This window comes from Marinobacter sp. 1-3A, from assembly GCF_016597775.1.
Classification (GTDB): domain Bacteria; phylum Pseudomonadota; class Gammaproteobacteria; order Pseudomonadales; family Oleiphilaceae; genus Marinobacter; species Marinobacter xiaoshiensis.
In genome coordinates this window covers 1-41769 of the sequence record NZ_VCGZ01000016.1, presented here as the reverse complement: position 1 = coordinate 41769, position 41769 = coordinate 1, and the positions used below count along the sequence as shown (strand labels likewise).

Annotated in this window: 39 protein-coding genes; 12 read left to right on the top strand and 27 right to left on the bottom strand. The window is 52.4% G+C overall.

From position 1 onward, the window contains the following. The 8 genes from FE848_RS17835 to FE848_RS17800 form a co-directional block, all read right to left on the bottom strand. Positions 1-377, bottom strand: a 377-nt coding sequence (locus tag FE848_RS17835; RefSeq protein ID WP_200205209.1) for a transposase, incomplete at its 3' end; no start/stop codon positions are given. Between the two features lie 78 nt (positions 378-455). Beyond that, positions 456-737, bottom strand: a complete 282-nt coding sequence (catC, locus tag FE848_RS17830; RefSeq protein ID WP_200205208.1) for a muconolactone Delta-isomerase — start codon at positions 735-737, stop codon at positions 456-458. A 47-nt stretch (positions 738-784) separates the two neighbouring features. Continuing rightward, complete coding sequence (locus FE848_RS17825; RefSeq protein WP_227715443.1) at positions 785-1108, bottom strand: 4-methylmuconolactone methylisomerase; 324 nt, start codon at positions 1106-1108, stop codon at positions 785-787. A gap of 10 nt (positions 1109-1118) precedes the next feature. Next, positions 1119-1784: a CoA-transferase gene (locus FE848_RS17820; protein ID WP_200205206.1), complete on the bottom strand. Its 666-nt coding sequence runs from the start codon at positions 1782-1784 to the stop codon at positions 1119-1121. A 35-nt stretch (positions 1785-1819) separates the two neighbouring features. Then, positions 1820-2482 (bottom strand): 3-oxoacid CoA-transferase subunit A, encoded by a 663-nt coding sequence (locus FE848_RS17815; RefSeq protein WP_106761535.1) that lies wholly within the window; start codon positions 2480-2482, stop codon positions 1820-1822. A gap of 89 nt (positions 2483-2571) precedes the next feature. Continuing rightward, positions 2572-3855 carry a TRAP transporter large permease gene (locus FE848_RS17810; protein WP_200205205.1) on the bottom strand — a complete coding sequence of 428 codons (1284 nt, stop codon included), beginning with the start codon at positions 3853-3855 and terminating at the stop codon, positions 2572-2574. Then, positions 3852-4379 carry a TRAP transporter small permease gene (locus FE848_RS17805; protein ID WP_200205204.1) on the bottom strand — a complete coding sequence of 176 codons (528 nt, stop codon included), beginning with the start codon at positions 4377-4379 and terminating at the stop codon, positions 3852-3854. The genes FE848_RS17810 and FE848_RS17805 overlap by 4 nt, the downstream gene beginning before the upstream one ends. Positions 4380-4427: 48 nt before the next feature. Continuing rightward, the gene (locus FE848_RS17800) at positions 4428-5318 is read right to left on the bottom strand and encodes an MBL fold metallo-hydrolase (RefSeq protein WP_200205203.1); all 891 of its coding nucleotides are present in this window, start codon (positions 5316-5318) and stop codon (positions 4428-4430) included. 274 nt (positions 5319-5592) lie between these two features. Here FE848_RS17800 and dctP point away from each other — a divergent pair, with 274 nt between their 5' ends. From dctP to FE848_RS17785, 3 genes are all read left to right on the top strand, one after another. Beyond that, entirely contained in the window at positions 5593-6603 is a 1011-nt protein-coding gene (gene dctP / locus FE848_RS17795) for a TRAP transporter substrate-binding protein DctP (protein ID WP_200205202.1), read from the top strand. A gap of 134 nt (positions 6604-6737) precedes the next feature. Beyond that, positions 6738-7634, top strand: a complete 897-nt coding sequence (locus FE848_RS17790) for a LysR family transcriptional regulator (protein ID WP_200205201.1) — start codon at positions 6738-6740, stop codon at positions 7632-7634. Positions 7635-7710: 76 nt separating this feature from the next. After that, positions 7711-8694, top strand: a complete 984-nt coding sequence (locus FE848_RS17785; protein WP_200205200.1) for an aldo/keto reductase — start codon at positions 7711-7713, stop codon at positions 8692-8694. Positions 8695-8741: 47 nt separating this feature from the next. Here FE848_RS17785 and FE848_RS17780 read toward each other — a convergent pair whose 3' ends face one another. From FE848_RS17780 to FE848_RS17705, 16 genes are all read right to left on the bottom strand, one after another. Then, entirely contained in the window at positions 8742-10079 is a 1338-nt protein-coding gene (locus FE848_RS17780; protein ID WP_200205199.1) for a hypothetical protein, read from the bottom strand. Between the two features lie 140 nt (positions 10080-10219). After that, positions 10220-12172 (bottom strand): TRAP transporter permease, encoded by a 1953-nt coding sequence (locus FE848_RS17775; protein ID WP_227715442.1) that lies wholly within the window; start codon positions 12170-12172, stop codon positions 10220-10222. 77 nt (positions 12173-12249) lie between these two features. Continuing rightward, the gene (locus FE848_RS17770) at positions 12250-13404 is read right to left on the bottom strand and encodes a TAXI family TRAP transporter solute-binding subunit (protein ID WP_200205198.1); all 1155 of its coding nucleotides are present in this window, start codon (positions 13402-13404) and stop codon (positions 12250-12252) included. Between the two features lie 188 nt (positions 13405-13592). Beyond that, positions 13593-14795: an acetyl-CoA C-acetyltransferase gene (locus tag FE848_RS17765; protein ID WP_200205197.1), complete on the bottom strand. Its 1203-nt coding sequence runs from the start codon at positions 14793-14795 to the stop codon at positions 13593-13595. Positions 14796-14838: 43 nt separating this feature from the next. Next, on the bottom strand, positions 14839-15798 hold the full coding sequence (locus FE848_RS17760; protein WP_200205196.1) for an NAD(P)H-dependent flavin oxidoreductase: 960 nt from the start codon (positions 15796-15798) through the stop codon (positions 14839-14841). Positions 15799-15834: 36 nt separating this feature from the next. Continuing rightward, on the bottom strand, positions 15835-17244 hold the full coding sequence (locus tag FE848_RS17755) for a hypothetical protein (RefSeq protein ID WP_200205195.1): 1410 nt from the start codon (positions 17242-17244) through the stop codon (positions 15835-15837). A 14-nt stretch (positions 17245-17258) separates the two neighbouring features. Continuing rightward, entirely contained in the window at positions 17259-18401 is a 1143-nt protein-coding gene (locus FE848_RS17750) for an acyl-CoA dehydrogenase family protein (protein ID WP_200205194.1), read from the bottom strand. A 38-nt stretch (positions 18402-18439) separates the two neighbouring features. Next, the gene (locus FE848_RS17745) at positions 18440-19621 is read right to left on the bottom strand and encodes an acyl-CoA dehydrogenase family protein (protein WP_200205193.1); all 1182 of its coding nucleotides are present in this window, start codon (positions 19619-19621) and stop codon (positions 18440-18442) included. A gap of 67 nt (positions 19622-19688) precedes the next feature. Continuing rightward, complete coding sequence (locus FE848_RS17740) at positions 19689-20372, bottom strand: nitroreductase (RefSeq protein ID WP_200205192.1); 684 nt, start codon at positions 20370-20372, stop codon at positions 19689-19691. Between the two features lie 249 nt (positions 20373-20621). After that, entirely contained in the window at positions 20622-22091 is a 1470-nt protein-coding gene (locus FE848_RS17735; RefSeq protein ID WP_200205191.1) for a tripartite tricarboxylate transporter permease, read from the bottom strand. An 80-nt stretch (positions 22092-22171) separates the two neighbouring features. Next, positions 22172-22702 (bottom strand): tripartite tricarboxylate transporter TctB family protein, encoded by a 531-nt coding sequence (locus tag FE848_RS17730; protein WP_200205190.1) that lies wholly within the window; start codon positions 22700-22702, stop codon positions 22172-22174. Between the two features lie 80 nt (positions 22703-22782). Next, positions 22783-23775, bottom strand: coding sequence for a Bug family tripartite tricarboxylate transporter substrate binding protein (locus tag FE848_RS17725; RefSeq protein WP_058342492.1), 993 nt, complete (start codon positions 23773-23775; stop codon positions 22783-22785). Between the two features lie 229 nt (positions 23776-24004). After that, positions 24005-24784 (bottom strand): IclR family transcriptional regulator C-terminal domain-containing protein, encoded by a 780-nt coding sequence (locus FE848_RS17720; RefSeq protein ID WP_200205189.1) that lies wholly within the window; start codon positions 24782-24784, stop codon positions 24005-24007. A gap of 33 nt (positions 24785-24817) precedes the next feature. After that, positions 24818-26923 (bottom strand): 3-hydroxyacyl-CoA dehydrogenase NAD-binding domain-containing protein, encoded by a 2106-nt coding sequence (locus FE848_RS17715; protein ID WP_413785018.1) that lies wholly within the window; start codon positions 26921-26923, stop codon positions 24818-24820. 81 nt (positions 26924-27004) lie between these two features. Next, positions 27005-28228: a CaiB/BaiF CoA transferase family protein gene (locus FE848_RS17710; protein WP_200205187.1), complete on the bottom strand. Its 1224-nt coding sequence runs from the start codon at positions 28226-28228 to the stop codon at positions 27005-27007. Positions 28229-28245: 17 nt separating this feature from the next. Beyond that, positions 28246-29403, bottom strand: coding sequence for an acyl-CoA dehydrogenase family protein (locus tag FE848_RS17705; protein ID WP_200205186.1), 1158 nt, complete (start codon positions 29401-29403; stop codon positions 28246-28248). A 328-nt stretch (positions 29404-29731) separates the two neighbouring features. Here FE848_RS17705 and FE848_RS17700 point away from each other — a divergent pair, with 328 nt between their 5' ends. From FE848_RS17700 to FE848_RS17660, 9 genes are all read left to right on the top strand, one after another. Next, complete coding sequence (locus FE848_RS17700; RefSeq protein ID WP_200205185.1) at positions 29732-30847, top strand: TRAP transporter substrate-binding protein; 1116 nt, start codon at positions 29732-29734, stop codon at positions 30845-30847. Between the two features lie 31 nt (positions 30848-30878). Then, on the top strand, positions 30879-32072 hold the full coding sequence (locus FE848_RS17695) for a lipid-transfer protein (protein WP_200205184.1): 1194 nt from the start codon (positions 30879-30881) through the stop codon (positions 32070-32072). A 10-nt stretch (positions 32073-32082) separates the two neighbouring features. Then, positions 32083-32526 carry a MaoC family dehydratase N-terminal domain-containing protein gene (locus FE848_RS17690; protein WP_106761565.1) on the top strand — a complete coding sequence of 148 codons (444 nt, stop codon included), beginning with the start codon at positions 32083-32085 and terminating at the stop codon, positions 32524-32526. A gap of 10 nt (positions 32527-32536) precedes the next feature. Further along, positions 32537-32962, top strand: coding sequence for a MaoC family dehydratase (locus FE848_RS17685; protein WP_200205183.1), 426 nt, complete (start codon positions 32537-32539; stop codon positions 32960-32962). 28 nt (positions 32963-32990) lie between these two features. After that, a complete protein-coding gene (locus FE848_RS17680; protein ID WP_200205182.1) occupies positions 32991-33818 on the top strand; it encodes an SDR family NAD(P)-dependent oxidoreductase in 828 nt (275 codons plus the stop codon). A gap of 166 nt (positions 33819-33984) precedes the next feature. Further along, a complete protein-coding gene (locus FE848_RS17675) occupies positions 33985-35079 on the top strand; it encodes a TRAP transporter substrate-binding protein (protein WP_200205181.1) in 1095 nt (364 codons plus the stop codon). A gap of 82 nt (positions 35080-35161) precedes the next feature. Further along, positions 35162-35707 carry a TRAP transporter small permease gene (locus FE848_RS17670; RefSeq protein ID WP_200205180.1) on the top strand — a complete coding sequence of 182 codons (546 nt, stop codon included), beginning with the start codon at positions 35162-35164 and terminating at the stop codon, positions 35705-35707. A 44-nt stretch (positions 35708-35751) separates the two neighbouring features. Then, complete coding sequence (locus tag FE848_RS17665) at positions 35752-37086, top strand: TRAP transporter large permease (protein WP_200205179.1); 1335 nt, start codon at positions 35752-35754, stop codon at positions 37084-37086. 49 nt (positions 37087-37135) lie between these two features. Next, entirely contained in the window at positions 37136-38692 is a 1557-nt protein-coding gene (locus tag FE848_RS17660; protein WP_200205178.1) for a long-chain-fatty-acid--CoA ligase, read from the top strand. A gap of 48 nt (positions 38693-38740) precedes the next feature. On the opposite strand, the gene FE848_RS17655 is transcribed toward FE848_RS17660, so the two are convergent. From FE848_RS17655 to FE848_RS17645, 3 genes are all read right to left on the bottom strand, one after another. Then, positions 38741-39763, bottom strand: coding sequence for an AraC family transcriptional regulator (locus FE848_RS17655; RefSeq protein WP_200205177.1), 1023 nt, complete (start codon positions 39761-39763; stop codon positions 38741-38743). Between the two features lie 143 nt (positions 39764-39906). Continuing rightward, positions 39907-40851 (bottom strand): 2-dehydropantoate 2-reductase, encoded by a 945-nt coding sequence (locus FE848_RS17650; protein ID WP_320159522.1) that lies wholly within the window; start codon positions 40849-40851, stop codon positions 39907-39909. Between the two features lie 102 nt (positions 40852-40953). After that, positions 40954-41673 (bottom strand): TRAP transporter large permease subunit, encoded by a 720-nt coding sequence (locus tag FE848_RS17645; protein WP_200205176.1) that lies wholly within the window; start codon positions 41671-41673, stop codon positions 40954-40956. Between the last annotated feature and the right edge of the window lie 96 nt (positions 41674-41769).

Here is a 41769-nt window from a genome sequence, read left to right as displayed (position 1 = left end):
GCTCTCGCTTTTGTGAAGCTGAGAACCCGCGCGCCTTCATCGTTGCCATGAGTGAATGCCCAGTTTTGTGATAAATGCAGTATGTTGCATTCACCGGTTGAACTCACCGTAGCCTTTTTTAATATCTCCTTTTCTTCCTCCACCCGCCGCAGCTTGCGCTTCAGTTCCTGAATCTCACGCTGCTCCGGGGTCAGCGCCTCACCTTTCTGTGGAGCCTTGCCAGATCGCTCCGCTCGGAGTCGGCGCACCCAGTACTCCATCGTGGATTTACCGACACCCATTGCCTCACAGGCTGCCTTCAGGGTGTAACCCTGGTCTACCACAAGCTGGGCGGCCTCCAAGCGGAATTCCGGGCTGTATCTTCTATTCTTCGTCATCGTCTGCACCTGACTTTCTGTGTGAGTGATCATACACTCAAAATCAGGTGGCCAGATTCACTATGCCACTACACTATTTTAGTCTTTGAGTGCGCTCGGGTGCTCATTCAAAGGCGTCACTTCAACATCCATGAAAGGGAACAGAGGAAGGGAACTCAATAATTCATGCAACTCCTGATTCGACTCTACATCGAAAATACTCACATTTGAATATTTCCCTGTCACCCGCCACAAATGAGGCCACTTTCCTTGGCGTTGAATATCAATTGCGCGATTCTTCTCTGCTGCTTTGATATCCTCAAACTCTTCCTTTTTTATATGCACAGGCGGATTTACAGTCATCTGAACCATAAACAACATAGCCAAAACTCCTTAAAAGTCATTCACCCAACTAGAAAACCAAGAACTTAATGAACATCCCGGGTAATAATGGGTTTGAGCTTTCCAATAAAACTCTTGCCATGCTCAAACCATTCCTTACGAATACTTGATTCCAGATATTCCTGATATTTTTCGTCACTTTCAAACCAACATTCGGCTACCGCATCGAATGGCCCAACATTGAGATATGGGACATGCGTGTCTTCCGGCTCCCGGGCGACTAACCGTACCTCGTATTTATATAAGGCCGGGACATCATGGGACATGTCGTAATGAACCTTGCACTCCTCTGCAAATTTTTCAGGAGACATACTCTCCGGACGCACCAGCAAATACACTATTCTAATCATCGGTAGCCTCTCAATCAGCGGGATGTAAGCCTGAAAAATCCACTTCTACCCCGGTACTTCGCACGATTTCTTCCCGTGGGATGGCCGGGTTCACAAAGAGCGCACGAACCTTGCGACCATTACTGCAAGTTTCAAAGGTTCCATAGTTCGTATAAATGCGGGTCACACAACCCAGCCCGGTGGGCGGATAGGTCAGTTGTGGCACAATCTTGGGGCGGCCATCCCGATCTACATGATCCATCATTACGAAGGTCTGCTTTGCACCGATCGCCAGATCCATCGCACCGCCAACCGCCGGGATTGCATCCGGATCTCCAGTATGCCAATTGGCGAGGTCGCCGTTGCAGGCAACCTGGAAGGCTCCGAGCACGCAGATGTCCAGATGCCCTCCTCTCATCATCGCAAACGAATCCGCATGATGGAAAATTGCCGCGCCTGGTAACAATTTGATCGGCACTTTGCCGGCATTAACCAGATCAGGATCCTGCTCACCTTCCGGAGCATCAATCCAGCGCCCGAGCACACCATTTTCGGTATGGAGAATAACCTCCTTATCTCCCTCTCCTAAATGATTAGCCACCAGAGTTGGCATACCAATGCCCAGATTCACGTACGCGCCCTCCGGAATATCGCCGGCAATTCTCGCCGCTAGCATAGACCTATCTTCAGTATTCATAATGCAAACCTTTAACCATTGTTAGGGAAGAAGACTCAGACTTTAATGAAAACATTGACATAGATACCCGGAGTCACAACACATTCCGGATCTAGCTGACCAGCCTCAACGACTTCACTGACTTCGGCAATGGTTGTCTTTGCTGCCATGGCCATTACAGGGCCAAAATTTCTGGCAGTCTTTTTATAGGTAAGATTTCCGTAACGGTCGGCGACAGCCGCTTTGATCAACGCCACGTCAACACGAATGGGGTACTCCAAGACGTAGTTAACTCCATCGATCTCTCGCGTTTCCTTTCCCTCAGCCAGAGCAGTGCCATATCCGGTTGGCGTAAAAAATGCTCCAATCCCAGCCCCACTAGCCCTTAACCGCTCAGCCATGTTGCCTTGCGGCACCAGTTCAAGCTCAATTTCACCTTTGCGATACAGATCTTCAAACACCCAGGAATCTTTCATTCTTGGAAAGGAGCAGATAATCTTTCTGACTTTCCCGGCCTTTAGCAAAGCAGCAATGCCTTCCTCCTTTTGCCCGGCATTATTCGTAACAATGACAAGATTTTTGGCATTTTTATTTTTTATTAATGCGTCAATGAGCATATTGGGAGATCCAGCGCCACCAAACCCGCCAATGGCAACGGTGTCTCCCTCATTAACCCTGGAGACCACCTCCAGAAGATCACTTGTTTGTTTATCAATCATTCTATTCCCTTTTGTTTTTGAGCAATAAAAAATAATCGGTCAAGAAACTTTACCCGACGATCCACCACCTCCATCAATCCCTTAATTGATTAACCTGCAGTAGAGGGTAACCAAAGGACCAGGTCAGGAAAAACAATCAGGACAAAAACAAGTGCCAACAATGCGAGAACATACGCAAGGACGCCAGAGAATATAGATTCCACTGGAATATTGGCAGATTTAGCCACGACAAATACATTTATCCCAACAGGCGGAGTCACAATCCCGATCTCAGACAGCAGAATAACGATCACTCCGAACCAAAGTGGATCAAAACCCAGGCTGATTACCAAAGGTAATACCACCGGTACGGTTAGAATCAGAATAGAAATCAAATCCAGAAAAAGGCCAAGCACCAGATATAGCAAGACGATAAATGCAAGGATCAGATAGGGGGAAACATCCAAACCACCCACCCATGCCACCATCTCCCGGGTAACCCCCGTAAAAGTAATGAAATAACCAAAAATATGTGCGCAAATGATAATTAAACCGATCATTGCGGAAATTGCACAGGTGTTAACGAGTGCTGTTCGAAATCTTTCGCCGTTAAGGTTTCCGGATTTCCCCGCAATTAACAACGCCCCAAATGCGCCAAGCGCTGAAGATTCAACGGGTGTAGCGATTCCGGTGTAGATCAACCCTGTCACCACGAGAAACAAGAGAATAAAGGGTCCGGCGACCTTGAGTGACTGTATCTTCTCTTGGAATGAATAGCCCCTATAACTTTCAGGGAGTGGATGACGGAACAGCAAAACCTTGATGGTGAGCGCAATGGTCAGTGTTACCAGAATCCCGGGTACAATTCCTGCGATGAGCAGATCAGCAATGCTCACGCCGCTGAGTAGGCCATAGAAAATTAACGCGACGCTAGGAGGAATAAGCATCGCAATGGTTCCTGATATAGCCGCGATGCTGCCAGCGACTCGCTGGGGATATCCCTCATTCAGCATGGCAGGCACACTGGTTTTGGCTAGTGTAGCGGCCGCAGCAGTACTTGAACCGGAAATGGCACCAAAAGCCGCGCCGGTGATCACAGTTGCGATTCCGACCCCTCCTTTGACCCTGCCAGTCCATTTAGCGATTGCATCGAACAAAGACGACGTAATACCGCTTACTCCCATGAACTCGGCCATCAGAATAAACATGGGAATGGTCAACAATTCATAGGTACTCAATGCGGAGCCTGGTGACGCGGTCAGTATCCCAACCAGCACATCGGCATTGGTCGCCAGAAAAATGCCAAGTGCACCAGAGAGCGCCAGACTGATCGCAACCGGCACACCAAAAGCCAGTAGCGCAAAAAGTACAAAAAATGGTAGATAAATCGTCATGTCCGACTTCCTCCCAGCGCCAGCAACTGGTGAAAACTGGTCGTCAGGAGGCGCAGGGCAAAAGCCCCACAACTGAGGAACACCAGGATGTCTGCTGGCCACATTGGCCATGGAATGACCCCACCCATCACATCACCGTCGACCCAGGCGTGCCACCCCTCCTGAAGGTAGAACCATGCGATATAGGCAAACAACACAACAGAAGCAAGCCCGACGATGAAGAGCACCACTCCCTGCACCCGGTCGTTCATTCTTTCACCGAAATAGTCGACCTTGAGATGGGTACCCATTCGAAGCGCATATGAAAAGGCAAGGAAATAAGAGCCGGGAAGCAAATACAGCACGATGAAGTCAAACGACCAACTCAACGGACTGGACAAGACGTAACGCAGGAATACATCGACACAGGTAACAACCATCGCAACCACGATCATTAGCGCAGCAACGCCCACCAACAGGTTTTCGACGTAACGGACTGCGCAATCAAGCCAGGCTAAAGGGCGGGTAACAGCTAAAGTAGTCAACGTCATCCCCTTCTTAAACTGATACTTTGAGGTGCCCGATCACATGACTCACCAAGTAGCCGGCTCAAACACAAAACCGCCGTTCTGGCGTCGCACATAGCCGCAATAGGGGTCACCAAAATGAACCGGCAGAAGCAGGGCATCTTCATCGGCCAGCTGGTTGAGCATTTGCATCCTTACCTCTCGCGCCCGCTCTGGCCAGATACAGTAGCCGGAATTGAATTCGGGACGCATGATTTGCAGAGGGCTATGGAAAATATCACCACTAAAAATGCCCACCTCGCCCTTCGATTCGAGCCGGAACGTTACCTGCCCGGGGCTGTGGCCGGCAGCCGAATGCACGGTCAGGCAGTCAGCAATTTCATCACCCGGACGCATAAGACGGGCGAGACCTTCATTCATGATTGGCATAACGCTGTCAAAGAACGAATCACCAAACACGTCGATCACACCGGGTGCCTTGTTCTTTCCCTCCTGACAGAAAGTGAAGTCATCTTCCGGAAAGTAGTAGGTTGCATTCGGAAATGTGGGGACCCAGCGACCATCCTGCCAGGTGGTATTCCAGCCGACATGGTCGGCATGCAGATGAGTCATCACTACGTGGGTCACATCCTCAGGTGCCGCCCCCGCAGCTACGAGCCATTCTCGTACCAAGGTGTTCAGCATATGCATGCGGGGAATATCTTGTCTGGGCTTGTAATTGCCCACTCCGGTATCAATCACAATGATGCTGGAGCCGGTCTGTACGATCCAGAACTGGATTGTCACGATCAGCTTACCCATATGAGGCACCCAATGGTGGGGCGCCATGATGCTCTCAAGCCGATCAAAATCGCCTCGCTCGGCCTCCGGAAACAGGAAAGCAGGATCATGGGTAGGACCAGAATATTCCAGGATGCGGGTGACAGTAGCGTCACCGATACGCCGAGTCTGAATCATGGCAGAGACCTTTTTATAATTGATTCGGAGGCTTTGAACTTTGGATTTGATGCCATCCGTTCTTTCGCCTTCCAATATCAGTCAGCGCAAACGGAAGAGTCAATGCAGAATTATCAAACACATTCTTAACCAGTGGTTAACAGGAACAACATTAATCTCACTTACCATTAAGCGATGATTAACAGGCGCTGAATATTTTAGAAACGCCGATACTGCAGATATTTGATAGCTTGGAAGATGCTTAATCCAGAAAATAAAAAATAAGGAAAACTACATGCTCAAGAAACAACTTCTTATATCGGCCTGCATCGCTACACTTGCTGTATCAGGTACGGCTCACGCAACCCAGTCCGTAACCCTCCGATTCGCTGATTGGATGCCAGAATCCGCCTTTACCACAAGCTACGGCGCGAAAGCATTCATGGAGAAAGCAACAGAGCTTTCCAAAGGCCAGATCAAATTCCAGTATTTCCCTGCCGAGCAGCTTGGCAAAGGTTCCGAGTCGCTGACGCTGCTGCAAAGTGGGGTTGCAGATGTTGCGAACGTAGCTCCTGCCTATGTGTCGGAACATCTTCCCCTGTCCGGAGTGGTGGAACTCCCCGGGGCGGTGACGGACTCCTGTACCGCCGCCAACAAATTTTATGAACTGGCGCAGCCTGGCGCCGTTCTTTATGAAGCAGAGTATAAAAAGAACAAGGTGCGCCCGCTGTTTACCGCTAACCTTGGCCCCTACCGGATATTAACCAACAAGCAGAAGCTTTCTTCGCCTGTTGATTTTTCAGGGCTCAAACTGCGCACGGCGGGCGGGGCCATGGCAATGACCGCAGACCATTTGGGAGCAAACCCCATCCGGATGCAAGGCTCAGACGTGTTGGCGTCCTTGTCCAGAGGAACGCTGGACGGCGTATTCTGGGGACTCATCAGCATTGAGGACTGGAGCCTGGAAACCGCGCTGGACCAAATGATCCCTAACCTCAGCGTCGGAAGCTTTAATGTGACCTACTCAATCAGTGACCGCACCTGGAACAAACTTTCTCCGGAACTGCAGGAAATACTGGTCAAAGCCGGGCAGTATGCCAACCAGAACCATTGTGACTACGTAAATCGCGCGGAAACACAAGCAATTACCGACCTTCAAGAAAAACATGGTATCCAGCCACTCAACCTGCCAGAAAACGAACTCAAGCAAGTTCAGGGTGAACTGACCGAAGTTCATAAAAAATGGGCAGAGCCGCTCAATAAGCGCGGACTACCCGCAGATGAGGTAGTAGAGCAGGTGTTCTGACCGTTCCCCCCCCCGTTTTTCCAAACAACCCCGCTGTCGCGGGGTTGTTTATGTCTGGCCAAAAAGTTCTATGGCTCAAAACCATAAGATGCCGTATGTTTTCAGATCGGACATTGAAGCCACCGGGGTAACTAATGGCAATAAAGTACGATCTGACAGATTTTCGGCTGTTTATCAAAATTGCAGAAAAGGAGAGTCTCTCTAGAGGCGCGGAGCAGTGCCACATGTCAGTGCCAGCGGCGAGCAATCGGGTTCGGAACCTGGAAGACAATCTAGGTATAAAGCTACTGCAGCGAACCTCGCAAGGCGTAAACCTTACTAACGAAGGCCGGGTTTACTTACGCCATGCTCGTAAGATTGTCGCCCAGCTAGAGGTGCTTAGCGGTGACTTGCAGGAATTTACCAAAGGCGTCACAGGGCAATTGCGTCTGTTTGCAAACACAACTGCAATTACAGAACTACTGCCAGCCGTATTAGGGGAATATCTACAATCCCACCCCAATGTACACGTTGAGATGAAAGAAAAAGTTAGTGAGGAGATTATTCGCGCAGTCAAGGAAGGCATGGCAGATCTGGGGATCGTTTCCGGCAACATACCCACCGCCGATCTTCAAACCCGCCCCTTTGCTCGCAGTCGACTGATCGTTATCTGCCCGATGGATCACCCCCTTGCTGAACACAAAGAGATCAGCTTCGAAGACTGCCTGTCATATCCGCTGATATCCCTGCTTGAGGCTTCTGCCATACACCAGTTTCTGGTCCGTGAAGCTGAAAAGTTGCACATTGATCTGAACATCAGAGTTCAGGTCGCCAGCTATGATGCCATATACCGGATGGTCGCCGCTAAAGTGGGCATCGCAATCATTCCGCAACTGGGCTTTGCACGCCATAAGGGCACGAGGGATATCAAACAGATTGAGCTTGTAGATGCCTGGGCAGAGCGTAATTTTAAGCTATGCTCAGTCGACTTCGATGGCCTGTCTACGTTTGCCCAAGAGTTCTGTGAGAGTCTTTTTCAACGATACCGATAACCGTTCACCCAATCTGACGTAATTCAATTACCCCGGGAAGAGCCAACTCCGGGTCTGAAATAAAGGAGGAATGGAAATGCAATACCGCCGCCTCGGAACAACCGGCATGAAAGTCTCTCGACTCTGCCTCGGCACCATGACCTATGGTTCGCCCAAATGGCGCGAGTGGGTTCTAAATGAGCAAGCCAGCCGCCCCTTTATCAAGCAGGCCCTGGACGCGGGAATCAACTTCTTTGACACCGCTGACATGTACTCCCTTGGCGAGTCGGAGCGAGTGGTGGGTAAAGCCTTGTTGGATTATGCGCCCCGCGAGGACGTGGTTATCGCCACCAAAGTCTTCAACGCCATGGGGGATGGTCCCAACAACCGAGGGCTGTCCCGAAAGCACATCATGGCGGCTATCGACGCGTCGTTGCAGCGACTGGGCACCGACCATGTTGACCTTTACCAGATCCATCGCTGGGATTATCACACCCCCATTGAGGAAACCATGGAGGCGCTGCACGATGTAGTGAAAGCCGGTAAGGCCCGCTACATCGGAGCTTCGTCCATGTTTTCCTGGCAATTTGCCAAGGCACAGTTCACCGCGGAAAAGCACGGCTGGACTCGTTTTGTCAGCATGCAGCCAATGTACAACCTGATCTACCGGGAAGAAGAGCGGGAGATGTTGCCGCAGTGTACCGACCAGGGCATCGGGGTAATCCCCTGGAGTCCGCTAGCCCGTGGCATCCTGGCAGGAAAGACAGTGCAGGGCGAAGGCGGTGAAACCGCCCGGGCGCGCACCGACGAGAATACCCGCAGGTGGCGCCTCGGCAGCGATATCGATCAGCCGGTTATCACAGCCCTGCAGGAAGTCGCAGAAAGCCGCGGCACCTCCATGGCACAGGTTGCGCTGGCCTGGGTACTGTCCAACCCCGCGATCACTGCTCCCATCATCGGGGCCAGTAAGCCGGGCCATATCGAAGAAGCCCTCGCGGCACTGGAACTGGAGCTGAGCGGGGACGAGATAGCCGCCCTCGAGGCCCAATATCTGCCCCACCAAGTGGCAGGGCACGCATGAGGCAGAGTGCCGGACGGGGGGGAGGCCCTACCTCCCGTCGTCCGGCATCAGAACGGCAAGGTAAACACCGCACAAACCAGGCTGCAGGCAACCAGCGCAACCAGGGAATAACGCAGACTCCAGCCATAGGATGCGGTATGGGCGCTGTATCCAGTGCAACGCTCCAGCAACAGCGAATTGGCCGAATACGGCGTGCCGGCAATGGTAATCCCCCACCCAGCCACGATACCTAATCCGAGCCCCAGCAGACCATACTCCGGCCAAATCGGCCCGAGAATGCTCCCTGATAAGGTCCCGGAGATGATCGGGTTTACCCCGATCGACCCACCGGCGAAGAACAGCCAGGGCACCGCCATCGCCACCAGTGGATAGGCCCAGACAGGCAGGCTAAATTCCATGCCAAGCCAGCCAAGTGCGAAGGTGCTGACAATCCCCCCGAGAAATGAGGAACCGCCCATAATGGCCAACTCGTTATTAATCATGGCCAGTGATGGCATGGCCAGAACACCATCATGGAACCGGCGGTAGATAAGTCCCATCACCACTGCTGTCAGGCAACTCAAGGTCACCGCTTGGGAATAAAGTAATCCACCCCAGGTGCTCAGGGTGAAGGCACCGACGCAGATAAGCGCAATAATGCTGATGAATCGCAGCCATGGCAGCAAGGCTGATTCCTGCTCAGCTTCGCCTATCAGCGGGGCTTCCCGGGGTGGCTCTTCTTCCCGTACCAGGGTGCCAGCGAACAGGTAAAGCAAAGCAAACGGCAGACCCAGGGCAATCAGCTTCCAGCTCGACAAGCCAGGCAGGAACGTCACGGTCATAACGATCGCAATGGACAGCGGTGAAGCCATAGGCGAAGCCCCGAAGCCCCGAATTACCGCACGCGCGGCATTGCGAGCCATCGGACTGTCACCCTGGTCCTTCACCTGGAGACCAATCATGGTTGCTATAACACCGACGGCGCCAAAGTTTAGGGGAATGGAGAGCATAGCGGTTCCCGATGTCATGCCCAAATAGCGCAGTAACGGTTTACCGCTAAAAAGACTGCGTGAGATAACCTTAAGATCATTTGATTGTCCGAGCACCGCAGATAGAAGCATCACGGTAATAATCAGGGAACCAATGCGCGCCATATTACCCGCAGCTTTCGGAATAGCAGACGGCTCGAGAACCAGCGCAACCACTGCCAGCAAGAAGATCAGTACAAAAATTGCACGGCCAACTGTGCGGAGGTTTCCCCAGCCCAACACAATAGCCAAACAAGCAAGAACGGTTGACAGATAGATGTGGCCAGGAAGAAAAGTCGCAACCCCGGCCAACAAAGCCAGATAGGCCAGCATCGAGCGGGAGTGGGAAAAACTATCCGGTTGAAACAAGGCCTTCATTTGATACCCATCCCTAAATATCTCCCAAACATCAAACTGACATGTAGTCGCCCGAAACGTACAACGGCCGGCAATCATAGCTAAGATGATTACCGGCCGCACGATAGTTTACTGCTTTTATTGCACTCGTTTACCGCTGTTTAGCTGCGAGGTACTGCAACGCGCGAGGGGTTCAGCAATCCTTTGCCCACGTACATCAGGACAATCAGGCCAAGTCCGACCATCTCCAGAATCAGGTTTGGATAGATCAAACAACCACCGGCAGCCAGCGCCAGTATACGTATCGGCCAGCCTATAATACCGATGCGGTATAGATAGCCTTCCATTGCTGAAGCGATCAGCCAGATGGCAGTAATGGCTGTCAGAGCTGATATCAGTATTCGCGTGATGTCACCTTGCAGAATAAGCGAAGGGTTCAGTACAAACAGGAACGGCAGAATGAACAGGATGCCGCCTAAACGCATTGCATATACACCCGTTTTGGTGGCGTTAGAGCCCGCCACACCTGCGGCAGTGATGGCAGCCAGGGAAACCGGCGGCGTAATGTATGACAGCATCCCCCAATACAGGATAAACAGGTGGCTAGCGAGCGGGTTGAGCCCGGCGTTCACCAGCGCTGGTGCCAGCAAGATCGACAGGAAAATGTAACAGGCGCTCACCGTCATCCCCATCCCCAGGACAAAACTGGTTATGGCACCAGCAATAAGCATCAGTGGTATGCTGCCGTCGGCATACAACAGAAGCTCCCGCGAGAACGCACCCGCCACCCCGGTGTATGACAGACCGCCAACCACCAGCCCGATGCCCGCCAAAATCGCGACCAGATTGGAAACATTAGTTGTCAGGTCTGCAATGAAGGCCTTGGCACGGGTCCAGTTCAGTCGGTAGTCACGCTTGAAGAGGGCGACACCCAGCAAAACCAGGGAAGCATAATAGGGTGCATAGGCCTCGATTCGCATTACCAACAGCATGTAAACCAACATCGCTAAGGAGAACAAGTAAGGCCAGCCTTCTTTCAGCGTTTCTTTCAGTGACGGAATTTCTTCCTCCGGCAGGCCTTTGAGGCCTCGGCGGGCAGCATAATTATCCACCTGAAACAGCAATGCCAGGTAAAACAGTAGTGCGGGCAAGAACGCGGCGATCATGATTTCAGCGTATGCCACCCCGAGAAACGACGCCATGATAAAGGCGACCGCGCCCATGACGGGAGGCATCAGGGTACCTCCGGTGGAAGCGCAGGCCTCTACAGCACCGGCATAGTGCGCCGGATAGCCGGTTTTTTTCATCGTAGGGATAGTGATGGGGCCAGTGGTAAGAATATTGGAAATAACACTGCCGGAAAGACTACCAAGAATACCGCTGGACAATACCGACACCTTGGCCGGACCACCTCGGCTGCGGCCCATCAGGGCGGTGGCAAATTTCATAAAGAAGTCGCCACCTCCAGTAATGGTTAGCGCGGCGCCAAACACTACGAAGCCGATGACCAGTTGCGCCACCACCTGCATGGGAATTCCGATAATGCTTTCCACGCCGATTACGTGGGCGCGAAGCAGTTCTGGCAACTCGTACTGATTACCCCACAGAAAGCCGGGCATGCTGTCGGCATATAACGGATATGTGCCGAAGAACAGTGACACGAACAACAGAGGCCAGCCACCGCACCGGCGTACCCCTTCGAGTACCAGTACCAGCAAAACACCTGAAAACACGGTGGCTTCAGTTGGCGCCATGTACTCCCAGCCCATGTTAATCATGGTCAGGCCGTGATAACCGAGGTAGCCACAGGAAACCAACGCAAGCACCGCCAGCACCCAGTCATACCAGGAAATCCGGTTGCGGGCCCCGGACCAGGCCGGGAAACAGAGAAACGCAGCTGCCAGGAATATACCGATCAGGTAATAAAGGTAGGAGTTACCCAGGGGCTGAAACCCAAGTATCTTCAGGTTGAAGGTCTGGTTGATTGCCATCAGCAGCCCCAGTGCACCCAGGCCCAAGGCTATCCAGTAGCCAATTCCACGCAGACGTCCTTTGTCGGAGCTTTGGGGTTCAGGGGTATTGGTTTGGGCTTCGGAGCCCTGTGGAGAGGTCATGTTACTAATACTCCGAGGTTGGCATCCTGAGCGCGGCAACCGAAGTCGCAGCGCTCAGAATCAACTCAGGTTAAAAATCAAAGTGAGCCAAGGGCTTGCTGGCGATGCTTTTCCCAGATCTGGGCAAACTCTTCATCGCTCTTGCCCTCACCTTCGGCAACGGCTTTCGGCCAAGCTTCCAGCAACGCGTTCAGGCGAGCAGTCCGAGCGTCATTCCAAGCCTGATGCTCGTCAGTCCAGATACCTTTTTCTTTCAGGTAACGGATGGCGCCTTCGTGGAACGGCACGTCAATGGCGGGCACCCCGGCGAGATTGATATCCCAGCGAGGCATGGCTGCAGTAGCAGCCTTGTACAGCGGATAGGTTTCATCAACCGCCTTAAGCATATTGTATGCGGTATCTGCATCCATATCGGATTTAACCGCCAACACGGGATAGCGATATGCCATGATATCGACAGGATTTTCTTCACTGATACCTGCACCAATAGTCTCTTTGAACGGTGCGAAGAACGGAGCTACCTCATTAACCTTGGCCCAGGACTCGGTATCTTCAGGGTCCATATTCAGCCAGCGAATACCTCGAGGTGACTCAGCCAATTCGTACACATGACTCGGCGTTGTCGTTGTACAGGAGGCATCAGCCTCGCCCCGGGCAAGCGAGCCCATCGCACTCGCATACGTGGGGAACATCACGGCTTCAAGGTCATCCTCAGTCAAACCGGCAAACGCCAAGAACGCATTACACTTTACATTGATTGAGGGATTCCCAGCGACATAAGCGAAACGTTTTCCCTTTAGATCTTCCAGTGTCTCAATACCAGCGTCCTTTGCCGTAAAAATACCAATAGAAGAAGGACGACCTGCAAGCGCTCTCAAATCTTGGGGTCCCCACTGGCGAGTTGAAAAGTCGTAAATCCCTTCTGCAGCAAAGAAGGTCTCGGTGGCCAGGAAACCCACAGCCGCCCGACCACTCAGCAGAGGCTGAAGGCGCCCGATAGCAGATCCGGATGGCTGAATACGAATACGGGTGCCATATTGCTTACCGAACGCATCAGCAATGGCTGATGCTTCCGCATAGCCTGCGGAACCCACATCGTAGGACGACCAGGTCATCGTGCTGGGAAGATCAGGCTCTGCCGCCTGAACCGCCACACTCGCACCAAACATCAGTGCAGTTGAAGTGACGGCGGCAACAAGCGGACGTTTGACTTGCTTAGAGAGAAAGGACATGGCACATCTCCTAATTGTTTTTGTGATGAAGCAACCATTTTGTACAGTTACTTATTGACCGGACCGAGGCCGGATCTTCCACCAATTATCCGGCCTCACATCAGCGGGTCAACAACTAATCCATTCTTCAACAAATCGTTTTTCTATGCGAGACATGCCAAGATTATATACCCAATGCCTTCAATCGATTATGCTCTTTCGAAAATAGCGGCAACTCCCTGCCCACCACCCACACACATAGTCTCCAGCCCATACCGACTGTTTCGGCGCTTCATTTCATGTAGCAAGCTAGTCATGATCCGCATACCCGTCGCCCCAATTGGATGACCAAGCGATATGCCTGAGCCGTTTACATTGAGCTTATCCGAATCGTTCCAGTCCCACTCTTTCAGTACGGCCAACACCTGACACGCGAACGCTTCATTTACCTCTACGAGATCCATGTCGGCGAGACTCAGGCCAGTTTTCCGCATCAGTTTTTCAACCGCTGGCACCGGGCCAATACCCATAGTTGCAGGGTCACAACCCATGGCACTCCAGCCCGTCAGAAATGCCATCGGCTCGAGACCAAGTTCCTCCAACTTATCCTCGGCAACAACCAGGCAAGCAGCCGCTGCATCACTCTGCTGGCTAGCATTACCAGCGGTTACCGTTCCGCCTTTAATCAGGGGGCGAAGTGCGGACAGGGAGTCCATTGTAGTATCTGGACGAATACCCTCATCCTTGCGAAATACCAGAGGATCTCCTTTTCGCTGTGGAACGGAGACAGGCACAACCTCCTCATCAAAAAGGCCATCCTCCCAAGCCTTTGCCGCTCGCTTGTGACTCTGAACAGCAAACTCGTCGGCCTGCTCGCGGGTGATATTGTATTTTGTTGCCAGGTTCTCTGCTGTTTCGATCATGCCGGAGATATATCCGAAGCGCTCTTCAGGCTGTGACCGCTCACGGCCGCGATCAAGCCGGTCATGCATTGTGAAAGATCCCGCACGCTTACCCCAGCGGACATCGGTGGAGTAGTATTCGATGTTACTCATGCTTTCAACACCACCCGCAAGCACAACGTCACAAGCTCCGGATTCCACCATCATGGCTGCGTTGATCAACGCTTGCAGGCCGCCGCCACAGCGACGGTCTACCTGCATTCCCGGAACATGCACGGGCAATCCTGCATGCAGGGCCGCCCAACGGCCGACACAGGGCACCTCACTGTTAGCATAAGACTGCGCCACAATGGCATCTTCAACCAATGCAGGATCAATGCCGGAGCGGTTCATGGTTTCTTTAACTACGGCTGCGATCAGGTCTTCGACAGACACCGGCCGCAGACTTTTACCGAAAGCCCCAACGCCTGTGCGTACTGGGGCAACAATGGCTGCACGTCTTTTTTGCATAACTCACCTCATAAAATTCAATGTTTGAAACTGTTTTTCAGGATTAATGGACGACACCTTGCTTCGCGGTGTCGTACTCGTCACGCAGTTGGAGCACAGCATCTGCGATCGTCATCAACTTTGAAATACCGCCGACACCCTGGCCGGCTCCCCAAATATCACGCCACGCCTTCGCCTTGCTGGTACCAGAGCCAAAGCTCATCTTGCTCTTGTCCGATGCAGGCAAGTCGTCGGGGTCTAGCCCTGCATTCTCGATACTGCCGCGAAGATAATTTCCATGAACGCCGGTAAACAAATTGGTGTACACAATATCCGACGCCGATGACTCGACGATCATAGTCTTATAGGCCTGATCAGCGTTGGCCTCTTCGGTAGCGATGAAACGAGTTCCCATGTAGGCAAGATCGGCCCCCATCACTTGTGCAGCAAGAACATGGTTCCCCTTTGTTATCGCGCCCCCAAGTACAACCGGGCCATCAAAGATCTCACGGATTTCCGAAAGCAACGCAAATGGATTCAGTGTCCCAGCATGCCCTCCCGCACCGGCGGTTACCAGAATCAATCCATCCACGCCCATACTGATTGCTTTCTTTGCATGACGGATATTGGTTACATCATGAAACACCAGTCCGCCATAACTGTGAGCTTTTTTGATTATCTCGGCATTGGCCTGGAGACTGGTAATGATAATTGGCACCTCGTGCTTTACACACACATCCATGTCGGCCTGCAGACGCTCGTTGGTAGGATGACAAATCTGGTTTACAGCAAAAGGCGCAACTTTCAGGTCCGGGTTCTCAGCCTGATATTTGGCCAGCGTTTGCTTGATTTCAGAAAGCCATTCATCGAGCTTTTCTGCTGGCCTGGCGTTCAACGCAGGAAATGACCCTATAATCCCGGCTTTGCATTGCTCGATAACAACCTTCGGGTTGGAAATGATGAACATTGGGGAGCAAAGTACCGGCAGGTTAAGCTTGTCTTTTAGTGAAGCTGGAATAGTCATATCCTTTCCTCTGTTGTTTCTTGTAGGTTTTGTGCCTCAAAGCACGATGTAAAGAACCATGTACATAATTGCGAGCACACTCACATTGAACCAGCCATTCCAGACCACCCCGAGCCGGAGCGCCGAAACACCGGAAAAGCCGGCTATAAATCTTAGCGACGCGGTAAAAGGTGACGCTCCTGCAAATACTGCCCATGTAATGGCAACCACTGAGGCCTGGACAATTGGTGCAATATCGAGATCTGGAACTTGCTGAAGAGTACCCAGCAGCAGCGTTACGGTGATAATCGCGTTTATTCCCATAAACGAGCAGGTGAGCATGATCAAAGAAACGCTCACCATGATCGTTGCGTTGCTGACATTGGCGTAAACCAGAAAATTACGAGCAATCTCCGGGTCTACCAAAGGGATGAGAATCACGCCAAGAAATCCAGAGCTGGCAAACAACACAACTTCATTTCGCTGTGCAGTAAAAGTTTTGGGGAAGCTGCGTTTCATTCTCCGAAAAACCAATCGCAACCGGAGCCACTGATCTGCACGGCGATACTGATACCAGATCCATATAATTCCAATTACCGGCGCACACAACAGCAACATCGGAAAAATATCAAGGCTGGTAATACGTGATAAGAAATATGCCAGGGTTGGAATCAGCCCGACGAGAGCCACAAATGGAACTAGCACCGACAGGTTTCTACCGATAACCTGGGTTGTTCGTGGTCGTGGATATGCCAGCCAATCCAGAAGACCGCCCCAAAGTATGAACAATACGGTCCACGCCAAGCCTACCGGAGCATACTGCTCCCAAGTTAATTGTGGCAAACTTGAAAGCACAAGAAGCATGGTGACCGAAGTGGGCGCCCACAAAGGTACACCGCAAAACCCTCGCAGCGTTGCTGTCAGCATCCTTTTCTTGCGAATACTCGCCAGCCGCTGAGCGTCATCTCCTCCTGTTATGCGAACAGCGCGCTGAACCATTGTCCCCAGCACATTTAATGCGCCAATGTTGAGCATTACGCTAAACAGGTGGGATCCAAAAGACATCAGCATATATCGCCGGGCCGGCGGTTGATTCACCAAGACCTTTCCACACTCCCGGACCAAAGCGGAGGACTTCGCAGACTCTCGCAACACTGCCAGCGAAGTCAAAAAGAAGGTAAAAAACGCTGCCCTGTCAACGCCATTCGCAATCGTCTGACCGTCGATTTTATCTGATAACCAAAGCGCTGTAGCGAGCCCTGGCGTGACAACGGAGAATATTCTGTAAGTCGTAGTAATGCCCTGCCATTGCAGGGCAATAAACACCAATAACGCAGCTGCTGCCGGTATGGATAACCAATCTTCCACACCAAACTGCCGGGCAATCGCACAGGCAGTCGCAATCAACAGACAAACAGTGGCAGGGAGTCGGGCAAAATCATCCCAATTACCCTGCCGTTTCAACACTGCAGCGCCAATATTCACTGCGGCAGTGACATCCGGGCAAGCTGCTGTTGATGATAATCCGCATCACCAAACACCGAATGCAGAACCATCAACCGCTTCACATAATGGCCAACATCAAGTTCATCGGTAATACCCATTCCTCCGTGCAACTGGATAGACTCATTACCTACCCGTTTGCCACGAAGCCCCGTAATAACCTTAAGCGCATGCAAGTCTTTTTTATGCTCCTGAAGATCATCTTCACCCGCAGAGCACAGTACCCGGTACAATAAAGAACGGGTTTCTTCACAGGCAGTGAACATGTCAACCATTCGATGCTGAAGCACCTGAAACGAACCAATGGCAACGCCAAACTGTTTTCGGGTTTTGCTGTACTCAATGGTCGTGTTTGTAAGGTGAGTCATCAGGCCCAGCGCTTCAGAACAAATAGCCGGAATAGCTTTCTCAACGACCTCTTCAAGAATCGCTGCGCCCTGATTTTCCAGACCGATCAACCGGTCAGCACTAACCCGGACATCACGGAAGGTAACGTTAGCAACCTTCTGGCCGTCCATTAATTGGATCGAGTTCAACTCAATACCCGGCGCGTCCGCATCCACCAAGAGCAGGCTTACACCATTCTTATCTGTAGCGGTGCCGGAAGTGCGAACAGATACCACAAACATATCTGCGGCTAGAGCGTTCATTACCAAAGCTTTCTCACCCGAGATTACAAACTCATCCCCATCCCGGTGCCCTTTGGTCTCTAAGTCAAACAGCTCATGTCGGGACTGACGCTCCATATAGGCCAGGGCGCCCTGAAGCTCTCCTGCAATGAGTCGTTCGAGCAACTCAGCTTTAAGCGCCGGATTCGCCCCCGCTTCCAAACAACGACCAAACAGCAGAATCGAGGGAAGATACGGAGTAGCAACCAGGCCTTTACCCAGCTGCTCCATCAGCACAAAGAGATCTGTTGCATCACCTCCAAAACCACCATTTTCTTCAGCGAATGGAACCGATAGCCATCCCAGATCGGCAAACTGTCGCCACAACTCCGGGTCAAAACCGATGTCGTTTTGAACATCACGTTGCCTGCGTTCAAATGAATAATCCTGCCCCACAAATCGTGCGGCACTGTCCTGCAGCATCTGTTGCTCTTCGGTAAGATTGAAATTCACAGCGGATTCCTTATTCTGTAATTGGCTCAGCGTTTTGCTTAAAGTCCGAGCACGCGCTTGGCGATAATGTTCTTTTGAATTTCGTTAGAGCCGCCAAATATGGTGGACGCTCGGCCGTACATGAAATCCTTTCGCGCGCTGTCTCCGAAATCATGACCAACCGATGATCCGGGCTCACCATCATCAAGAACGACTCCGCCATAAATTCCCGCAAGCTCTATAGTCAATTCGTGCAGCGCTTGCTGAATCTCCGTGCCCTTGATTTTCAACAAGGACGACTCTGCCCCGGGGCTTTCATTACGAGCCATCGCAGCAAGAACCCTTAGCTCCATATACTCCAAAGCCATCAACTCAACTTCGATATTGGTAAACCTGTGCCGGAACGACGCATCCTTAATTACCGGTTGACCACCCTGGAGCTCTCGAGAAGCAATCTGCCGAAGTGTGTTAAGGCGCTTTTTGGAATCCGCAACTCGGGCAATAACCGTTCGCTCATGAGCAAGCAGCGATTTCGCATAAGTCCAGCCCTGCCCTTCCTCACCGATACGGTTCGCTTTCGGAACACGCACATTCTCAAAGTGCACTTCATTCAGGGAGTGCACACTGTTAATGCTCTGGATCGGAGAGACTGTAATGCCCGGGGTGTTCATATCAATTAGCAGGAAACTGATTCCCTGCTGGGGCTTACCGGAGGCATCTGTGCGCACCAGGCAAAAGATCCAGTCCGCGTATTGTGCGTAAGTGGTCCAGATCTTCGAGCCATTAACAATGTAGTCACCGCCTTCCGACACGGCTCTGGTAGTTAGTGACGCCAGATCGGAGCCTGCCCCGGGTTCCGAGTAACCCTGACACCACCAGTCATCACTACTGAGAATGCCAGGCAAAAAGCGGGCTTTTTGCTCGTCATTTCCGTAGGTGTAGATAACAGGGCCTACCATCTTCAAACCAAAGGGGACTACATCCGGAGCGTTTGCTTTAACCCGCTCGGTTTCATAAATGTATGACTGGGTGACCGTCCACCCAGCCCCACCGTACTGTTTTGGCCAAAAAGGGGCGATCCAGCCTTTTTCATGAAGTTTCTTTTGCCACTGCACCGCACCCTGCTTATAGGTACGGGGATTATTAATGAGCTGCTGTGCCGCTTCCGGTTCAGCATTATGAAAAAAGGCTCGAACCTCTTCCCGAAATTTCAAATCATCAGACGATAAACTCGCATCCACGGTACTGGCCCCATCACAAAGACTAGATAATTACACGTGGGTTACACCCACGTGTCCTTATAAAAGATCAACTACTGAAAACCACGGAATTCTCCAGAGGTTCCCGGTCAGTTCTGGTTCGGTTTGCAGGTACGTCCGGGTCCTCATAGCCAAAACTGATCCCCAGAAGGATTCCGATATCATCGTCAATTCCGAACTCGTCTCTGACAAGATCCGGATAGGCACGCATACTACCCATAGCGCATGAACTCACACCGTATGCTTCCATAGCCAGCATAAGTGTCTGTGCGTAGATACCTACATCCAGCGCAATCGTCGGACCGAAACTTTTATCCATACCTAAAAACACAATGTGCGGGGCATCAAAGAACTCAAAGTTACGCTGCACGGCATGGGCTCGCCCTTCTTTATCATCCCGTGCAATGCCCATTTCGTTATAGAGCGCAACAGCACAATCGACCTGCCGCTTGCGGTATTTACCTTCAAAGCGTGAGACATAGCTGAAATCGGGATTGCCTGGAGTCTGGCTACTCATACGATCGAGAAACTGTTGGCGCAGACGATCCCTGCTCTGTCCCGATGCGACATACGCATGCCAAGGCTGCGTGTTGCAGTTAGAGGGCGCGCTTTGTGCAAGTTTAAAAATAGCTTCGAGGGTTTCTTGCGGAACGGGTTGGGGCCGGAACCCCCGCACAGAATGCCGTCCGTTGACTGCATCGATCAAAGACAAGCCTGAATCCTGCGTATCCATACCAACTCCTGCTGATTGTAGTTATCGGATCACGTTAGCAAGATACCAACCCTTTGAGAAAAGCATATTTTTTATCAAACCTATGCCCGGTGCGCATACCGGACCAACAACATTAATTCAACGAAGAGCATAAGTTTTAAAACAAAAAAACTGCCTAGGCTTCTATTCGAAGCCTGGCGGCAAAGGAGGGTCAACGCTTAAGCTCTTTACTGCGATTAATCCTTCAACCGCAACACAGAAGCACCCAAATCAGCTACGGGTTACCCAATACCGACGAATTGCAAAAGCCAGCGAGGCAACAGTCAGGAGAACAAATACCCAGGTAATCGGCCCACGGAAAAACACCGATGGGTCACCTTTGCTGATCAGAATGGTCCGGCGCAGATTATCCTCGAACATGGGCCCAAGGATAAAACCGATGAGAAACGGAGCGGCAGCAATACCAGTGCGATTGAACACAAAGCCAAGAATGCCAAATGCCAGCATCAAGCCGATATCAAAGGTACTGTTGTTGACCGCATAGGCGCCGTAAATACAGAACATCAAAACGATCGGCAGCAAAATGGTTTTAGGGATATCAGCAATCAGGGAAAAATATTTGATAGCCGCATTACCCACTACCAGCAGAACCGCAGAGCTCACCAGAATCCCGCAGAACAGGGCATAAACCAGCGTCAGGTTTTCCTGGAACAGCACCGGCCCCGGAGTCAGCCCGTGAATCATGAAGGCGCCGAGAATAATGGCGGTAATAACATCCCCGGGAATCCCCAGCGACAGCAACGGAATCAGGGTTGCACCGGCAACGCCGTTGTTACCGGCCTCGGCTGCCGCAACACCCTCAACCTCACCTTTGCCGAAGTTATCCTTTCTGGGGGATGTCCGCTTGGCTTCGCTGTATGAGATAAACGCGGCAGACGTGGCTCCCGTTCCCGGGATAGCACCAATGATTACACCAATAATGCTGCCCCGGATAATGGTCTTCAGAGACGCTTTAAACTCTTTCCAGGTCAGAGACGCACCCGTAACCGCGGTACGTATGTGTGGAGCAACCTTGGACGTGTAAAAATCAATAACTTCGGGTATTGCAAACAACCCGATGAGCAACGGTATGAATGACACCCGGTCCATCAGGTTGTAGTTATCAAAAGTCAGGCGCTGCGTGCCGTATACCGCATCCAGCCCGATGGTGGAGACGATAATACCCAAAAACGCTGCAATGAGCCCTTTGACAACAGAATTGCCTGAAACCGAAACAATAATGGTCAGGGAGAAGCAGATCAGCCAGAAATACTCCGGTGGCCCGAAATTCAGCGCAATCTTCGCCAGGTAGGCGGCAAAGAAAATCAACGCCACGTTGGAAATCACATCGGCAACCACCGATGAATACAACGCCGTTTTCAGCGCCTTCTTAGCCTTGCCTTGCTGAGCCATCGGGTAGCCATCAAGCAAGGTACAGGCCGAGGCCGGAGAACCCGGGGTACGAATCAATATCGCAGTAATCGAACCACCATACATTCCGCCCTTATAAATACCGACCAACAGAAGGATCGCGGTTACCGGCTCCATGGAGAAGGTAAACGGCAGGGCGAGCGCAACCGCCATAGTTGCCGTCAACCCGGGGATGGCACCCACCACAACGCCAATCAGAACGCCGACAGCTATCGCTATAAAATTATCAACGCTCAGAAAGAGCGACATAACTTCTGAAAAATTTTCCATCTCTGGCACCCAAAGCTTTTGGACCAACGCCCGCCCCAACTGACCGGAGCCTGCGCATACTTAACGAGTTTTTGCTGGCTTCAGAACCAGGCTTCCCACAGCTCCCCAACAGGCAGGGGCACATTCAGCAGGTAAATGAACAACATGGTCACAAGCACCGGAAAGGCGATCGCGAGCAGGTATATCAGCGGATTACGCAGGCCGCTGGCCAAAAACAGCAACACGCAGGCAAGCACACCACTGCCGATGGCACCCAACTGCTCAAAGAAAAACGCGTAGACAACACCTGCCGCTACCATCAAGGCCTGACGTACAAAAGACACGCCTCGGCGAAGCTCATCTCCAGGCTCTCGCTCGAGCGGAACTCGAAGGCCGGAGACCATCAGCACAAGAGACAGAACCAGCACTGACCAGCCGGCAACCTGCGGCAAGAATCGCGGCGACAGCAGCGGGTGCTGCATGAACGGAGGCGCTGAAATGTAGCTGGGGATGATGTAATAAAGAAAAACCAAGGCCAGAATAAAGAATACCGCACCCACGATTGTATTCGGATTGAGTCGGCCGTAATGAGTTGCCGGCGTATCGGCACTCTGGTTCTCGGAGATAGCCATGATAAAACTCTCGACAGTATTCGTTGATAAAGAAAAGGCGGGCCGGCCTGTCAAACCGGTCCCGCCCAGCGCAAGATTGATCAGCGTTTCAGGTTTGCCTTCTCAGCAACGTCTGCCCACTTTTCAAGCTCGTCAGCAACGAAGGCACGAAACTCGTCACCAACCTCTTTACCTGCTACCGCACCAAACTGGGGCAAGAAGCTTTTAAAGTTTTCGCTTTCAACAATTTTCTCGAGCGCCGCCTCAAGCTTCGCTTGCGCTTCCTCGGGGAGCGATTTGTGAGCAATCAGGCCAAACCAGGCCGAAGTCACGTAATCGCCAAGACCAAATTCAGAACCAACTTCCTGCAGCGTAGGAACCTCCGGCAGGAATTCTGAACGCTCAGCAGTGGTTACCGCCAGGGCCTTGAGCTTTCCGGATTGGATATGGGGGTAAACCGTTGGCATATTTTCAAAGGCCACGTCTACATCCCCTGCCAACAGCGCCGGCAGTGCTTCGCCTGAACCCCGGAAAGGGACGTGAATCAGGTTAGCCTGGGTCAGGTTCTTGAACAGCTCACCAGACATATGGATCGAGCTGCCGATGCCTGGGGAACTGAACGACAACTGCCCTTCACGTGCCGCAGCAACGAACTCTGCAACAGAGTTATAGGGACTGCTTGCCGGCACAACCATCACGTTCGGGATGTCGATGACATTACGAATGAACACGAAATCCTCAACCGGGTCATAGCGAAGGTTGGGATAAATCGACGCGCCGATTGTGTGCCCCGGGGATGCCATCACCAGCATGTGATCGGAACCACGGCCGCCACGTGCCAACTGTGCTGTTGCAACAGTGGAGCCCGCACCTGGACGATTCTCGACAACAACGGTGGTGAGTTCTTTCTGAAGCAGGTCTGCCACCTTACGGGAGAGCAGATCTGTAGTGCCGCCAGCCGAATAGGGTACGACCAGGCGAATGTTATCACTCGGCCACTCTTTGCCATGCGCGACTCCAGTCATGGCGATAGTGACAGATGCAACGGCTGCAACAACCGCGGATTTGAACAGTTTAGTTGATGTACTAATCATCTTGTCATTGTCCTGCTTATCTTTGGTTCGATTATCGAACATATGTTCGTATTGTCGAACGCCAATTTCACATAATACGCTTGTTCGTGCAAGTACTTTTACGAACAAAATCTGATCAATTGAGGGCAATACGACTAATAGACGGGCTGATGCAAGGAGGCATAAAAGAACGGGAAAAGGAAAACGCCGGGGCCGGTATCAAGTACACCGGCTCCGGGCATGAACAGCTTCAGGGCAACACAGCCGCTATGTTACGAGCAGCCGCTTTCATTATCGGCACATACTCATCAACGATTCGCTCCAGGGTGACAGAACTGACATGGCTACTGGAGTTAAGCGCAAACCGCACCTGCCCCCTTCGGTCAATTACAGGGACTGCCACAGCACGCATACCCAACTCCAGCTCCTGGTCTACGATCGCGTACCCTTGCTCTCGAACCCTTTCAAGCTCCACTCTAAGTTCGTCCGGCCCCTTGGTGTTCGGTGTATGCTTCTCAAAACGAGACTTTTCGAACACCGCCTCCAGTTCTGGCTTCTGCAAATACGCCATCAGAACGCGACCACCGGAAGTGGCATAGGCCGGCAACCTCGCACCAATCTGCAGATTGATCGGAATCAGGCCCCTGCGCGGAATACGCGCCACATAGACGATGTCTGCCCCATCCAGAACGAGCGCAGAGCAGGATTCACCCAACTCATACGCAACCTTTTCCAGGTGTGGGGTTATAGTTTCCGAGAAGTCCAATGACGCAAGGTAAGCATATCCAAGCTCCAACACCTTGGCCGTTAACCTGAACTTTTTCTCCTCCAGAGACACATAACCCAGTTTCTGCAGAGTCAACAAAAAACGCCGGGCTGCCGCTCTGGACAACCCGTTTTTCTCTGCAACGGCGGACAGCGTCATGGAAGGGTTTTCCGTATCAAACGATCGGATAACCTCCAGCCCTCGCGCAAAAGTGGTCAGAAACTCCTTGTCAGCTCCTGACATATCCTTGTTTTGATCAGTCATTAAATCGGTCCATAAAGCTGAGGTAAAACAACATCACCCTTTATCGGCGATCCAACTATCCAGTGTTTTTCCCTCAAGAGCCAGTTGCTCCAGCAAAGGCGCAGGCTGCCAGTAATCTGCCCCGGTCTTGTCCCGCAGCGCACAGATGCAGTCGTACACTTCCCTGAGCCCCATCTGGCTTGCCGTGAACATAGGGCCACCGCGGAATACCGGGAAGCCGTAGCCATTCACATAAACCACATCAATGTCACTGGGCCTTTGCGCAATACCTTCGCCGAGAATGTGGAAACCCTCATTAATCAGCGCCATCAGGTGCCGGTCAAGGATCTCCTGATCGCTCATGGTCCGGCGCTGCACGCCGTGGGCCCTAGCCTGCGCTTCAATTACTTCCAGAACCTCTGGGTCCGAAGACCTGGCCCGGGTCTCTGGGTCGTAGCGATAATATCCCGCTCCGGATTTCTGCCCCAAACGTCCCATCTCGACAAGCGCATCAGCAATGCAATAGCTGCGAGGGTCGCCTTTTTGCTCAGGAGTCAGGGCCTGACGGGCCTTATAACCGATATCCAGGCCGGCAAGGTCACCAACCGCGAGTGGCCCCATGGCCATACCAAAGCGCGTGAGAACACCGTCAATCTGCTCAGGTGACGCCCCCTCAATCATCGACAGCTGGGCTTCCCGCGCATAGGGGCGCAGCATCCGGTTGCCGATGAAGCCATAACACACCCGAGCCAGAACCGGCACCTTACCAATTTTCTTGCCCAGCACCATAGAGGTCGCAATCACATCCTCGGATGTGGCGTCGGCGCGAACCACTTCCAGCAGGCGCATCACATTCGCCGGGCTGAAAAAGTGCAGCCCGACCACGTCCTGCGGGCGCGAAGTGCAGGCAGCGATTTCATTCACATCAAGGTAGGAGGTATTTGAGGCAAGAATGGCCCCAGGCTTACACACGCGGTCAAGCTCACCGAAAACCTGCCGTTTCACATCCATGCTTTCAAACACCGCTTCGATAACCAGATCGACATCAGCCAGGCTGTCATAGCTCGTGCTGCCAGTAATCAGGGCCTGACGTTTACCCGCCGCCTCCTGCGACATCTTGCCCTTACTGACCGTGATGCCGTAGTTCTTGCTGATCATCGCAAGGCCACGATCCAGCGCCTCCTGGTTAAGCTCCAGCAGCGTTACCGGGATTCCGGCATTGGCAAAGGTCATTGCGATGCCACCACCCATGGTGCCAGCACCGATAATGCCAACACGGTTGATGGGTTTCGCCTTTGCATTTTCGCCAAGGTCTTCAACAACTGCGGCCTTGCGCTCGGCAAAGAACATATGTCGCATGGCGGCGGCCTGGTCGGATCCGACACATTCAACAAAACTCGCCCTTTCGAACTGCAGGCCCTCTTCAAAGGGTTTCGATACCGCCGCTTCCACACAATCAACAATCTTCTGCGGAGCAACCTGCCCACGCCGGCGCTTGGCCATGTTCTTGCGCCATACTTCGAAGACATCTGCATCGCTTTCGGCAGCAGGCACCTCCAGGTCTCTGATCCGGCGCAGCGGCGCGCCGTCTTCCAGAAGGGATTGAGCATATGCCAGGGCCGAATCCTGCAGGGGCTCCTCAACCACACGGTCAATCATGCCCAGCTCCAGAGCTTTCGGCGCAGCCACTCGCTTACCAGAGGTAATAACATCCAGGGCCGTTTCCACGCCAACCAGTCTGGGCAAACGCTGTGTACCACCGGCTCCGGGCAAGATACCCAGATTAACTTCCGGCAGGCCCACAGCCGCTGTTTTCAGCGCACAGCGATAGTGACAGCTGAGCGCGAGCTCAAAGCCACCACCCAGAGCCGTGCCGTGTAATGCGGCAATCACCGGCTTTGCGGAAGATTCAACAGCTTCATTCATTTCCGGAAATGAGGGGGCCATCGGCGGCTTGCCAAATTCCTTGATATCCGCCCCTGCCGCAAAAGTGCGACCTTCGCAGATCAGGACGATCGCCTTCGAGTTATCTGTCTGAGCTTCCGCAATTGCTTCCACCACGCCTTGACGCACCTTTTGTGACAGTGCGTTCACCGGTGGGTTATTGATGGTGATCACGCCCAAGTCACCAACCAGCTCATAAGTAACCAACATACCGATTTCCCCCTTCTGAAAAAAAAGAGTCGAACCCGCCCCCTATGAGACAGGGTTCGACTCTGCATAACTGAAACAGCACCGCCCCTAGACTATGCCTTTATCACGCAGCGCCTTGATATCATCTACAGACTTTCCAAGCACCCGGCTCAAGACAGAATCCGTGTCTTCCCCTAGCAGCGGAGGCGCCTTCTTGTAGCTCTGCTGTGTTTTGGAGAATTTGATTGGATTAGCAATGCCCGGTACCGGCCCAATAGCTGGATGCTCGAGCTCCAACTTCATGTTGCGAGCCTGGACCTGCGGGTCGTCAAACACCTCCGAGATATTTTGGATCGGGCCACAGGGCACACCAACAGCTACAAGCTTTTCCATCCATTCACGACTGGTTCCGGTCCGGGTCCGCTCACAGATCTTGCCCACCAACTCCTGCCGATGCGCAACTCGCTGCGGGTTGTTCTCAAAACGAGGATCTACAGGAATATCCGGACAGCCCAGAACTTCACACAAACGCCTGAACTGAGCATCGTTACCGACGGCAATCACTACCTGCCCATCACTCGTCGGGAACGGCTGGTAAGGCGTAAGATTCGGGTGATACTCGCCTGTTCGGGTCGGAATATCACCGCTACAGAAGTAGTTAAGCGCCTGATTTGCCAGCCAACTGACCTGTACATCAAGCAGAGCCATATCGATGTACTGGCCCTCACCTGTCTTCGACCGGTGATGCAGTGCCGACAGGATCGCAATCGTTGCATTCATCCCGGTGGTCAGGTCAGCTACCGCCATGCCAACTCGCTGAGGGCCGGCACCCGGGTTGCCGTCGGCAACGCCGGTAATGCTCATCAAACCAGCCTGTGCCTGCACCAGGTAGTCATAGCCGGGGTAACTGGCCATTGGACCTGTCTGACCGAAACCGGTGATTGAGCAATAGATCAAGCCCGGATTAATCTTGGACAGATCGTCATAGCCCAGTCCTTTCTTGGCCAGGCCGCCGGTTTTGAAATTCTCAACCAGAATATCGCAGTCTGCCGCAAGTTCGCGAACCAGCTGCTGCCCTTCCTCACTACCGAGGTCAATAGTGACCGAGTGCTTGCCCCGATTTGCCGACAAATAATAAGCCGACTGGGCTGTTGGCTTACCATCCTTGTCTTTCAGCCACGGTGGCCCCCACTGGCGGGTGTCATCTCCGAGTCCCGGGCGCTCAACCTTGATAACTTCCGCACCCAGATCCGCCATAATCTGGGTACTCCAGGGCCCCGCCATCACACGGGACAAATCCAGTACACGGATGCCTGATAATGGACCTGACATTTCAATCTCCCCGATTATCAAGCGTTCTGAGCGTCACGGATCAGGTGCTTGGCAATGACCAACTGCTGAATCTGTGAGGTTCCCTCGTACAGACGAAACAAACGAACGTCACGATAGAATCGTTCTACACAGTACTCACCGATGTAACCTGCGCCACCATGCACCTGCACAGCACGATCAGCAACACGACCGACCATCTCCGTACAGAACAACTTGCAGCATGATGCATTCATAGACACTGGCTCACCGGCGTCATAGGATCTTGCCGCTTCTTCCACCATGCACTTGCCGGCGTAGTATTCCATCTGGCTGTCTGCGAGCATGGCCTGCACCAGCTGGAAGTTGGAAATTTCGGTTCCGAACTGCTTGCGCTGGGTTGAATAATTAACGCTTTCCTCGATCAAGCGCTTTGCCGTCCCCACGCTCAGAGCACTGATGTGCAGTCGGCCCCGGTCCAGGACCTTCATGGCCGTCTTGAACCCCTGCCCTTCTTTTCCGCCGATCAAGGCAGACGCCGGTACACGAACATTCTCGAAAATCACGTCACAGGTATGGGCGCCCTTCTGGCCCATTTTCTTATCCGGCTTACCCAAGGTGATGCCTGGCAGGTCAGCGTCTACAAGAAATGCGGACACACCCCGACCACCCTCTTCTTTGGTGCCGGTACGCGCCATCAGAGTAAAAACACCCGCGCGCGGGGCATTGGTGATGTAACGTTTGGTGCCATTGATAACGTATTCGTCACCGTCCCGACGCGCCATCGTAGTAACCGAACCCGCATCAGACCCCGCATCCGGCTCCGTCAGCGCAAAAGAGCCAATCAATTCACCGCTCGCCATTTTCGGCAGGTAGTAGGCCTTCTGCTCAGGAGTTCCGTCAATAACAATGCCTTGGGATCCGATGCCTACGTTGGTACCAAACATGGAACGGAAAACCGGCGACGTGTACCCCATTTCTTGAATTACGGCGACCTCCTCAGCCATGGTCAGACCAAGACCACCGAATTCTTCGGGAATGGACAGTCCGAACAGGCCCATCTCTTTCATTTCATTGATCACATCTTCGGGAATCCGGTCTTCCTCGGCTACTTGCATTTCCAGAGGAACAAGGCGTTCACGGACATACCGCCTGACGCTATCCACGAACTGGTTCAAGGTGTCTTTATCTAGTGCCATCGGGGCCTCCAAAACTGTTGTATGGGTAAGTAAACGATAGTTCCGAACCTTAAAAATGTTCGATATTCGAAACTATAGTTCGATATTCGCCTGAATAATGTCAAATGTCACACATTTGTGAGCAGCGATCAAGACCTTCTTAAACGATAAGCCAACCTCCAGAACCCTAGCAACGCACCCCAAATACTAGCCATCAGAGTGCACAGTTTTGTCAATCAGGATAGCCAAATCCGCCATTGGTAGCGGCGCACGAAAGCAATATTCTGGCTCAGCAAGCAGAAAATCAGCGTCAGAACTTCAGACAAAAACAACAATGAGAGAAAGCAACATGACAAAAAAAAAGCCACGAAAACTGATCAGATTCGCCACATCTACTGTTTTGATGCTCGCTCTGGCAGCCGGTTTTCAGATGGCGCAGGCCGATGCGCGCACACTTAACTTTGCCACTCCACGCCCGCCAACGGAGCGCCCGACCAACGATGTCCTGAGGTGGTGGGTTGATGAAGTAAACGCCCGGACAGGCGGAACCATCGAGATCAAAGTGCACTGGCTTCAGAGCCTCGTCGCATTCAGGGATGCAGCCCGGGGCATCCAATCGGGTGTCGCCGATATCGGCGATGTAACGCCCGAATATACCGCCGCCAGAAATCCTTTATGGGCAATCACCCAGACTGAAACCGGATCAGGCGACAACTACATTGCCACCGAAGCCTGGCGCCGCGCTACCAATGGCTTTACCCCTCTGGAAGAAGAGAGCGCCCAAATCGGCCTACGGCCTATCGGTTACTACTCCAGCGGCGTGAGAGTGAACATCAGCACCACACGCCCCTACCTTACTCCGGATGACTTCAAAGGCGACAAAGTTCGCATGACACCACGAGCCATCTCTGCCCGAACGAACAGCAAGTGGAATGTCACGCCGGTCAACATCACCTTTACGGACATCTATTCCGCTCTGGAGCGAGGAACTATCGATGGTGCACAAAGCTATCTATATGTCATTGCGCCATACAAACACAACGAAGTGGCCAAACATGTGGTCAATACCACGATCGGCCAGTCGCTGATTCCGGTCATGATGAATGCACGAGTATGGGAAAGCCTGACAGACAAAGAACGTGAGGTCTTTCTGGAATTGGAACCACTGTTCAGCGAAAAGATGACAAAAGCCGGGCTGGAAGAAGCCGAACAGAGCATCCAGCTGCTACAGAATCACCCAAGGTATCCGGTTGAATACTACACCCTGAATGAAGCCCAGCGAGCCGCCTGGGAGCAAGACATGGCTCCCGCAATCGAGGAGTACATTAATGACATTGCCAAGCGTAATCCGGCTGCGCACGAATTGCATGAACGCCTGATGACACACATTGCAGAGGTTGAGCGCGAGGTGCAGGAACATGGCTATCCGTGGCAGAGAAAACAGTCACTTGAAGCCAGCGAATAAATACCTGAACAACAAACATCAAGGAGTAATTATGTCTTTTTCTCAAAAACCTGTACACGTAGCAGGCATCGGGATGATCCCTTTTACCAAGCCCGGAGCCAGCGAACCCTACCACGTGATGGGTGCCCGCGCCGCAAAACTCGCACTCGAGGACGCTGGAGTTGATTACAGTTTGGTACAACAAGCGTTTGTTGGTTACGTTTACGGTGACTCGACGTCTGGCCAAGCTGCCATCTATGGTGTCGGACTGACCGGAATTCCCGTTATTAACGTCAACAATAACTGCTCCACTGGCTCTACTGCACTCTTCCTTGCCCGCCAGGCGGTCGCCAGCGGTATGATTGATTGCGCCATTGCACTGGGCTTTGAACAAATGACCCCTGGCGCATTAAAGGGGGCTTACACAGATCGCCCATCCCCAATGGAGCGATTTGCGCAGGCGATGGATGCCCATCAGGGCACCGATCCAAATGCACCGAGAGCCGCTCAGTTCTTTGGTGGAGCTGGCGCAGATTACATCAAAAAATACGGCATCAGCCCTGACACGCTGGGCAGAATTTCTGTCAAGGCCCGCCAGCACGCAGCTCGTAATCCACTGGCGGTATTCCGTCAGGAACTCACCCTCGAAGAAATCATGTCTTCACCAACGGTCTACGGCCCGCTCACCCGATATCAGTGCTGCCCTCCAACCTGCGGTGCTGCCGCCGCAATTGTGTGTTCTCCGGAGTTCGCAAGAAAGCACAATCTGAATACGGATGTCGTCATTGCCGCCCAGGCCATGACGACCGATACCGCCAGCACATTTGACAGCGACGACATGTGTAAAGTCGTGGGTTACGACATGACTGTATCTGCAGCAGAACAGGTATACGAGGCTGCCGGTGTTGGCCCGGAAGACATTAAGGTGGTAGAGCTCCACGACTGTTTCACAGCAAACGAGCTGATCACCTATGAAGGACTGGGGCTAACTCCGGAAGGCACAGCGGAGAAGTTCATTCTTGATGGTGATAACACCTACGGTGGCCGGGTTGTAACCAATCCGTCTGGCGGCCTCCTGTCCAAGGGTCACCCTCTTGGCGCGACAGGCCTTGCCCAGTGCTACGAACTTGTTTCCCAGTTGCGCGGAAATGCTGACAAGCGACAGGTTGAGGGTGCGCGCTTTGGTCTGCAACACAACCTGGGGCTGGGCGGCGCCTGTGTTGTCACGCTCTATCAAAAAGTCTGAGGTCAGCATCATGATTGACCGCAAGTTTATTGGCCACAAAATGCCACAATTTTCGGTTGCTGTAGAAAAGGGACAGCTGTGCTTTTTTGCGAAAGCTACCGGGCAGACTGACCCGGTTTACATTGACGAATCAGCGGCAAAGACAGCTGGCCACAGGGGTCTCCCGGTACCACCAACCTTCTTTTTCTGTCTGGAATCTGCATCTCCGGACAAGGATGCATTCAGAGACTTGCTCGGCCTTGATTACCGGAAGCTGCTCCATGGAGAGCAGAGTTTCACCTATCACGAGATGGCTTATGCAGGCGATGTACTGACCTTTGAGCAAAGCGTCGAAGACATCTACGACAAAAAGAACGGACTCCTAGAGTTTGTGGTTCGCAAAACCACCGTTACCAACCAGCTGGGTACTCACGTTGCCGATCTGCACAGCGTGACCGTATCCCGCAATGGTTAAGGAAACAGAGATGACAGAAAAGCTTCTGCGTTTTGATGACATTCAGGTTGGTGATCAGATTGCCAGCCTGAAACTGCCACCGATCTCTAGGCATACCCTCGCGCTTTATTGTGGAGCCTCGGGCGATCACAACCCGATCCACGTGGATTCGGATTTTGCCAAGAGTGCAGGCATGCCAGATGTATTTGCCCATGGCATGTTGTCGATGGCCTGGCTCGGCCGGCTACTGACCAACTGGGTACCACAGGAGGCCATTCGCAGCTTTGGTGTCCGTTTCGTGTCCATTACCCAGATACACGACCAGATCACCTGCAAGGCGGAAGTCACTGAAAAATTCACAGTCGGGCATGAGAACAGAATCCGCCTGGCCCTGAGCACTTGCGATCAGCAGGGACAAGCCAAACTCTCGGGCGATGCTGTAATTGCGCTGCAGTGATACTTAACTAACTCAGGAGACGATGTACATGACACAGAAACTTGCCGGAAAAGTTGCACTGATCACAGGTTCAGGCCGGGGCATCGGCCGCGAGATTGCATTAAAGCTAGCCAGCGAGGGTGCTCGCGTAGTGGTCAACGATCTTGACCACGAACCTGCCCAACAGACCGTTGATGAAATTCGATCCTCTGGGGGCGAGGCTGTCGCCTGCACCGGCAGCGTTACCGAGACAGAGTTTGCTGACCGCTTTGTCAAAACCGCTCTCGATAGCTTTGGTGGCATCGACATTATCGTAAACAATGCTGGCTACACTTGGGACAACGTTGTCCAAAAGATGTCAGATGAACAATGGGAAGCCATTCTCTCAGTTCATCTGACCGCACCCTTTCGAATTCTGCGAGCTGCTTCCGGTTTTATCCGTGAAGCCGCCAAGAAAGAAATTGAAGCCGGCACACCGGTCCATCGCAAAGTAGTGAATATCTCATCCACGGCTGGCGTTTACGGCAACGCAGGCCAGATCAACTACGCAGCGGCGAAAGCTGGTGTAAACGGTATGACAAAGGCCATGGCAAAGGAGTGGGGGCGTTATAACGTCAACGTTAACAGTGTGGCTTTCGGCTTGATCATGACGCGTCTCACCGAATCCCCCGCAGATGCAGATGCCAGCATTGACATTGAAGGCAAGAAAATCAAGGTCGGTGTACGCCCTGAAATCCTGCAAATGGCGGAAAAAACCATTCCGCTTGGCCGCGGTGGCAAACCAGAGGAGGCTGCGGGTGCGGTTTACATGCTTTGTATTCCAGAATCCGATTATGTCAGTGGCCAGGTACTTGTGTGCGCCGGGGGAAAACCCTAAAAAATCATTTAAATCATATTCTTATAATTGCACCGCCGGGCTCTCCTGGCGGTGCACAGAATTGCCAATCAAGTTCACCGCATCTGTCATTGGCCTGCTCACCTGCTCTACCTAGACTGATGTTCCGGCTCCAAGCCAAAACACAACAATAATCTGAGGTTATAAAATGAAATCCCTAAGCCGTCTGGCACTCCCAAAGGTATTTTCAGTACTCACACTATCACTGGCTCTAGCCTCAGGCCTGACTGCGGCTGATGCAGATGCCAGAACCTTGAATTTCTCTACACCGGCTCCCCCAACCGACCGTCCGACCAATGACGCACTCCTGTGGTGGGCTGACGAAGTGGAAAAACGCACCGAGGGCTCTATCAGCATCAAAATCCACTGGCTTCAGAGTCTGGTCAAATATAAAGATGCTGCTCGAGGCGTGAAATCTGGTGTTGCGGATATTGCGCCGATGACACCTGAGTACACCATGGCACAAAACCCCCTGCTGGCACTTTCATCCACAGAGACCGGCCCTGGGGATAACTACGTCGCAACAGAGGCCTGGCGTCGTGCCAGCGAGAACTTTGAGCCTCTGCTGGAAGAATACCGGCGCATGGGAGCAAGACCTATTGGTTTCTACTCCAGTGGCGCAAGGGTTAACATGAGCAGTACCCGCCCGTACCTCACCCCTGACGACTTCAAGGGTGACAAAGTGCGCTTGACCCCGCGATCGGTCAATGCCGCCAACATCAATAATTGGGACGTCACTCCAGTCAATATTACCTTCGCTGATTTTTACTCTGCTATGGAGCGGGGCACTATTGATGGCGCTCAGTCCTACCTTTACCTGATGGCTCCCTACAAACACAACGAAGTGTCTGACTATGTTGTGGAGACTGATCTTGGCCAGTCACTGGTTGTAGTGCTGATGAACGAAAGGGTCTGGGGCAGCCTCTCTGATGAGGAGCAAAAAGTTTTTGAGGATCTGCTGCCAGAATACATCGAACGGATGACCAAGGCCGGACTGGAAGAAGCTGCCATGGCTAAAGACCTGCTTATCAACCACCCAACCTACGCTGTCGAGTATTTTGAACTCGATGACAAACAGAAGCAGGCATGGGAAAAGGACCTGGCCCCGGCAACTGAACAATATGTTGCCGACCGAGCCAAGCAGAACCCAGCTGCAACGGAACTTCATGAACGTTTCTTTGATGCGCTCCAGGAAGTAAAGAAAGAGGTCGCCGAGCAAGGCTACCCCTGGGATCGCAAGTAACCGGTTGAGCCATGTCACGCAGGTCCAACACTGGCCTGCGTGAATGCTCCGACAAAGTTCCGTTGAACTGGAGAGTTACCTGATGAGTCCTTTGAGTGAACCCGTTCTGACAGTACTTGACACCGTAGATAAACAGATTGTCAGGCTTGGACAGTTAATGCTGGCCAGCATGGTCATGCTGACTTTTGTCTCGGTTGTAGGCCGCACTTTTTTTTCCTCCGCCGTACCCGATGACCTCCTTATCTCAGAAATGCTCATGGTCGCCGTTGTTTTTATGCCAATGGCCTACGTTCAGTCGCAGGATGGCCACTTGGAAGTGACCGTCTTAACCGATCACCTGCCCCTCCCTGTTCAAACGGGGCTTCAGACAGTTGGGCTGATTTTTGGCGTTATTTTCTTCGGGCTTATGGCCTACCTCAGCGGCCGGATGGCTTGGGAGTCGTGGGAGTATCAGGAAATTGCCTATGCCAGTTCACTAGGTATTCCTGAGTGGCCAGTGAAGGCGATCATACCGCTGGGTTTGGGATGGTGGTGCATCAGAATGGTCGTGCAACTGGTCATTCCATCTAGCCGACACCGCCACTTAAATGACTTCGACCAAGCTCTCGAAGAGAGCGAAAAATACTGAACTCTTCCTGACGAATCGCAATAACAACAACAGGCTTACTAACAATGGATCCAATTAGTATCGGTATATGGGCGACCATTGGCATGATAACCATGCTGCTGTTACGCATACCCATTGCCGTGGTGCTCGTAGCTACAGGTTACACCGGGCTCGTTTTGGTCATGGCAACCCGGGGTGGAGGTTTCGACCTTGCGCAAGGCATCATGACCGCGAACAGCTTCCTGGGCGAGCTCCCCTACTCTTCCACCGCTGAGTACACCTTCACGACCATCCCGATGTTCCTGCTGATGGGATACATCGCAACAGAAGCCGGCTTTACCAAAGACATCTATACTACGGCGCGCATGTGGTTGGGCCGGGTTCCAGGCGGTCTGGCTGTTGCATCTTCTGTCGGTTGCGCATTGTTCGCAGCGATCAGTGGCAGCAGCCTGGCAACAACGGCGGCAATGGGGAAAATGGCAGTTCCCGAAATGATCAGCAGGGGCTACAGCAAAAGTCTCGCTACCGGTGTAGTGGCTGCCTCAGGAACATTAGGGTCGCTCATTCCCCCAAGCATCCTCATGATTCTGTACGCCATTTTCACCGACCAGTCGATCGCAGCCATGTTTGTTGCCGGCGTGCTACCCGGACTGCTTTCCCTGCTCATCTATGTTGCGATGGTCATGATACGCGCCAAGATCAACCCTGACCTTGCACCACCTACACCCAAAGTAACCTGGCAGCAAAAGTTCGGCTCTCTGAAAAACACTTGGAGCATGCTGCTGTTGATCGTTGTCGTAGTATCAGGACTGTACTCGGGTATCTTTACGCCATCAGAGGCCGGCGCTATTGGGGCGGCCGTTGCGTTCATCATCAGCCTGCTGGGGAGGCGCCTCAACCGCAACAAAGTTTCTACGGCACTACTGGATACACTCAAAACGACCTCGATGCTATTTGCAGCAGTCATCGGCGCCTATATGGTCACCTCCTTTACCGCGCTTACCGGCATCGCATCCGAGCTGACGGCCTGGGCAGGCGGTTTTGACGTACACCCATTAATCGTTATTGCCTCGTTATCACTTCTATACATCTTTCTCGGAACCTTCATGGGTTCCATCGAAATCATGCTACTGACTCTTCCGATCGTAATTCCGATCATCAACGGCCTGGAATACGACCTGATCTGGTTTGGAATCATTATGATCAAATATCTCGAAATTGGACTGATCTCCCCACCTGTCGGCATTAACTGTTTCATTCTCAGAGCGGTCGTTAACAATACAGTAAGCTTGGGAGATATCTTCAAAGGCGTATCCTGGTTTATTGCCATGGACATCATAACCATAGCTCTGCTGGTGATCTTTCCCGAAATCGTCACATTCTTACCGAGTTTGATGTGATAGGTGGTTCGGCATTGACTGTTTTCACGCACAATAAAAAGGCAACTCTATGAATCTTAGCCAAGCATTACACAAAGCTCTTAGGGAGTGTCCCGAATCAATCGCAGTCGTTGACGGTGATCGCAAACAAACCTGGCAGACCTTCGGCTCAAGAGTTGCGCGCATGGCCTCAGTCCTTCAGCAACTAGGCATGCAGCCGAATGACCGCATTGCGATGCTCGCCCGTAACGCAGATTATTACGTTGAGTACCTTTACTCAGTTATCTGGGGTGGCGGTGTCGTTAACCCGGTCAATGTAAGGTGGAGCGCAAGAGAAATTGCCTACTCACTCGACGATTGCGACAGCAGAATTCTGTTAATTGATGAAGCCTACGCCAAGCTTTTACCCGCCTTACGAGAGCACTCAAAGTCTCTTGACACCGTTGTCTTCGTAGGTGCGGGAGAGGCTCCTGAAGGCGCAGTTAAGCTTGAAACGCTGCTTGCTGAAGCCCGCGAAGCACCCGACGCATTCAGGAGCGGTGACGACCTAGCAGCGATCCTCTACACCGGCGGTACGACCGGTCAGCCCAAAGGCGTGATGCTTAGTCATAGTAATTGTTATCTTGGTGCGATTGGCGCATCGCTCGCCGCTCCCCGGCCACCCCGAAAAGTTGGGTTGCAAGCGGCACCACTGTTCCACGTTGCAGGTATGCAGTCAGTATTCGCCCTGTCAATGCGCCTGGGGACACACGTTATGCTCCCCGCGTTTGAGCCTGCACAGGTACTCAAGACTATTGAGACCGAGAGCGTTGCGGAAATATTTCTTGTGCCCAGTATGCTCCGTATGCTTTTGGATCATCCGGACTTCCCAAGCCGTGACTTATCATCGCTTGAGTCCATACGATATGGCGCTTCCCCCATGGATGCCACACTTCTCGAGCGGGCACTTAATGAATTCCCTAAGGTGGACTTTTCCCAGGCTTACGGCATGACCGAGCTTGCGCCGACGGTTGCAGTACTACCGCCACGCTGTCATACGCTGGAGGGCCAAAAGAATGGCAAACTCCGCGCAGCAGGCATGCCAACACCTGTAGCGGAAATCCGTATCGTAGATGCGGAAGACCAGGAACTTCCGAATCATCATGTAGGCGAAATCGTTGCCCGGGGACCAATGGTCATGCAAGGTTATTGGAACAAACCAGAGCAGACCGCTCAGGCCCTGCGAGGTGGCTGGATGCATACGGGGGACGCGGGATACTTCGATGATGATGGCTATCTGTACGTAGTTGACAGAATCAAAGACATGATCGTTTCAGGAGGAGAAAATGTTTACTCTGCTGAAGTTGAAAATGTCATTCTGAAACTGCCTCAGGTGGAACTTTGTGCCGTGTTCGGTGTTCCGGACGAACGTTGGGGTGAGCGCGTACACGCTGCGATCAAACTCACTCCTGATGGTGAGCTAACAGAAGAACAGTTGAAAGCTCACTGCAAGGAATACATCGCTGGCTACAAATGCCCACGTAGTATTGAGTTTGTTGAAACAATGCCAATGTCAGGGGCCGGAAAACTGCTGAAATTCAAAATGCGAGAACGCTTCTGGAAAGACAATGACCGACAAGTAAGTTGATACTTACAGAGGGGCCGGCGTGCTGCATTCGAACGGCCCCTTTTCCCGCTAGTTTGCGAGAGAATCTTGCCGATAATCACCAGGTGTCACGCCAGTCCATTTTTTGAATGACCGATGAAAGGTGCTGGCCTCGGAAAAGCCTAGGCGCTCTGCCACTTCCATGATCGAAAGGTTTGGACATGACAGCAGGTTTACTGATGCATCGCGCCGCACTGCGTCTTTAAGTTCCTGAAACCTATGGCCTTCTAAACGAAGGTTTCGGCGTAACGTATGGGAAGGAATGCCTATCGCATATGCGACCTCTTCCAGCGTAATCGAGCCTTCTGACAAATGCTGACGCAAAAAGCATCGCACTCTCTCTGACGCTTGGGATCTATCACGATAGCGTACCAAAAGATGCCCAAGTGAACTGCGTAAAAAACGATGGAGACTCACTTGGTCCTGACGAATTGCACAATCCAGCCATTTCGGGTCAAAGCCAAAAGCATTCTCTGATTGCTCAAAGAACACCTGCGCATTGAATAACAAACTTGCATCACCTTGCCCCATTGATCGCGTGCCTGTCATCCGGACGACATCCACCTTTATCGCCTCTTCAATTAACCACGAAATTAATCCATAAGCAAAAAACATGAACGCCCGCTCGGCGAACTCACCACACTCGTCCAGCTCTACCTCACGATGCAGGCGCACCCACACAAGCCCTTCGGAATGTTGTATTCGAACAGTGAAGTCATCAAACACAAGGTGATAAAAATGAGCTCCGGAACGGAGTGCTTCGCCTAAAGTTTCCGCTTGCACCATTAACTGACAGCATTGCGCGAACGTCCCAACCTTGATCCTTTTAGAGCAAAGGCCCCAAAACTCGCAATGCGTCTCCCGCTGAATGAGTCTCAGCAAGCGGGCAAACTGACGCTGAGAAACCCGACCCAGTGACGACTTCAGAAGTAAAGGCGGAATTCCGGCTTTCATCAATATGTCGTCACAATCAAGCCCAAGTTTCCTTGCTCCAAGCAGAACATTTTCAACCTGTACAACAGGAATAGCATGCTTCGGAACGGTTGTTGTCATTGGTGGTATCCCTCAAGCTACAAAAACCCATGACCAACTATCATCTACACGCTCCTGCACAACAGCAATCAAGTAATTCTAAAGCCGGGCTTTAAATTTCCTGAACAACCCGGCAGTCGGACAAAGCTTCGGGCACCAACAGACTAATTCTGGTGTTTTAAAACGGCATTCACAGTGAAAGTGTAAGGTGCTTCCACGCCGAGTTTGTCACACCGCCGCAATACCGCCCCGGCAATGCTGTCCAACTCCAGCGGCCGGCCTTTCTCCTGATCCACCAGCATGGAGGTTTTGATGGCGTTAAAGCTGCTGATCAGCTCAAACATGTCATCGAGATCCCGCTGCGTCAGGTTCACACCATCGGCTCTGGAGGCCTCTACAGTCTCAGCCATCATCCCGTAGACCATCTTGCCGAATTCCGGATGATGGGTCAGGCTTCTGGTGTCCAGAAGAGTCAGCGCAGACAACGGATTAACACCGTTATTAATCACCAATTTGCGCCAAAGCTCATAACGGATGTTTTCGGTTACGGTGGCCGGAATACCCGCCTCATTAAAGGCAGCCTCCAGCCTCTTCAGCAAAGCCACCCGTGGGTCATCAGGCTGTTGCTGAGGCCAGGCGCCCATCACGATCTGGGCAACACCTTCGGCGAACACTTTGCCCGGCTTGGTAATATGGCCGCCAATACGCACCGCAAGGCCACCCAAGACACGGCCCTCTCCGACCACTTCTGAAATGAGGGGTTCGTTATCGACGCCGTTTTGAAGAGACAGTACCGGAACCGAACCAGCCCTCAGCCATTCAGAAAGCTCCGCCATCACTGTACTGGTGGCTGTCGATTTAAGGGCTATCACGATCAGGTCAAAATCATCCGCCTGATAGTTACGGACAAGGTCTTGGTGGTGGCAAGCCGGGAAGGAATGGTGGAAAACCTGCCCTTCATAATCAACGGTCAGGCCGTTCGCTTGTAGGGCCGCGAGGTGATCTCCACGGGCGGTCAGTACAACCTGATGGCCGGCTTCAGCCAACCTTGCGGCGTAATAGCCGCCGATGCCGCCGGCACCAACAATAAGTATTCTGAGAGTCGCCACTGAAACCTCTGGGTGCAGATAAGCCTTCCGGCACGATAAAGGAAGTGCGCGGAGGCCCCCCTGCCTAATTGACGGCAGCAGGGGGGTGATTAGCAATGTTTATCAGTACATCAGAGAGGGAAGAAACAGTGAAATCTGGGGAAAAAACATCAGCAATGCAAGCACCAATGCCTCTGCCGCCAAAAACCAAATCGTTCCCCGAACGATTTTCCCGAAGGGAACTGAATCTCCAACACCCGCACTAACAACAAAAAGGTTGAGCCCAATTGGCGGCGTTAGCAAGCCTATTTCAATAAACTTGACTACCAGCACTCCAAACCAGATTACATTTATGTCAAACGCAATTACGAAAGGAGCCAGAACTGGAAGGGTCACCAACATCAACCCAATCGGATCTAAGAACATACCGAGAATTATATAAAAGACCGTCACAATTATAAGGAATATCCAAAGCGCTACTGCATAATCTCCAACCCACTCCCCAATACTCATTGGTATCTGGCTCAATGTCAGCATCCGGCTGAATAACACAGCACCAATGGCAATTAGAAAGATAGACGCAGTGCTCTGGACAGTTTCTGCAACGGCCTCTCTCATCGCAGACCAACTGAATGATCCCTGGACAACAGCTGCAATCACCGCGATAAAAGCACCGAACGCACCGGCCTCAGTCGCGGTAACTGTACCGGTGTACAAGCCACCAACCACACCCACCACAATCACTGGCAAGGGCCAGGACTGGATCAATAAGCGAAGTTTCTCTGTCATCGCATATTGATCTTTAGTCCTTGGTGTAGCCCGCTCTGGCAGGATAGTTGGCACTACTTAATTTTTAACCAGTTGGGCGGTACAGGTGTTGATAGTGCCTCGTTATTCGGATGAACGTAAAGCCGCAGTGCTGGCGAAGTTATCGCCGCC

Coding starts and splice junctions, on each gene's coding strand:
- catC (WP_200205208.1), bottom strand. CDS start 737: ATGTTGTTTATGGTTCAGATGACTGTAAATCCGCCTGTGCATATAAAA.
- FE848_RS17825 (WP_227715443.1), bottom strand. CDS start 1,108: ATGATTAGAATAGTGTATTTGCTGGTGCGTCCGGAGAGTATGTCTCCT.
- FE848_RS17820 (WP_200205206.1), bottom strand. CDS start 1,784: ATGAATACTGAAGATAGGTCTATGCTAGCGGCGAGAATTGCCGGCGAT.
- FE848_RS17815 (WP_106761535.1), bottom strand. CDS start 2,482: ATGATTGATAAACAAACAAGTGATCTTCTGGAGGTGGTCTCCAGGGTT.
- FE848_RS17810 (WP_200205205.1), bottom strand. CDS start 3,855: ATGACGATTTATCTACCATTTTTTGTACTTTTTGCGCTACTGGCTTTT.
- FE848_RS17800 (WP_200205203.1), bottom strand. CDS start 5,318: ATGATTCAGACTCGGCGTATCGGTGACGCTACTGTCACCCGCATCCTG.
- dctP (WP_200205202.1), top strand. CDS start 5,593: ATGCTCAAGAAACAACTTCTTATATCGGCCTGCATCGCTACACTTGCT.
- FE848_RS17790 (WP_200205201.1), top strand. CDS start 6,738: ATGGCAATAAAGTACGATCTGACAGATTTTCGGCTGTTTATCAAAATT.
- FE848_RS17785 (WP_200205200.1), top strand. CDS start 7,711: ATGCAATACCGCCGCCTCGGAACAACCGGCATGAAAGTCTCTCGACTC.
- FE848_RS17780 (WP_200205199.1), bottom strand. CDS start 10,079: ATGAAGGCCTTGTTTCAACCGGATAGTTTTTCCCACTCCCGCTCGATG.
- FE848_RS17775 (WP_227715442.1), bottom strand. CDS start 12,172: ATGACCTCTCCACAGGGCTCCGAAGCCCAAACCAATACCCCTGAACCC.
- FE848_RS17770 (WP_200205198.1), bottom strand. CDS start 13,404: ATGTCCTTTCTCTCTAAGCAAGTCAAACGTCCGCTTGTTGCCGCCGTC.
- FE848_RS17765 (WP_200205197.1), bottom strand. CDS start 14,795: ATGCAAAAAAGACGTGCAGCCATTGTTGCCCCAGTACGCACAGGCGTT.
- FE848_RS17760 (WP_200205196.1), bottom strand. CDS start 15,798: ATGACTATTCCAGCTTCACTAAAAGACAAGCTTAACCTGCCGGTACTT.
- FE848_RS17740 (WP_200205192.1), bottom strand. CDS start 20,372: ATGGATACGCAGGATTCAGGCTTGTCTTTGATCGATGCAGTCAACGGA.
- FE848_RS17735 (WP_200205191.1), bottom strand. CDS start 22,091: ATGGAAAATTTTTCAGAAGTTATGTCGCTCTTTCTGAGCGTTGATAAT.
- FE848_RS17730 (WP_200205190.1), bottom strand. CDS start 22,702: ATGGCTATCTCCGAGAACCAGAGTGCCGATACGCCGGCAACTCATTAC.
- FE848_RS17725 (WP_058342492.1), bottom strand. CDS start 23,775: ATGATTAGTACATCAACTAAACTGTTCAAATCCGCGGTTGTTGCAGCC.
- FE848_RS17720 (WP_200205189.1), bottom strand. CDS start 24,784: ATGACTGATCAAAACAAGGATATGTCAGGAGCTGACAAGGAGTTTCTG.
- FE848_RS17710 (WP_200205187.1), bottom strand. CDS start 28,228: ATGTCAGGTCCATTATCAGGCATCCGTGTACTGGATTTGTCCCGTGTG.
- FE848_RS17705 (WP_200205186.1), bottom strand. CDS start 29,403: ATGGCACTAGATAAAGACACCTTGAACCAGTTCGTGGATAGCGTCAGG.
- FE848_RS17700 (WP_200205185.1), top strand. CDS start 29,732: ATGACAAAAAAAAAGCCACGAAAACTGATCAGATTCGCCACATCTACT.
- FE848_RS17695 (WP_200205184.1), top strand. CDS start 30,879: ATGTCTTTTTCTCAAAAACCTGTACACGTAGCAGGCATCGGGATGATC.
- FE848_RS17690 (WP_106761565.1), top strand. CDS start 32,083: ATGATTGACCGCAAGTTTATTGGCCACAAAATGCCACAATTTTCGGTT.
- FE848_RS17685 (WP_200205183.1), top strand. CDS start 32,537: ATGACAGAAAAGCTTCTGCGTTTTGATGACATTCAGGTTGGTGATCAG.
- FE848_RS17680 (WP_200205182.1), top strand. CDS start 32,991: ATGACACAGAAACTTGCCGGAAAAGTTGCACTGATCACAGGTTCAGGC.
- FE848_RS17675 (WP_200205181.1), top strand. CDS start 33,985: ATGAAATCCCTAAGCCGTCTGGCACTCCCAAAGGTATTTTCAGTACTC.
- FE848_RS17670 (WP_200205180.1), top strand. CDS start 35,162: ATGAGTCCTTTGAGTGAACCCGTTCTGACAGTACTTGACACCGTAGAT.
- FE848_RS17665 (WP_200205179.1), top strand. CDS start 35,752: ATGGATCCAATTAGTATCGGTATATGGGCGACCATTGGCATGATAACC.
- FE848_RS17660 (WP_200205178.1), top strand. CDS start 37,136: ATGAATCTTAGCCAAGCATTACACAAAGCTCTTAGGGAGTGTCCCGAA.
- FE848_RS17655 (WP_200205177.1), bottom strand. CDS start 39,763: ATGACAACAACCGTTCCGAAGCATGCTATTCCTGTTGTACAGGTTGAA.